General features: G+C 55.9%; 38 protein-coding genes (1 of these 38 running past the window's edge). 11 read left to right on the forward strand and 27 right to left on the reverse strand.

Translation table 11 applies throughout. The features are described 5' to 3' along the window. Positions 1-1,080, forward strand: the final stretch of a protein-coding gene (gene malT, locus ABLV75_RS25270) for an HTH-type transcriptional regulator MalT (RefSeq protein WP_004106471.1). The gene continues 1,626 nt to the left of window position 1, outside the view; only the last 1,080 of its 2,706 coding nucleotides appear in the window; its start codon lies off the left edge, out of view; the stop codon is at positions 1,078-1,080. A gap of 205 nt (positions 1,081-1,285) precedes the next feature. Here malT and rtcA read toward each other — a convergent pair whose 3' ends face one another. Continuing rightward, entirely contained in the window at positions 1,286-2,305 is a 1,020-nt protein-coding gene (rtcA, locus tag ABLV75_RS25275; RefSeq protein WP_004106473.1) for an RNA 3'-terminal phosphate cyclase, read from the reverse strand. Positions 2,306-2,309: 4 nt separating this feature from the next. After that, a complete protein-coding gene (locus ABLV75_RS25280) occupies positions 2,310-3,524 on the reverse strand; it encodes an RtcB family protein (protein ID WP_004106475.1) in 1,215 nt (404 codons plus the stop codon). Between the two features lie 320 nt (positions 3,525-3,844). Here ABLV75_RS25280 and rtcR point away from each other — a divergent pair, with 320 nt between their 5' ends. After that, complete coding sequence (gene rtcR, locus ABLV75_RS25285) at positions 3,845-5,443, forward strand: RNA repair transcriptional activator RtcR (RefSeq protein WP_004106476.1); 1,599 nt, start codon at positions 3,845-3,847, stop codon at positions 5,441-5,443. Here rtcR and ABLV75_RS25290 read toward each other — a convergent pair. The 3 genes from ABLV75_RS25290 to glpE are packed head-to-tail and all read right to left on the reverse strand — an operon-like array spanning position 5,425 to position 7,422. Beyond that, complete coding sequence (locus ABLV75_RS25290) at positions 5,425-6,183, reverse strand: DeoR/GlpR family transcriptional regulator (RefSeq protein WP_004106478.1); 759 nt, start codon at positions 6,181-6,183, stop codon at positions 5,425-5,427. The two genes, rtcR and ABLV75_RS25290, sit on opposite strands and share 19 nt — an antisense overlap. Positions 6,184-6,202: 19 nt before the next feature. After that, positions 6,203-7,033, reverse strand: coding sequence for a rhomboid family intramembrane serine protease GlpG (gene glpG, locus ABLV75_RS25295; protein WP_348855208.1), 831 nt, complete (start codon positions 7,031-7,033; stop codon positions 6,203-6,205). Between the two features lie 59 nt (positions 7,034-7,092). Next, positions 7,093-7,422: a thiosulfate sulfurtransferase GlpE gene (gene glpE / locus ABLV75_RS25300; protein ID WP_004106481.1), complete on the reverse strand. Its 330-nt coding sequence runs from the start codon at positions 7,420-7,422 to the stop codon at positions 7,093-7,095. A gap of 202 nt (positions 7,423-7,624) precedes the next feature. Between glpE and glpD the strand changes: the two genes are divergently transcribed. After that, a complete protein-coding gene (glpD, locus tag ABLV75_RS25305) occupies positions 7,625-9,133 on the forward strand; it encodes a glycerol-3-phosphate dehydrogenase (protein ID WP_004106483.1) in 1,509 nt (502 codons plus the stop codon). A 52-nt stretch (positions 9,134-9,185) separates the two neighbouring features. Here the strand turns inward: glpD and glgP are convergent, their stop codons facing one another. From glgP to ABLV75_RS25360, 11 genes are all read right to left on the reverse strand, one after another. Continuing rightward, the gene (gene glgP / locus ABLV75_RS25310; RefSeq protein ID WP_004106484.1) at positions 9,186-11,633 is read right to left on the reverse strand and encodes a glycogen phosphorylase; all 2,448 of its coding nucleotides are present in this window, start codon (positions 11,631-11,633) and stop codon (positions 9,186-9,188) included. 14 nt (positions 11,634-11,647) lie between these two features. After that, positions 11,648-13,081 (reverse strand): glycogen synthase GlgA, encoded by a 1,434-nt coding sequence (gene glgA / locus ABLV75_RS25315; protein WP_004106486.1) that lies wholly within the window; start codon positions 13,079-13,081, stop codon positions 11,648-11,650. Beyond that, the gene (gene glgC / locus ABLV75_RS25320; RefSeq protein ID WP_004106488.1) at positions 13,081-14,376 is read right to left on the reverse strand and encodes a glucose-1-phosphate adenylyltransferase; all 1,296 of its coding nucleotides are present in this window, start codon (positions 14,374-14,376) and stop codon (positions 13,081-13,083) included. The genes glgA and glgC overlap by 1 nt, the downstream gene beginning before the upstream one ends. Before the next feature lie 80 nt (positions 14,377-14,456). Beyond that, positions 14,457-16,433, reverse strand: a complete 1,977-nt coding sequence (glgX, locus tag ABLV75_RS25325; RefSeq protein ID WP_004106490.1) for a glycogen debranching protein GlgX — start codon at positions 16,431-16,433, stop codon at positions 14,457-14,459. Beyond that, positions 16,430-18,616, reverse strand: a complete 2,187-nt coding sequence (glgB, locus tag ABLV75_RS25330; RefSeq protein WP_004106491.1) for a 1,4-alpha-glucan branching enzyme — start codon at positions 18,614-18,616, stop codon at positions 16,430-16,432. Before glgB ends, glgX begins: the two co-directional genes overlap by 4 nt. A 248-nt stretch (positions 18,617-18,864) precedes the next feature. Beyond that, positions 18,865-19,971: an aspartate-semialdehyde dehydrogenase gene (gene asd / locus ABLV75_RS25335; RefSeq protein ID WP_004106493.1), complete on the reverse strand. Its 1,107-nt coding sequence runs from the start codon at positions 19,969-19,971 to the stop codon at positions 18,865-18,867. Between the two features lie 449 nt (positions 19,972-20,420). After that, positions 20,421-21,761, reverse strand: coding sequence for a gluconate transporter (gene gntU / locus ABLV75_RS25340; protein ID WP_004106495.1), 1,341 nt, complete (start codon positions 21,759-21,761; stop codon positions 20,421-20,423). After that, positions 21,761-22,291 (reverse strand): gluconokinase, encoded by a 531-nt coding sequence (gene gntK / locus ABLV75_RS25345; RefSeq protein WP_004106496.1) that lies wholly within the window; start codon positions 22,289-22,291, stop codon positions 21,761-21,763. Before gntK ends, gntU begins: the two co-directional genes overlap by 1 nt. 181 nt (positions 22,292-22,472) lie before the next feature. Then, positions 22,473-23,468 carry a gluconate operon transcriptional repressor GntR gene (gntR, locus tag ABLV75_RS25350; RefSeq protein WP_004106498.1) on the reverse strand — a complete coding sequence of 332 codons (996 nt, stop codon included), beginning with the start codon at positions 23,466-23,468 and terminating at the stop codon, positions 22,473-22,475. A gap of 224 nt (positions 23,469-23,692) precedes the next feature. Next, a complete protein-coding gene (yhhW, locus tag ABLV75_RS25355; protein WP_004106500.1) occupies positions 23,693-24,388 on the reverse strand; it encodes a quercetin 2,3-dioxygenase in 696 nt (231 codons plus the stop codon). Between the two features lie 121 nt (positions 24,389-24,509). Next, complete coding sequence (locus ABLV75_RS25360) at positions 24,510-25,547, reverse strand: oxidoreductase (RefSeq protein ID WP_004106502.1); 1,038 nt, start codon at positions 25,545-25,547, stop codon at positions 24,510-24,512. A gap of 255 nt (positions 25,548-25,802) precedes the next feature. Between ABLV75_RS25360 and ABLV75_RS25365 the strand changes: the two genes are divergently transcribed. Both ABLV75_RS25365 and yhhY read left to right on the forward strand, forming a co-directional pair. Then, positions 25,803-26,462 carry a polymer-forming cytoskeletal protein gene (locus ABLV75_RS25365; RefSeq protein ID WP_004106503.1) on the forward strand — a complete coding sequence of 220 codons (660 nt, stop codon included), beginning with the start codon at positions 25,803-25,805 and terminating at the stop codon, positions 26,460-26,462. Between the two features lie 250 nt (positions 26,463-26,712). After that, complete coding sequence (gene yhhY, locus ABLV75_RS25370; protein ID WP_004106504.1) at positions 26,713-27,204, forward strand: N-acetyltransferase; 492 nt, start codon at positions 26,713-26,715, stop codon at positions 27,202-27,204. 49 nt (positions 27,205-27,253) lie between these two features. Here yhhY and ggt read toward each other — a convergent pair whose 3' ends face one another. After that, entirely contained in the window at positions 27,254-28,996 is a 1,743-nt protein-coding gene (ggt, locus tag ABLV75_RS25375; protein ID WP_348855210.1) for a gamma-glutamyltransferase, read from the reverse strand. Between the two features lie 232 nt (positions 28,997-29,228). On the opposite strand from ggt, the gene ABLV75_RS25380 reads away from it, so the two are divergent. Beyond that, the gene (locus ABLV75_RS25380) at positions 29,229-29,549 is read left to right on the forward strand and encodes a DUF2756 family protein (RefSeq protein ID WP_004106506.1); all 321 of its coding nucleotides are present in this window, start codon (positions 29,229-29,231) and stop codon (positions 29,547-29,549) included. A gap of 16 nt (positions 29,550-29,565) precedes the next feature. Here ABLV75_RS25380 and ugpQ read toward each other — a convergent pair whose 3' ends face one another. The 5 genes from ugpQ to ugpB form a co-directional block, all read right to left on the reverse strand. Beyond that, entirely contained in the window at positions 29,566-30,306 is a 741-nt protein-coding gene (gene ugpQ / locus ABLV75_RS25385) for a glycerophosphodiester phosphodiesterase (RefSeq protein WP_004106507.1), read from the reverse strand. Continuing rightward, the gene (locus tag ABLV75_RS25390; RefSeq protein ID WP_004106508.1) at positions 30,303-31,373 is read right to left on the reverse strand and encodes a sn-glycerol-3-phosphate import ATP-binding protein UgpC; all 1,071 of its coding nucleotides are present in this window, start codon (positions 31,371-31,373) and stop codon (positions 30,303-30,305) included. The genes ugpQ and ABLV75_RS25390 overlap by 4 nt, the downstream gene beginning before the upstream one ends. A 1-nt stretch (position 31,374) precedes the next feature. Next, positions 31,375-32,220 carry a sn-glycerol-3-phosphate ABC transporter permease UgpE gene (ugpE, locus tag ABLV75_RS25395; protein WP_004106510.1) on the reverse strand — a complete coding sequence of 282 codons (846 nt, stop codon included), beginning with the start codon at positions 32,218-32,220 and terminating at the stop codon, positions 31,375-31,377. Then, on the reverse strand, positions 32,217-33,104 hold the full coding sequence (gene ugpA, locus ABLV75_RS25400; RefSeq protein WP_004106512.1) for a sn-glycerol-3-phosphate ABC transporter permease UgpA: 888 nt from the start codon (positions 33,102-33,104) through the stop codon (positions 32,217-32,219). Before ugpA ends, ugpE begins: the two co-directional genes overlap by 4 nt. A 123-nt stretch (positions 33,105-33,227) precedes the next feature. Next, complete coding sequence (gene ugpB, locus ABLV75_RS25405) at positions 33,228-34,544, reverse strand: sn-glycerol-3-phosphate ABC transporter substrate-binding protein UgpB (protein WP_004106515.1); 1,317 nt, start codon at positions 34,542-34,544, stop codon at positions 33,228-33,230. Between the two features lie 270 nt (positions 34,545-34,814). Here ugpB and ABLV75_RS25410 point away from each other — a divergent pair, with 270 nt between their 5' ends. The 4 genes from ABLV75_RS25410 (at position 34,815) to ABLV75_RS25425 (ending at position 39,569) form a co-directional block, all read left to right on the forward strand. Further along, positions 34,815-35,582 carry an IclR family transcriptional regulator gene (locus ABLV75_RS25410; RefSeq protein WP_004106526.1) on the forward strand — a complete coding sequence of 256 codons (768 nt, stop codon included), beginning with the start codon at positions 34,815-34,817 and terminating at the stop codon, positions 35,580-35,582. A gap of 228 nt (positions 35,583-35,810) precedes the next feature. Then, positions 35,811-36,710 carry a dihydrodipicolinate synthase family protein gene (locus ABLV75_RS25415; protein ID WP_004106528.1) on the forward strand — a complete coding sequence of 300 codons (900 nt, stop codon included), beginning with the start codon at positions 35,811-35,813 and terminating at the stop codon, positions 36,708-36,710. A gap of 18 nt (positions 36,711-36,728) precedes the next feature. Next, positions 36,729-38,039 (forward strand): MFS transporter, encoded by a 1,311-nt coding sequence (locus tag ABLV75_RS25420; protein WP_004106530.1) that lies wholly within the window; start codon positions 36,729-36,731, stop codon positions 38,037-38,039. 33 nt (positions 38,040-38,072) lie between these two features. Beyond that, a complete protein-coding gene (locus tag ABLV75_RS25425; RefSeq protein WP_348855211.1) occupies positions 38,073-39,569 on the forward strand; it encodes an altronate dehydratase family protein in 1,497 nt (498 codons plus the stop codon). Between the two features lie 44 nt (positions 39,570-39,613). Here the strand turns inward: ABLV75_RS25425 and livF are convergent, their stop codons facing one another. The 5 genes from livF to livK are packed head-to-tail and all read right to left on the reverse strand — an operon-like array spanning position 39,614 to position 44,479. Further along, positions 39,614-40,327, reverse strand: a complete 714-nt coding sequence (gene livF, locus ABLV75_RS25430) for a high-affinity branched-chain amino acid ABC transporter ATP-binding protein LivF (RefSeq protein ID WP_004126158.1) — start codon at positions 40,325-40,327, stop codon at positions 39,614-39,616. A gap of 17 nt (positions 40,328-40,344) precedes the next feature. Beyond that, positions 40,345-41,112, reverse strand: a complete 768-nt coding sequence (livG, locus tag ABLV75_RS25435; RefSeq protein ID WP_004106537.1) for a high-affinity branched-chain amino acid ABC transporter ATP-binding protein LivG — start codon at positions 41,110-41,112, stop codon at positions 40,345-40,347. Continuing rightward, positions 41,109-42,386 carry a branched chain amino acid ABC transporter permease LivM gene (livM, locus tag ABLV75_RS25440; protein ID WP_004106539.1) on the reverse strand — a complete coding sequence of 426 codons (1,278 nt, stop codon included), beginning with the start codon at positions 42,384-42,386 and terminating at the stop codon, positions 41,109-41,111. The genes livG and livM overlap by 4 nt, the downstream gene beginning before the upstream one ends. Then, complete coding sequence (gene livH, locus ABLV75_RS25445; RefSeq protein WP_004106541.1) at positions 42,383-43,309, reverse strand: high-affinity branched-chain amino acid ABC transporter permease LivH; 927 nt, start codon at positions 43,307-43,309, stop codon at positions 42,383-42,385. The genes livM and livH overlap by 4 nt, the downstream gene beginning before the upstream one ends. 60 nt (positions 43,310-43,369) lie before the next feature. Then, on the reverse strand, positions 43,370-44,479 hold the full coding sequence (gene livK, locus ABLV75_RS25450) for a high-affinity branched-chain amino acid ABC transporter substrate-binding protein LivK (RefSeq protein ID WP_004106543.1): 1,110 nt from the start codon (positions 44,477-44,479) through the stop codon (positions 43,370-43,372). Positions 44,480-44,900: 421 nt separating this feature from the next. Here livK and panM point away from each other — a divergent pair, with 421 nt between their 5' ends. Then, positions 44,901-45,287, forward strand: a complete 387-nt coding sequence (gene panM, locus ABLV75_RS25455; protein ID WP_004116081.1) for an aspartate 1-decarboxylase autocleavage activator PanM — start codon at positions 44,901-44,903, stop codon at positions 45,285-45,287. Positions 45,288-45,715 lie beyond the last annotated feature (428 nt).

The raw sequence follows: 45,715 nt of genomic DNA on the forward strand, positions 1-45,715 counted from the left end.
TTCCTGCAGGCCGCCTGGGAAATTCAGGAAAAAGCGTTCCAGCTCATTCGCGAACAGCATCTGGAGCAGTTGCCGATGCATGAGTTTTTGCTGCGTATTCGCTCCCAGCTGCTGTGGGCATGGGCGCGGCTGGATGAAGCGGAAACCTCCGCGCGCAACGGCATGAACGTGCTTTCGTCCTACCAACCGCAGCAACAGCTGCAGTGCCTGACGCTGATGGTGCAGTGCTCGCTGGCGCGCGGCGATCTGGATAACGCCCGCAGCCATCTGAATCGCCTGGAGAATCTGCTTGGCAACGGTCATTACCATAGCGACTGGGTATCCAATGCCGATAAAGTCCGGGTGATCTACTGGCAGATGGTCGGCGATAAAGCCGCCGCGGCAAACTGGCTGCGTCAGACGCCCAAACCGGAATTCGCTAACAACCACTTCCTGCAGAGCCAGTGGCGCAATATCGCCCGCGCGCAGATCCTGCTCGGTGATTTTGATTCCGCTGAAATGGTGCTGGAAGAGCTAAACGATAACGCCCGCTCGCTGCGTCTGATGAGCGATCTCAACCGCAACCTGCTGCTGCTCAACCAGCTCTACTGGCAGGCCGGGCGTAAAAGCGAAGCGCAGAAAGCGCTACTGGAAGCGCTCACCCTCGCCAACCGCACCGGGTTTATCAATCATTTTGTGATTGAAGGTGAAGCGATGGCGCAGCAGCTGCGCCAGCTGATTCAGCTCAATACCCTGCCGGAGCTCGAGCAACACCGCGCCCAGCGTATTCTGCGCGATATTAACCAGCATCATCGCCACAAATTCGCCCACTTTGACGAGAGCTTCGTCGAGCGGCTGCTGAACCACCCGGAAGTGCCAGAGCTCATCCGCACCAGCCCGCTAACCCAGCGCGAATGGCAGGTACTGGGACTTATCTATTCCGGCTACAGCAATGAGCAGATTGCCGGCGAGCTGGACGTTGCCGCCACCACGATTAAAACGCATATTCGCAATTTGTATCAAAAGCTGGGCGTCGCGCACCGCCAGGATGCCGTTCAGCATGCCCAGCAGCTGCTTAAAATGATGGGATATGGAGTCTAATTCCTGCGCGATCTGTGGAAAACTATTCTGCTTTACCTAAAACGCTAACGCATTGTTATGTCATTAAAAAAGGCCAGCGAAACGATCCCCTCGCCCCTTCGGGGAGAGGGTCAGGGGAAGAACATGCGCAAAACAGCCCTCATTCCGGCCTTTTCCCGAGACAGAAGAGAATCACCACTTTACGTTTCCGGCGATACCGCAAAGTTTAATCGCGAACCTGAATAAGATAGCCAATATCACTCGGTTCACAGGTAAATCGGATCGGCAGAAACCGCTCAACCACCGCGATATTGGTCAGCAAATGCGCCGATACTTCCGCGACGGTAAATGCACCTTCGCCCGCCAGCGCCAGCGGTAATATCAGCTGGTCGGCCAGATATTCCCCCACAGCCGCTTTGCTTGCCAGATAGCGTTTGACCTGCGAAGCAAGCTGGTGCGCAACCTTTTCAGCACTCACGCCTTTGGAGCCAAAAGCCATAAACAGCTCCGTAAGATGTTCGCACTCCACGGTCAGCGACAGCGTATTTCCCGGCCCGGCGCCGCCCTCCAGCACGCGAATTTTTTTATCTGCCAGCGGCAGCCAGGCTTCCAGCGCTATCACTTCGCGCTCGCCAACGTGGTAAGGAACCGCCGCCAGCAGCGCTTCTGCGGTGAGGCAATTCGTTTCACCACGCGAAAGCAGCTCTAGCCCGCTGAGTGACGCACTCGGCGCCACTTCCGTTAGCGCGGCGCCGCCCCCGGCCGGATAGAAGCCATGCTTGATCAAAGCCGTACGCTGGTTTATACCCATTTTCGCCAGCAGCGGCTCCCAGACGCGGCAAATGAAATCCGCGCTCGGGGCCGCCTGATTATGCGTGCCGCCGCTGACTTCGACGCGGGCCGGGCTATCGGCAAACCAGAGCGCCGGTAACACCGTTTGCAGCACCAGCATGCAACTGCCCGCGCTGCCGATGGCAAATTTATACGCTCCGCCGCGAATCGGCCCAGGGACAAAACGCAGCCGCTGCGAGCCCAGCTCATCGCCGCTCAACTGAGCGCTACAGATCTCGGCCGCCGCCCGTACCGCCGTGAGATGCTGGCGCAGCAGGCCCGGTTTAGCGCGACCGGCGCGGATGCCGATAATCTCAAACGGCTGGCCGGTTATCATCGACAGGCTCAGCGCCGAGCGCAAAATCTGCCCGCCGCCTTCTCCCTGCGCGCCGTCCAGCGTAATCATCCTTTTCATTACATTATCCTTTCACGCATACCACCTGACGCAGGGTATGCACAATTTCCACCAGATCGGACTGCGCGGCCATCACCGCGTCAATGTCCTTATAGGCCATCGGGATCTCGTCGATGACGTTTGCATCTTTACGGCATTCTACATGCGCGGTGGCGCGAATCTGATCCTCTACGCTAAACAGCTTTTTTGCTTTGGTACGGCTCATCACGCGTCCGGCGCCGTGGCTGCATGAACAGAACGACTCCGGGTTACCGAGTCCGCGAACAATAAAGCTTTTCGCGCCCATCGATCCCGGAATAATCCCGTACTGACCGCGCCGGGCGGATACCGCCCCCTTACGGGTAACGTAAATCTCCTCCCCAAAATGCTGCTCTTTTTGCACATAGTTATGGTGGCAGTTAATCGCTTCGCTCACCAGCGTAAAGGGCTTGTCGATGGTTTTACGCAGCGCCAGCAGCACGTTTTCCAGCATCGCTTCACGGTTGGCGCGCGCATAATCCTGGGCCCAGCTCACCGCCCGAACGTAATCCACGAAATGCTCGCTGCCTTCAGAGAAATAAGCCAGATCGCGCGAGGGCAAGTTCGCAATATGCTGCTCCATATCTTTTTGCGCCATTTCAATAAAATAGGTGCCTATGGCGTTACCAATTCCGCGTGAACCGGAGTGCAACATCACCCAAACCTGCTGCGCCTCATCGAGGCAAATTTCAATAAAGTGGTTACCGGTTCCCAGCGTTCCCAGGTGCTTGTAGTTATTGGTGTTAAGGAAGCGCGGATATTTACTGGTTAGCCATTGAAACTCCGCATGCAGCGTTGACCAGTGCGCGTCAACGTTAGCCGGTGGATTTTCCCATGCCCCCGCGTCACGACGGCCCCGCCCGGTCGTCCGTCCGTGCGGCACGGCGGCTTCAATCGCACTACGCAATTCAGCAAGGTTATCCGGAAGATCCGCCGCCGTTAAGCTGGTGCGCAGCGCATTCATTCCGCAGCCGATATCCACGCCAACCGCAGCCGGAATAATCGCACCGAGAGTGGGGATCACGCTTCCGATTGTCGATCCTTTACCAAGGTGCACATCGGGCATAACGGCAACATGGTTGAAAATAAACGGCATCTTTGCCGTGTTAATCAACTGCTGGCGCGCTTCGTCTTCCACGGGTACGCCCTTGGTCCACATTTTCACCGGGGCGTTCTGGGTGGCCATCAATTCATAATTCATTGTCTTTTCTCATTTTATTAATAGGGCGGCGACAAGTTGTGAAGCATCTTAACGCCGGCTTAACCGGAGCCGCATCATGAGAACTTGCCGGCGCGTTATAACGGCGGAACGGAACTGAAGTAGATTAGCCATCTGATTTCCTAGTTCCGTTATTCTCCATGACAGTGTCTTTGCAACCTGCGTGCCAGATTATAAAAATAAAATTATTTGTTTGATTTTTATGATTTATTTATTTTTTCCCGCGCTTCATTCAAAAAGACACTGCGTGCGGGAAGCGAAAATACGATAATTAAATATCGTCTTTTATAAGGAAATCTAAGATGCGCAAAACGGTAGCCTTTGGTTTTGTCGGTACGGTACTGGATTATGTTGGCCGCGGCAGCCAGCGCTGGGAGAAATGGCGGCCAACCTTATGCCTGTGTCAGCAGGAAACACTGGTTGTTCATCGCCTTGAGCTGCTTTACGACGCCCGTTCGCGCGGCTTGTTTGAGACCTTAAAGCAGGATATCGCCAGCGTATCGCCGGAAACGGAGGTCGTCGGCGTTGAGATGACCATCCGCAATCCATGGGATTTCGAGGAGGTTTACGCCTGCCTGCACGATTTTGCCCGCAGCCACCGGTTCCATCCTGAAGATGAAGACTACCTGATACACATCACCACCGGCACTCACGTGGCGCAGATCTGCTGGTTCCTGCTGGCCGAAGCGCGCTATCTCCCGGCGCGACTGGCGCAAACCTCCCCGCCGCGGAAAAAAGACAAGCCCCATACCCCGGGCGGCGTGACGATCATTGACCTCGACCTCAGCCGCTATAACGCTATCGCCAGCCGCTTCGCCCAGGAACGGGAAGAGACGCTTAACTTTTTGAAATCCGGTATCGCGACCCGTAACCCGCGCTTCAACCGCACGATCGAGAATATTGAGCGCGTCGCTATCCGCTCCCGTTCGCCGATTCTGCTGAACGGCCCCACCGGCGCAGGTAAATCATTTCTTGCCCGCCGCATTTATGAGTTAAAGCTGGCGCGCCATCAGTTTAACGGTCCGCTCGTCGAGGTGAACTGCGCCACCCTGCGCGGTGATACCGCAATGTCGACGCTGTTTGGCCATGTCAAAGGCGCTTTTACCGGCGCAAGGGAAGAACGGGCTGGCCTGCTGCGCAGCGCTAACGGCGGGATGCTTTTCCTGGATGAGATTGGCGAACTGGGAGCAGATGAACAAGCGATGCTGTTGAAGGCCATTGAGGAAAAACGCTTCTATCCCTTCGGCAGCGACCAGCAGGTCAGCAGCGATTTTCAGCTCATCGCCGGCACCGTGCGCGATTTGCGCCAGCGGGTTGCGCAGGGCCAGTTCCGCGAAGATCTCTACGCACGTATTAATTTGTGGACCTTTGAACTGCCCGGTCTGCGTCAGCGCCAGGAAGATATCGAACCCAATCTCGAGTATGAAATGGAGCGTCACGCCGCGCTAACCGGCGACAGCGTGCGCTTTAATACCGAAGCGCGCCGCGCGTGGCTGACGTTCGCCACCTCGCCCCAGGCGGCGTGGAGCGGCAACTTCCGCGAACTCTCCGCCAGCGTGACCCGCATGGCGACCCTGGCGGAAAACGGTCGCATCACGGTAAGCACGGTGGAGGATGAGATTGAACGGTTGCGCTACAGCTGGAACGATCGCCGCCCCTCAGCGCTCGACGCGCTACTGGGGGCGGAGGTGGAAAATCTTGACCTCTTTGATCGCCTGCATCTACAAAACGTCATTGCCGTATGCCAGCAGGCAACAACGATTTCCGATGCCGGACGCCAGCTCTTTAACATTTCACGCCTCGGCAAAGCAACGGTCAACGACGCGGATCGGCTGCGCAAGTATCTGGCGCGCTTTGGCCTGAGCTGGGAAATGCTAAAGGATCAGCACAGCTCCAGCTGAAGGTTGTTATCGGTAATCACCTTCAGTACTCCTGCGGGCGGCATCACATCGGTATAGACCGCATCAACCATGCTGATGCTGCCCATATTCACCATCGCATTGCGGCCAAATTTGGAATGATCAACCACCAGCATTACGTGGCGGGAGTTTTCAATAATCGCCCGTTTGGTGCGCACTTCGTGGTAGTCAAACTCCAGCAACGAGCCATCGCTGTCGATGCCGCTGATGCCAAGAATGCCAAAATCGAGTCGGAACTGAGAGATAAAGTCGAGCGTGGCCTCACCGATAATACCGCCATCCCGGCTGCGCAGCTCGCCGCCGGCCAGAATGATGCGGAAATCCTCTTTCACCATAAGCGTATTGGCGACGTTGAGATTATTGGTGACGATGCGCAAATCGTTATGGTTAAGCAGCGCATGAGCCACCGCTTCCGGCGTGGTGCCAATATCGATAAACAGCGTCGCGCCATCGGGAATTTCACTCGCGACCTTACGGGCGATGCGCTCTTTTTCCTGGGTCTGGGTCGACTTCCTGTCGTGCCAGGAAGTATTCACCGAACTGGAAGGTAGCGCAGCGCCGCCGTGGTGGCGCAGAATCATTTTCTGATCGGCTAAATCATTCAGGTCGCGGCGAATGGTCTGCGGGCTGACGGCAAACTGTTCGACCAGTTCTTCGGTACTGACGTATCCCTGTTTTTTTACCAGCTCGATAATCGCGTCATGACGTTGTGTTTGTTTCATGAAATATCCCTGGGAATCTCTACGTTCGTTTTCGCACATTCTGCGTATCAACAAACGCCATCGCCAGCCCGGTCACCAGACCAGCCACGTGCGCACCGTTCGCAATCGACATGCCGAAAACATCAAACCATCCAGCAACTAAGCATACTAAGGAGAAGAGTATCAAGCCGCGCTGTAAATAAACGCCGCTCTGCGGATCGCGCTCGCCCCGCAGCCAGACATAGCCCATTAGCGCATAGACTACGCCGGAGAGTCCGCCAAACCACGGGCCGCTGAACTGATGCTGCACAAAGCCGCTCAGCAAAGCGGCGATCACCGTAATCACCACCAGCTTGCCGCTGCCGATTCGCTTTTCTACCGCCCCGCCGAGGTACCACCACCATAGCAGGTTGAACAGAATATGCATCAGCGAGAAGTGCATAAGGGCATGGCTAAAGTAGCGCCAGACTTCAAATTTCAGCGAAGGATCGTAGGGCCAGGCCAGCAGCATCATGACCGGTTGATCGCCAATGACCGATTGCAGGACAAAGACGGCGATGCAGGCGAAGAGAACGCTCCAGGTAACCGGCCCGGCGTTGTGGCGAAGCGTCGCTAAAAAAGGGAATCGCTGGTAGTGCAGCCCGCTATTGGTGTGCCCCGACTGCCAGCTGGCGGCCAGATAGCGCGGATCGGCTGGATTTTCAAGAAATCGGGCCAGTTCGGCCTGCACGCGCGCGGCCTGGCTCTCGTCAGCCAGCCAGATATCGCTCTGCGTATGCTGCTGAATAGTCAAAATAATTCCCTGCGTCGCCATATAGTCGACAAACGCCTGGGCCACGCGCGGGTTGGCAAAAGAGGTAATCATTAACATGCAGCGGTTCGCTTATTCCACACAAAGGGGGATATTATAGCCACAACCTGCGCTAACGCCTAAACTGCGCCATGCGCGACTTCCGCCGGAAAATGCCGGTGCCAGGCATCAAACCCGCCGTCCACGCTGTACACCTTGTCGTAACCCTGCTGCAGCAGATATTGCGCAGCGCCCTTGCTGCTATTACCGTGATAGCACATCACCATGACCGCCGTATCAAAGTCGTTGTCGCGCATAAACGCGCCCAGCGTATCGTTGGTCAGATGAAACGCGCCCGGCGTATGGCCCATCGCGAAGCTTTGCGGGTCGCGGATATCCACCAGCACCGCCGTCTGCTGATGCATTTTCTGGTGGGCTTCTTCTACGTTAATACATTCAAAGTGATCCATAAGCTCTCTTTTTTTCTACAGGCAGGCGACGAAACGCCCCGGATTTTAGCGCCTAGTGTACAGCCTGGCGCGAAATAAACGCCAATATGTTACACGCATCACTCTGAAATGTTTTTTTGATGTTACCAATGGCGCGATTGTTTGCTATATTGAGCGATATCGAACATTTGTGAGCTTAAACGAAAGTGTAAGAGGTAGCAGCGTGGAAACCAAAGATCTGATTGTGATAGGGGGAGGCATCAACGGTGCCGGTATCGCGGCAGACGCCGCAGGGCGTGGTTTATCCGTGCTGATGCTGGAGGCGCGCGATCTGGCCTGCGCGACATCCAGCGCCAGCTCAAAGCTGATTCACGGCGGGCTGCGCTACCTCGAACACTATGAATTCCGCCTGGTGAGCGAAGCGCTGGCCGAGCGTGAAGTGTTATTAAAAATGGCCCCGCATATCGCCTTCCCGATGCGTTTTCGCTTACCGCATCGCCCGCACCTGCGTCCGGCGTGGATGATCCGCATTGGCCTGTTTATGTACGACCATCTCGGTAAGCGCACCAGCCTGCCTGGATCAACCGGTTTGCGTTTTGGTACAGAATCAGTACTTAAACCTGAAATCGTGCGCGGTTTCGAATATTCCGACTGCTGGGTCGACGATGCGCGCATGGTGCTGGCCAATGCCCAGATGGTTGTGCGTAAAGGTGGAGAAGTACGCACGCGCACCCGCGCCATTTCAGCAAAACGTGAAAACGGTTTGTGGATTGTCGAAGCGGAAGATATTGATAGCGGTGAAAAGTTCACCTGGCAGGCGCGCGGTCTGGTTAACGCGACCGGCCCGTGGGTCAAACAGTTCTTCGACGAGGGGATGCACCTGCGTTCTCCGTACGGTATCCGCTTGATTAAAGGCAGTCATATCGTCGTACCGCGTGTACATACGCAGAAGCAGGCCTATATCCTGCAAAATGAAGATAAACGCATTGTCTTTGTGATCCCGTGGATGGACGAGTTCTCCATCATCGGCACCACCGACGTCGAATATAAAGGCGATCCAAAAGCGGTGGCGATCGATGACAAAGAGGTTAACTATCTGCTGAACGTCTATAACGCTCACTTTAAAAAACAACTCACCCGGGACGATATTGTCTGGACCTACTCGGGCGTGCGCCCGCTGTGCGATGATGAATCTGATTCACCGCAGGCGATCACCCGCGACTACACCCTCGATATTCATGATGAGAACGGCCAGGCGCCGCTGCTATCGGTCTTCGGCGGTAAGCTCACCACCTACCGTAAGCTGGCCGAACACGCGCTGGAGAAACTGACGCCTTACTACAAAGGCATTGGCCCGGCATGGACCAAAACCGCGGTGCTGCCCGGCGGCGATATCGGCGGCGGCCGTGATGACTATGCGGCTAAGCTGCGCCGCCGCTTCCCGTTTATCAGTGAATCGATGGCCCGCCATTACGCCCGCACCTACGGCAGCAACAGCGAGTTGATCCTTGATAAGGCGACCTCGCTGGACGATCTGGGCGAACATTTCGGTCATGAGTTTTTTGAAGCCGAACTGCGCTATCTGGTTGAACATGAATGGGTTCGTTCACTGGATGACGCTATCTGGCGGCGGACCAAGCAGGGCATGTGGCTCACGGATGAACAGCAGGCGCGCATTAGCGAATGGCTGGCGCAGCACGCGGGAAAGTCTGAGCTGTCGCTGGCGTCATAACAGCGTAAATAGTAACGGGGCCCGTAGGCCCCGTTTTTTTATGGCAACCCCGTTACAGCCTTACCGGATCGATATGCCAGATATGGTCGGCATACTCTTTAATCGTGCGGTCGGACGAGAAGTAACCCATATTAGCGATATTCAGCATCGCTTTATTGGCCCACTCCTCCGGATGACGGTACAGCTCATCCACCTTATCCTGACAATCCACGTAGCTACGGTAATCCGCCAGAACCTGATAGTGGTCGCCGAAGTTAATCAGCGAATCCAGCAGGTCGCGGTAACGTCCCGGTTCAGATGGACTAAACAGGCCGGTGCCAATCTGCGTCAGCGCCTGGTGCAGCTCTTCATCCTGCTCGTAGTAATCACGCGGTTTATAGCCATTGGCCCGCAGGGCTTCAACTTGTTCCGCTGTATTACCGAAGATAAAGAAATTATCCGCCCCAACGTGCTCCTGCATCTCAACGTTAGCGCCATCCAGAGTACCAATGGTTAACGCACCGTTAAGCGCGAACTTCATGTTGCTGGTACCGGACGCCTCCGTCCCTGCCAGAGAGATCTGCTCGGAGAGATCCGCCGCCGGAATGATCAGCTGCGCGAGGCTAACGCTGTAGTTAGGAATAAACACCACTTTCAGCTTATCGCCAACTTCCGGATCGTTATTCACTACCGCCGCGACATCATTAATTAAATGAATAATATGCTTCGCCATATAGTAAGCCGAAGCCGCCTTTCCGGCGAAAATATTCACTCGCGGTACCCACTCAGCGTCAGGATCGGCTTTGATGCGATTGTAGCGAGTGATCACATGCAGCACGTTCATCAACTGACGTTTGTACTCGTGAATACGCTTGATCTGCACATCAAACAGAGCCTTCGGGTTGACGACCACGTTAAGCTGCTGGCCGATGTAGTTCGCCAGCCGCTGCTTGTTTTCCAGCTTGGCCTGGCGTACCGCCTGATTGACCTTCGGATAGTCGATATGCTGCTCCAGCTCCTTCAGCTGACTTAAATCCGTGCGCCAGGTATGACCGATATTTTCATCCAGCACTTTTGACAACGGCGGATTCGCCAGCGCCAGCCAGCGGCGCGGAGTCACGCCATTCGTGACATTGGTGAAGCGCATCGGAAAAATTTTGGCAAATTCGGCAAACAGCGACTCAACCATCAGCCGGGAGTGCAGCTCCGACACGCCGTTGACCTTGTGGCTTACCACCACCGCCAGCCACGCCATACGGACGCGACGCCCGTTAGACTCGTCGATAATCGACGTACGACCCAGCATCGCCGTATCGTTGGGATACTGCTCCTGCAGGGTCTTCAGGAAGTAGTCATTAATCTCGAAAATAATCTGCAAATGACGCGGCAGAATTTTACCCAGCATGTCGACGGGCCAGGTCTCCAGCGCTTCGCTCATCAGGGTATGGTTGGTATAAGAGAAGACCTGGCAGGTTACCTCGAACGCCTCATCCCAGCTGAACTTGTGCTCGTCAATCAGCAGGCGCATCAGCTCCGGAATCGACAGCACCGGGTGCGTGTCATTGAGATGAATCGCGATTTTATCCGCCAGATTGGCGTAGGTTTTATGCAGCTGGTAGTGGCGGCTGAGGATATCTTGTACCGTCGCCGACACGAGGAAATACTCCTGGCGCAGGCGCAGTTCGCGCCCGGAATAGGTGGAGTCATCCGGATAAAGTACCCGCGACACGTTCTCGGAGTGGTTTTTATCTTCCACCGCCGCGAAGTAGTCGCCCTGATTAAATTTACCGAGGTTAATCTCGCTGCTGGCCTGCGCGCTCCACAGACGCAGCGTATTGGTGGCGTCGGTATCAAAACCCGGGATAATCTGATCGTAGGCTTCAGCAATAATCTCTTCGGTTTCCACCCAGCGTGAATGTTTACCTTCCTGCTGAATGCGGCCGCCGAAACGCACTTTATAGCGCGTATTGTGGCGCTCAAATTCCCACGGGTTACCATACTCCAGCCAGTAATCCGGGGACTCTTTCTGCCGCCCATCGACGATGTTTTGCTTAAACATGCCGTAGTCGTAGCGAATACCGTAGCCACGGCCCGGTAAACCCAGCGCCGCCAGCGAGTCAAGGAAGCAGGCGGCCAGACGCCCCAGGCCGCCGTTGCCCAGGCCCGGGTCATTCTCTTCATCAATCAGCTCTTCAAGATTCAGCCCCATCTCTTCCAGCGCGCTATTCACATCTTCATAAATACCTAGCGATAACAGCGCGTTGGATAAAGTACGGCCAATCAAAAATTCCATCGACAGATAGTATACCTGGCGCACCTCCTGAGAGAGCTGCGCCCGGTTTGAACGTAGCCAGCGCTCAACCATGCGATCGCGAACGGCGAACAGCGTAGCATTAAGCCATTCATGCTTGTTCGCGATAGCCGGATCTTTACCGATAATAAACATCAGTTTATAAGCAATAGAGTGCTTTAACGCCTCAACGCTCAGGGTGGGTGATGAGTAGCTAAAAGGTACATTCATAGCTTTGCTCCTGGTTACAGCAAGCGTTGATAAAGTTCGCGGTAAGAGTTTGCGGCAACCTGCCAGCTAAAATCCATATTCATCGCCTGGCGCTGGACGTAACGCCAGAGCGATGGGCGCGACCACAGGACGAACGTGCGTCGAATGGCCCGCAGCAGCGACACAGCGTTGCTATCTTCAAAAACAAAGCCGGTAGCCAGACCGTCGGCGAGATTCTCCAGCGAGCAGTCGGAAACGGTGTCTGCCAGACCGCCGGTGCGCCGCACCAGCGGTAGCGTGCCGTACTTCAGGCCGTACAGCTGGGTCAAGCCGCACGGTTCAAAACGGCTGGGCACCAGAATCACATCGGCACCGCCCATAATGCGGTGAGAGAATGCCTCATGGTAGCCAATCTGAACGCCGACTTTGCCCGGATGCTCGGCCGCAGCGGCCAGGAAGCCCTCCTGCAGTACCGGATCGCCAGCCCCCAGCAGCGCCAGCTGACCGCCCTGCTCCAGCAGGCCCGGCAGCGCCTCCAGCACCAGGTCCAACCCTTTCTGGCTGGTCAAACGGCTAACCACGGCAAACAGCGGCGCTTTATCATCCACCTTCAGCCCCATGGCGATTTGCAGCTGACGTTTGTTCTCAGCCTTCTCTTCCAGCCGATCGCGGTCATAGCGCGCGGCCAGCAGCAGGTCGCTTTCCGGATTCCAGATATGATCATCCACTCCGTTGAGGATCCCCGAAAGGCGGCCCTCATGTTGTCGCTGGCGCAGCAGCCCTTCCATCCCGTAAGCGAACTGCGGCTCGGTGATTTCGCGGGCATAGGTTGGACTAACCGCCGTAATATGGTCGGCGTAGTAAAGACCCGCCTTCAGGAAGGAGATCTGACCGTTAAATTCGAGGCCATGAACGTTATAGAACGACCAGGGCAGCTCAATGTCGTTCATATGCCACGAGTAGAACATCCCCTGATAGGCCAGGTTATGCACCGTAAAGACTGACTTCGCCGGGTGGCCGCGCGCCGCCAGGTAGGCAGGGGTCAGCCCCGCATGCCAGTCGTGGGCGTGAACAACATCGGGACGCCAGAAAGGATCCAGGCCGCAGGCCATCTCGCTGCCTACCCAGCCCAGCAGCGCGAAGCGCAGCACGTTGTCGGTATAGGCATGCTGATTGGTATCGTGGTAAGGGCTCCCCGGACGATCGTAGAGATGCGGGGCATCAATCAGATAGATGCCCACGCCGTTAAAGTGGCCGAACAGTAAAGTGATACGCCCGGCAAACGTCTCCCGGCGCGTTACCACCTGCGCATCCGTCACGCCGCGGCGGATATCAGGAAACGCGGGCAACAGTACGCGCGTATCAACGCCCCCGGCAATTTGCGCTGCAGGCAGCGCGCCGATCACATCCGCCAGTCCACCGGTTTTTAACAGCGGGAACATCTCTGAACATACATGTAATACCTGCATTAGCGCTCCTGTGGGTACCCCAATTTCCGCAGCATGTCGCGGGTGACCAGCACGATACCTTCCTCCGAGCGGTAGAAACGGCGTGCATCCTCTTCCGCGTTCTCACCAACAACCATACCTTCCGGTATCACGCAGGCACGGTCAATAATGCAGCGACGCAGGCGGCACGAACGGCCAACCCAAACCTCTGGCAGCAAGACTGCCGAATCAATATTACAGAATGAATTCACCCGCACGCGCGGGAACAGCACCGACTGCACAACCACCGAACCGGAGATGATACAGCCGCCGGAGACCAGCGAGTTGAGGGTCATCCCGTGGCTACCCGAGCGGTCCTGAACGAATTTCGCCGGAGGCAGAGGCTCCATATGGGTGCGAATCGGCCAGTTCTGATCGTACATATCCAGTTCCGGGGTCACCGAAGCCAGATCGAGGTTGGCTTTCCAGTACGCTTCCAGGGTCCCGACATCCCGCCAATAGGGCTCAGACTGCGGATCGGACTGCACGCAGGAGAGCGGGAAAGGATGTGCATAAGCCATGCCAGCTTTGGTGATTTTCGGAATGATGTCTTTACCAAAATCGTGGCTGGAGCTTTCATCGCTGTCGTCTTCTTCCAGAAGCTCATAAAGGTAATCCGCGTCAAAGACATAGATACCCATACTCGCCAGCGATTTGCTCGCATCGCCCGGCATCGCCGGAGGGTTAGCCGGTTTTTCGACGAAATCGATAATCTTATCGCTCTCGTCCACCGCCATTACGCCGAACGCCCGTGCTTCTTCAATAGGCACCGGCATACAGGCAACGGTGCAACGCGCGCCTTTTTCGACATGGTCGATAAGCATCCGCGAGTAGTCTTGTTTGTAGATATGGTCGCCGGCGAGGATGACGACATACTCCGCCTTGTAGCGACGAATGATGTCGAGGTTCTGCGTCACCGCGTCCGCGGTGCCGCGATACCAGTTTTCTCCCTGCATCCTTTGCTGGGCGGGCAGCAGGTCAACAAATTCGTTCATCTCTTCATTGAAAAAAGACCAGCCGCGCTGAATATGCTGCACCAGAGTATGCGATTGATACTGGGTGATGACGCCGATACGACGAATACCTGAGTTAATACAGTTAGATAACGCAAAATCGATAATACGGAACTTGCCGCCGAAATGGACAGCAGGTTTCGCGCGTTTATTGGTCAGATCCTTCAGACGGGTACCACGTCCCCCGGCAAGGATCAGCGCAACGGATTTGATCGGCAACTGACGCGCCAGCATCAATGGATCGTTCTTTTCTACCCCAACCATAATTAACTCCTTTTTTACTCCCCAGCTTGCCTGCCCTTCTCGTCGCGCCGCCGCTTCGAGACCAACCGGAAGCCCCGAGGTTACGACCTTTGAAATACGCACACTCCGTGCGCGGGCCCATGCCAGACAGCCATAGTGACCGGATTATCCTCTCCGGCGAAAGGTGGAATGGCGCGCCATTCCCCCGCGGGTAAAACCATCTCTGCCACCTCGGCGGTGGCGTTCAGCGCCATCAGCCAGCGATCGGACAATATGATCTGCATGCGCGGCGCACCGTGCTGCCATTCATCAGCGGACAGCGGCTGAGCATGTTGGTTTAACCAGCGAACGCTGCCGTCTCCCTCCTGCCACCAGCGATTATCGGTTAAAGCCGAAATACGCTGGCGCAGATGAATCAACGCGGCGGTGAACGCGGTCAGCCCGCGGTTAGTATGGTTCCAGTCCAGCCAGGTCAACGCATTGTCCTGACAGTAAGCATTGTTGTTACCATGCTGGCTGTGACCGTGTTCGTCACCCGCCAGCAGCATCGGCGTTCCCTGCGCCAGCAGTAGCGTCGCCAGAAGAGCGTGAACGCTGGCACGGCGCCGCTCAATGACGGCAAGACTCCCTTCTAATCCTTCTATACCATGATTGTTGCTGTAGTTATTGTTAGTCCCATCGCGATTCTCCTCCCCGTTTGCCTCATTGTGTTTCTGATTGAAACAAACGCAGTCGCGCAGGGTGAAACCATCGTGCGCGGTGACCAGGTTAATCGCCGCCGACGGCGCTCTGCCGTTACGCTGGAAAACGTCGCTCGAGGCGGCAAAACGCAGCGCGAAGTCGCCCAGCGAGACGTTCTGCTGTAGCCAGAATCGACGTGCGGTATCGCGGAAATGGTCGTTCCACTCAGCAAACAACGGCGGAAAGTTACCGACCTGGTAGCCCCCGGGACCGATATCCCAGGGCTCGGCAATCAGCTTCACTTCCGCCAGCCGCGGATCGTTACGAATGGCCTCAAACAGCGGCGCATCCTGACGAAACTCCGGCGTCCGCCCCATTACCGAGGCGAGATCGAAACGAAAACCGTCGACGTGGCACTCATCGACCCAAAAGCGCAGACACTGGCGCGCATACTCCACCACCCCGGGATGGCTGAGGTTGAGGGTGTTCCCGCAGCCGGTCCAGTTGTGGTAATCACCGTCTTCCCTGATCCAATAATAGCTACGGTTGTCGATTCCGCGCAGGGAGAAGGTCGGCCCTTCCAGGTCTATCTCCGCGCTATGGTTCAACACCACGTCAAGGATCACTTCAATACCTGCCGCGTGCAGCGCTTTTACCGCATCGCGAAATTCGTTTAACGCCTGCTCCGGCGCGCTGGCGTAGCGCGTATCGAGGGCAAAAATCGCCAGCGGGTTGTAGCCCCAATAGTTGCTTAACCCCATCCTCTGCAGACGCGGTTCGCTGGCGAACTGCGCCACCGGCATTAACTCTAGTGCAGTAATGCCGAGCGTGCGGAAGTATTCGATCATCACCGGATGACCCAGCGCTTTGTAGGTGCCGCGGATCTCTTCCGGCAGCTCAGGGTGCAGCCAGGTCAGCCCCTTGACGTGGGCTTCATAAATCACCGTCTGGCCCCACGGCGTGCGCGGCGGCTTATCGCCGCGCCAGTCATAATGGAGGTCGATTACCCGCGACTTCGGCGCTATTGCCGCGCTATCGCGGTTATCGGGAACGCCATCGCCGCCGTGAAGTCGCTCGTCGTCAGGCAGTCCGCCATCCACCTGGTGGCAGCAGGGATCGAGCAGCAGCTTTGCCGGATTGAAACGGTGCCCCTGCGCCGGGTCCCAGGGGCCGTGGACGCGGTAGCCGTAGCGCAGACCTGGCCCGACATCGGCGAGCCAGCCGTGCCAGATATCGCCGCTGCGTGCGGGCAGGTCGACTCGCCGCTCATTGCCCTGCTCGTCAAACACGCAGAGTTCCACCCGCTCCGCATGGACGGAAAAGAGCGCGAAATTCACGCCCTTACCGTCGTAGCTGGCCCCTAAAGGCGCGGGCTTTCCTGCCGTGAGTGCGATCATTGCGCCTCCCGCACCAGCCATACCGTCGCCAGCGGCGGCAGCGTAATGGAGAGCGAGTGTTCACGACCGTGGCTGGCGATCGGGTCGCTCTCGACGACGCCGCCGTTGCCGGTATTGCTACCGTGGTAGTGCATAGAGTCGGTGTTCAGCTCTTCACGCCAGCGGCCAGGCTGGTTGATGCCAAAGCGATACTCATGGCGCGGCACTGGCGTGAAGTTGCTGGCGACGATAATTTCGTTACCCGCCCTGTCGCGACGAACAAAGATAAAGACCGAGCGCTCGTGGTCGTCCACCACCAGCCATTCAAATCCGTAGGGGTCAAAATCCAGTTCATGCAGCGCTTTATGGTGGCGATAAGTATGGTTGAGATCGCGCACCAGCCGCTGAACGCCGTGGTGCCAGTTATCGCCGCCTTCCAGCAGATGCCAGTCGAGGCTTGTATCGTGGTTCCACTCTCGCCCTTGAGCAAACTCATTGCCCATAAACAGGAGCTTTTTACCGGGGAAGGCAAACAGCCAGCCGTAGTACGCGCGCAGGTTAGCGAACTTCTGCCAGGCATCGCCCGGCATACGGTCGAGAATCGATTTTTTGCCGTGCACGACCTCATCATGAGAGAGCGGCAGGACAAAGTTTTCGGTGTAGTTGTAGAGCATACCGAAGGTCATCTTGTCGTGATGATGTCGGCGATGCACCGGGTCCAGCTTCATATAGTCGAGGGTGTCGTGCATCCAGCCAAGGTTCCACTTGAACCAGAAGCCGAGCCCGCCGGTGGAGGAAGGACGAGACACGCCGGGGAAATCGGTCGACTCTTCCGCCATCGTCACCGCGCCCGGCGTCTGCTCGCCCAGCACGCGGTTGGTATTGCGCAGAAACTCAATGGCTTCAAGGTTTTCCCGACCGCCGAATTCGTTCGGCACCCACTCGCCCTGTTTGCGGCTATAGTCGCGATAAATCATTGATGCCACCGCATCAACCCGCAGCGCGTCAATGCCGAAGCGTTCGATCCAGTACAGCGCATTGCCGACCAGATAATTACTGACCTCGCGACGACCGTAGTTGTAAATCAGGGTGTTCCAGTCCTGGTGGTAGCCTTCGCGCGGGTCGCTATGTTCATACAACGAGGTGCCGTCAAACGAGGCGAGCGCGAAATCATCCGCCGGAAAATGGCCGGGTACCCAGTCCAGAATCACGTTCAGGCCCGCAGCGTGCGCGGCGTTGATAAAGTAGAGGAAATCCTCCCGGGTGCCGAAGCGACGAGTTGGCGCATATAGCCCGGTTGGCTGATAGCCCCAGCTGCCGTCAAACGGATGCTCATTAACCGGTAGTAGTTCAAGATGGGTGAAGCCCATCCATTTGGCATAAGGCACCAGTTGGTCGGCAAGCTCGCGGTAGCTCAGCCAGAAGTTATTATCGGTATGGCGACGCCAGGAGCCGAGGTGCACCTCATAAATCGAGATTGGCGCATCAAACTGGTTAGCCAGCTTGCGCTCCGGCGGCTGCTGGACCTTTTCCGGCAGCCCGCAGATGAGCGAGGCGCTATCCGGGCGCATCTGCGCTTCAAAAGCGTAAGGGTCGGACTTCACCCGCAGGTTGCCGTGGGCATCAATCAGCTCGAATTTATACAGCTGGCCGTTCAGCGCGCCGGGAACGAACAGCTCCCAGATGCCGGACTCTTTACGCAGGCGCATCGGGTGGCGGCGACCATCCCAGTAGTTAAACTGGCCGACGACCGACACCCGACGGGCGTTAGGCGCCCAGACCGAGAAACGCGTGCCGACCACGCCGTCCATAGTATCGGCATGCGCGCCCAACGTTTCATACGGACGCAGGTGCGTGCCTTCCGACAGCAGCCAGACATCCAGATCCTGCAGCAGCGGGCCAAAACGATACGGGTCATCGATCAGATTCTGCTGCCCGTGCCAGGTGACAGCCAACTGATAACGAAAAGGATTTTTACGACGCGGCAGAACGCCGCTAAAGAAACCGCGCGAGTCGAGGCATTCCAGCTTGCCGACTTTGCGTCCGGTTTTTGGTTCAATGACCCACACTTCGGTGGCATCGGGTAATAATGCACGAACTTCCAGCCCGGCGTCGGTGTAATGCATGCCAAGCACGGAAAAAGGATCCGCAAAATGGCCGGCGATAAGCGCATTAATCACGTCCTTATCGATACGATTAGACATGGTTTCATCCTGTTGTAGGTGTCGCCCTTTCCTGTATCTGGCGACTTTTTTTTGACCTGAACGGCGCAGCACGTTACGCGTCCCCCTGCTCCGTCCCACCTTCAGGTAAGGAGACGTCATGACTCCTTACTTAAAGCATAGCCAAGGCTGAGTTACCTCCGTTGGGAAAAATCTAACATTCGCGTTTACTCCTTGTATTACGCAAAAAAAAGGGGTGTTTCAACACCCCTTTTCTCATCTTGTGACGACTACGCCAGCTGTCTTAGCATACGGCGGAGCGGCTCGGCGGCCCCCCACAGTAGCTGGTCACCAACGGTGAACGCCGACAGATACTCCGGCCCCATATTCAGTTTACGCAGGCGCCCCACCGGGGTGGTCAGGGTGCCGGTGACGGCAGCCGGGGTCAGCTCACGCATAGTAATATCACGATCGTTCGGCACCACTTTGGCCCACGGGTTGTGCGCGGCCAGCAGTTCTTCAACGGTCGGAATAGAAACATCTTTTTTCAGCTTGATGGTAAACGCCTGGCTATGGCAGCGCAGCGCGCCAACGCGAACGCACAGGCCGTCTACCGGAATCGGTGAGGCGGTCGCGAGGATTTTGTTAGTCTCCGCCTGGCCTTTCCACTCTTCACGGCTCTGGCCGTTATCCAGCTGTTTGTCGATCCATGGGATCAGGCTGCCCGCCAGAGGAACGCCAAAGTTATCCACCGCCAGTTCGCCGCTGCGGGTCAAAGAGGTGACTTTGCGTTCAATCTCCAGGATTGCGGAAGCCGGATCCGCCAGCTCAGCCGCAACATGGCTGTGCAGCTGGCCCATCTGGGTCAGCAGTTCGCGCATATGACGCGCACCGCCGCCGGAAGCCGCCTGGTAAGTCGCCACGCTCACCCACTCAACCAGATCCTGAGCAAACAGGCCGCCGAGGGACATCAGCATCAGGCTAACGGTACAGTTGCCGCCGACAAAGGTTTTAACGCCGTTGTTCAGACCTGCGGTAATGACATCCTGGTTCACCGGGTCAAGAATAATGATGGCGTCGTCTTTCATGCGCAGCGAAGAGGCGGCGTCAATCCAGTAGCCCTGCCAGCCGCTTTCACGCAGCTTCGGGTAAATATCGTTGGTGTAATCGCCGCCCTGACACGTGACAATAATGTCCAGCGCCTTCAGTGCTTCCAGATCGAATGCATCCTGAAGCGTGCCACCGGTACTGCCACCAAAGGATGGAGCAGGCTGCCCCAACTGGGAGGTGGAGAAAAAAACAGGGCGAATGGCGTCAAAATCGCGCTCTTCTACCATGCGTTGCATGAGGACAGAGCCGACCATTCCGCGCCAGCCGATAAAACCAACATTTTTCATAACGTATTCCTGCGAGGTGTGTGCTGTTTGTTCCAGGCCAGTTTCCTACTGGTTAGTCCTTCACATTACAAAATGCAGCTAAAGTCGCAAGTGAAATTAATCAATGATTGCCAGGCAATCAGTAACGCAGCTAATTTTGCCTGGCGGCCGCCGTCACTGGCACCCCGGAATACCCGAATAATTATCAGGGAATTTAGATTGAGAAGGGAATATTTTCCGCCGCTATTTTATTGATCAAGATTATGGATTACAGCAGAAATTGGGTTGTTTTATTCTTGCGGAGAAGACCGAAAAAACCAGGCGTGGCGTGGGTTTGTGAGCCGTATGACGTTTATCGTATTTCTGATAGTGGCAGATCGGGAGAGGGTTAAAGCTAAAGGTTTTCGATATAAGTCGAGCATGAAATTAACCCGGCATCGCTTCGCTCCGCCGGGTTATCACTTTGGCGTTTAGCTCAACAGCGTAAACGCAATCATACCAACAATCGCCCCGACGGTGCCGAGGATGGTTTCCATCATCGTCCAGGTTTTCAGCGTTTGCGCTTCGGTCGCGCCGGTAAACTTGCCGAACAACCAGAAGCCCGCGTCGTTAACGTGGCTGACCACGATAGAACCGCCGGCGATACAGATAGAGAGCGCCGCCATCTGCGCGCCGCTGTAGTGCAGCTGTTCAATAACCGGCATCACCAGCCCGACTGCCGTCAGGCAGGCAACGGTCGCGGAACCCTGAATAATACGCACCGCCGCCGCCAGCACGAAGCAGGTGATGGCAATCGGCAGGCCCATACCGGTTAACGCTTCACCGAGGGCAGGGCCTACGCCGGAGTCGACCAGCACCTGTTTAAACACCCCGCCCGCACCGATGACCAGCAGGATGATGCCCGCAGGCTGGAGCGCATGACCGCAAATCTCCATCACCCGATCTTTAGCCATTCCCTGACGTACCGCCAGACCATAGATAGCCACCAGGCACGCCACCAGAATCGCGGTAAACGGATGGCCGATAAACTCAAACCATTCGTAAGCGGTAGAACCTTCCGGCACAAAGCGCGCGGCGATGGTTTTCAGGCCAACCAGCACCAGCGGCAGCAGAATCAGCGACAGGCTGAAGCCGAACGACGGCATTTTGCCTTCGCCAAGGTGTGGCTCGCTAATATCGTCCGGAATGTGCAGTTCAACATAGCGGCTGATGAAGTTACCCCACAGCGGCCCGGCAATAATCATCCCCGGGATAGCGGCGCACAGGCCAATCAGGATCATCCAGCCAAAGTCGGCATGCATCTGCGAGGCGAGCAGCATCGGCGCAGGCCCCGGTAGCAGGAACGCGGCCGCGGCGGCTACGCCAGCAAACAGCGGGATCACCAGCTTCACAAGGTTGGTGCCGGTATGGCGCGCCATTGAGAAAGCCACGCTGATCAGCAGCACGATCGCCACTTCAAAAAACAGCGGCAGCGCGCAGATAAGCCCGGCCAGACCTATCGCATAATGGGCGCGATTGTGGCCGAAAGATCTCAGCATCTTAACGGCAATCTGGTCGACCGCGCCGGTTTCATGCAGGATCTTACCAAACATAGCCCCTAACGCGACGACGATAGCCAGAAAACCCAGCGTGCCGCCCATGCCTTTTTCCATCGTCGCCGCGATCTTATCTAACGGCATTCCGGAAAAAAGCCCTGCTCCAATAGAAACCACCATCAAAGCCACGAAGGCATGCATACGCGCCTTCATGACTAAAAACAGCAGCAGCAAAACGGAGCCGACTGCTGTCAAAACAAGCGTTAATGTACTCACTAGTTACTGCCTTTGTTGATCACCTCAATGGTGCTGGCGACCACGCCTTCCAATGACTGGTCGATATCGACGATTAACACATCGCTTTCATCCGCGCCCGGTTCCTGCAGCGTCTCAAACTGCGTAACCAGCATCTGAGTCTTAAAGAAGTGGCCTTTACGCGCCTTCAGACGTTGTTCGATAACCGCAAAATCACCTTTCAGATAGATAAAGGAGAGGTTCGGGTTACCTTTACGCAGGATGTCGCGATAGCTCTTTTTCAACGCGGAGCAGACAATCAGCGACACTTTATTGGTGCGCTGCATAGCAAAGGCGGCATCGTTCAGCGCCTGCAGCCACGGGGTGCGGTCGTCGTCATTTAACGGTTCGCCGGAAGCCATCTTGTTGATATTGCTGCGCGGATGAAGAAAGTCGCCGTCGAGAAACGCGGCGTGCAGTTGATGCGCCACTTCGCTGGCGACAGCGGATTTCCCGCTGCCGGAAACGCCCATCAGGACATAGATGTGGTGATCATGGTTAGTCGTGCTCAAAGCTTCCTCCCACTGGACACATACGCGCAGCCTGGCAGCGTTTAACGGCGTGGAATACTGGCGTACAGATTAATTGTTACGGGTAACTGTTATCGGTAACATTGTCATGCCGGAGTAGTGGAGAAGCAATAACCATTCGTGCCAGATGTGAATATGTGTGATCTACTTCAAATTTGTCAGTTTAAATAGATCCGCCCGGTGACAATGTGAAACCTAAATCTAACATCTTAGGCGTCACCGCTTCACCGCGTATCCGCGCCAGCAGACGTTCAGCGCCAATCCGCCCCATACGCTCACGCGGCGTCAGCACGCTGGCCAGACGCGGCTCCATCACCTGACCAATATCGTGGCCGTGGAAACCGGCAATCGCCATATCGTCAGGGATTTTAAGCCCCAGCCGCTGGCACTCAAACGCTGCGCCGACCGCAAGGTCATCGTTGGTACAGAAAATGCCGTCAAGCTGCGGATATTCGCGACGCGCCTGGCGCATTAGCTCAATTCCCGATGAATAAGAAGAAGACTGCTCAACCATCACGCTGTAGGGCGTCATTCCGGCATCAAGCATCGCTTGCTCATACCCCTTCTGTTTGATGATAGTACGTTCATCAAGACGTGCGCCAAGATAGGCAACGTGACGGTGACCATGATTGATAATCGCCGCGGTCATCTGTCGGGCCGCTTCAAAGTTATCAAAGCCGACGGCGATATCGAGGCACGGCGACTGACTGTCCATCAGCTCCACAACCGGGATACCCGCGACTTCAATCATCTTCAGGGTTCGCGGCGTATGGGTCCGTTCGGTAAGGATCAGGCCGTCAATATTCCAGGAGAGCATCGATTCCAGGCGTTTTTCTTCCATTTCCGGCTTATAGCCGTAGTGCGCCAGCATAGTCTGATAGCCGAAAGAGTCGGTTACGCTTTCAATACCGCGCAGCACTTCCGAGAAGACCTGGTTAGTTAACGAGGGCAGCAGCACGCCAATGGCGCGGCTGGTCGCATTAGAGAGGATATCAGGGGCGCGATTAGGAATATAACCCAGTTCATCGAGAGCAACGGCAATCTTGCCACGCAGCGCTTCGGAAACCTGTTCCGGGTTACGTAAATAGCGACTGACCGTCATTTTGGTCACGCCGACAAGATCGGCTACATCCTGAAGTACGGGTCTTTTCTTTTTCATCGTCCTGACTGTGATAAACGGGAGACATTTTCTCAGTTTATCACGGACAAAGCCCAACCTTCCCGGAGAAAAGAGGGCTAACAGATTAATTTAGAGTGGATACGCAAAATCATTCAAGTTGCATTGAGGCGGCAACGCAACGAACCCCCGGAAGCGTACAAGGGGTACGCGACCGGGGTGAGTGAGGAGAGCCAACAAAAATGCGGCTTGAAGGATGACGCGTATCAGACTGGCGGCAGATCGAACAGCAGTATCTCGCTATCGCCGTCAGCATGCACGGAAATCGCCTGCTCGTCCCAAATGGCCAGGCCATCGCTGGTGGTGGCCTTCGTTCCGTTGATGGTGACTTCACCTTTCACCACCTGGATCCACACCCGGCGTTCGGCGGCAATCTGATGCACCGACTGCTCATCTTTCAGCAGGGCCCAGCGGTACAGTTCCATATCCTGGTACACTTTCAGCGAGCCTTCGCGAGCATCCGGCGACAGCACCAGCTGTTTGCCCTGAACGGCGTCAAAGCGGCGCTGTTCGTAGCGCGGAGTGATGCCATTTTTTTCCGGCATAATCCAGATCTGGTACAGATGCAGTTTTTCCGTGGCGCTTGGGTTGTACTCAGAGTGACGAATACCGGTACCCGCGCTCATGATCTGAAACTCACCCGCCGGAACCTGCTCTTTGTTACCCATGCTGTCCTGATGCTCCACGGCCCCTTCCAGCACGTAGGTCAGAATTTCCATATCTTTATGCGGATGGGTACCGAAGCCCTGGCCTGCGTCGATCACGTCATCGTTGATAACCCGCAGCGCCGAGAAGCCCATAAAGTTAGGATCGTAATAGTTCGCGAAAGAGAAAGTATGCCAGGAATCCAGCCAGCCGTGGTTAGCGTGGCCGCGTTCGTTAGCTTTGCGTAAGTAGATCATGTTGCACCCCCATATGTTTTCGATGGGATAAGTGTGGACCCAATCCCCTGGCGATCATAGAGGGTGAAAATTGACTCCTCTGTTCAAAAAATATGAACAAGCACAGAGGAGCCGGAGTTGCTTATCCTGCAAGGGTTATAGTGGCGGGAGACGGCTGCTCAAAGCCGCGTTCAAGGATCTCGATATTCGTGAGAACCTCAGATTCCTTGACGAAATTAGGCTGGCCGTTAACGAGGGTTTCATACAGCGAATCATAGACGCGGCCATAGTCGCCGGTTTCAAGCGGAACCTCTTCCCGTACGGTTTCCCCTGCTTCATTGACGTACTCCAGCAGGCCCAACGTATCGTCCGCGCCGAATCCTGGCTCACCGGGCATGATATTCGCCTTCAGGCTGGTCTCCTGCTGGTCGATACCGTATTTAATAAATGACCCTTTATGACCATGGACGATGAATTTTGGGTAGGGCAGCTTCACCAGATGGCTGGATTTAACAATCGCTTTCAGATTGCCGTAGAACAGCTGGGCCTCAAAAGTATCGTCCGGGTTGGCCTGGTTGCGCAGGCTACGAATGTCGTAAGACACATGATCCGGGCGGCCAAACAGAGCAATAATTTGGTCCATGGTATGGACCCCCAGACCATAGAACGTCCCATCCTGCGGCAGGCCAGGCTTTCCACCATCTATCGGGCGATAGTTATCGAAATGGTTTTCAATCTCGACGAGCTCCCCCAGTTTGCCGCTCTCAATGACTTTCTTCGTGGTCAGAAAGCAGGAGTCAAAGCGGCGGTTCTGGTACGGAGTGACCGTCAGCCCTTTGCTTTTCGCCAGCGCGAATAGCGTCTTCGCCTCGTCCAGAGTCGGCGTAAAAGGCTTTTCGACCAGCACATTTTTACCCGCCTCCAGCGCCCGTTTGGCATAGTCAAAATGGCTGTCCGCGTGGGTACACACGATCACCAGCTTGACCTGCGGGTCGTTAAGCACTTCATCGAGATCGCTGGTGAAGTGGATGTGCGAATACTGCGGCGCCTGCTCCTCCGGCCTGGCGCTGCGGCGGAAGATATGCGCCACATGCCAGCGGTCTTTTCGGTGCAAAACATAGGGAAGATGGTAGCGGGTGGTACTTTTGCCGAATCCAATAAATGCGCAGTGTAAAGTCATAACGCTGTCCTTAGTTAATATCGCTGCTATTAACCATAGCGCAAGCCAGCAGCGAACTTAAACCCTACATTCAGAGGGGTATATTCTGAAATGTTAAATTTACCGTTCAAAATGATTGACCCCGCAGACTAATTTCTGGATAAGAGAAACCCTCAGGAAGAGAACATTTTTTATCCAGCGCGCTGGCGGTTAGTAAGCCACATCGTCCTTCTCTTTTCCAACCCACGATGACTAAGGAGTAGCCATCTCATTCGCATGGAAAGCAAGTACTTAGCCATAAATAGCGCTCTTCTCTTCTGGCTGCTTGGCCTGCTGGCATGGTGCTTCGAATCCACGTACATGGCCTTGTTATCTGGTTCTTTCTCCCTGTCATCCTTCGTTTTTCATTTTCAATACCATCGGGTTAACCATATGTTTAAAAAGAATAAAACTATCGACGTTACGCCACAGCCAGCCAGCGTACCCGCGCCGGTCAACGACAAAGTCACCTCTGCGGCCAGGAAGCCGGATACCACGGTCATCGCCAGCGGCATGCGCTTTGAAGGAAACATTATTGCGGCGGGTAATGTCGATATCTACGGCACGGTGAGCGGCGATATCGACGCGAAAGAGAACCAAATTAAGATCATGACCGGCGGCCTGCTGGAGGGAAACATTACCTGCCGCGAACTGGTTATTGACGGCTGCGTCATCGGCCAGTGCAGTAGCGATACCATTGAAATCGATAAAAACGGTAACGTCACCGGAACGCTGGCCTACCGTACGCTGGCCATTAAAAAGGGCGGCGTGTTTTCCGGCCAGGCAGAAGTGCTGCCGCCGGTCGCGGAAAAGAACAACGTGGTGGGATTCATCACAGATACCGCGGTAGAAACGAAAGAGAGAGCGGAAGCGCATACTGCCGAAGCGGCGCAGTAACCCACATCCGGGCGCAGGCTGAAAAAAAGCAAAAAAAAAAGCCAGCACCCGGCTGGCTAAAGTAATACTGGAAGCAATGTGAGCAATGTCGTGCTTTCAGGCTTTCCGCAAGGGTCTCCCTGAACGCAAAGCAATAATAATCATTCTCATTCGCACTTGTCCACCTCTTTTTGCAAAAAATAGTCGTTGATCCCTCTTTTAAAGTCAGTGATGTTTAGAAGGACGATTAACCCATCAAGGAAAATGAAGAATGAGCGACATAGTGATACGCCATGCCGAAGCCAAAGATTACGACGCAATCCGTCAGATCCATGCTCAGCCGGAGGTATATCGCAATACGCTACAGGTTCCTCATCCTTCCAGCCATATGTGGCACGAGCGACTAACCGACCGACCGGGCGTCAAACAGCTGGTCGCCAGCATAGATGACCAGGTCGTGGGACACCTCGCCATTGAGGTTATCCAGCGCCCGCGCCGGAGCCACGTCGCCGATTTCGGCATTTGCGTGGATTCACGATGGCACAATCGCGGCGTTGCCAGTGAGCTGATTCGCACCATGATCGACATGTGCGACAACTGGCTCCGCGTTGACCGTATTGAGTTGACGGTGTTTGTGGATAACGCTCCCGCGGTTGCGGTATATCAGAAATTAGGCTTTGAAATTGAAGGGACGGGGAGAAAGTATGCCCTGCGCAACGGCGAATATGTCGATGCCTACTTTATGGCGCGGCTGAAGGGGTGAAGCTCAACTAACCCTCTCCCGGCAGGGAGAGGGTTAGTTGAGGGTAAACCTAATACCCTGCGGTTAAATCATCCGGCGAACGCGGATCGGATGCGCCATACAGCGTGCCATCCGGGCCAACCATAATACTCTGGGTGCTGCCCATCGCCTCTTTCACCGCCACTTTCTGCCCTTTGCTCTCCAGCAGCTTCAGCGTATCCGGGCTAAACCCCTTCTCTACCCGCAGTTCGTCCGGCAGCCATTGATGGTGGAAGCGCGGGGCGTTGGTGGCTTCCGCGACGTTCATCCCAAAGTCGATGGTGTTCACCACCATCTGCAGTACCGTGGTGATGATGCGGCTGCCGCCCGGGCTACCGGTCACCAGCCAGGTTTTGCCATCTTTCACCACAATCGTTGGCGACATCGATGACAGCGGACGTTTTTTCGCCTCGACGGCGTTAGCGTCGCCGCCCACCAGCCCGTAGACGTTCGGCACGCCGGGTTTAGCTGAGAAATCATCCATCTGATTGTTCAGCAGAATGCCTGAGTTCCCCGCCACGATGCCGGTGCCAAAGGTGGTGTTCAGCGTATAGGTCACCGCAACGGCGTTACCGTCCTTATCCACCACCGAGAAATGGGTAGTCTGGTTGCTTTCATAGGGGGCCAGCTTACCGGGGCGAATCTGGCTCGACGGCTTCGCCTTATTGACATCAATCTGCCCGGCAATCGATTTAGCGTAGGCTTTGCTGGTCAGCGCCTGCCACGGCACCTTGACGAAGTCCGGATCGCCAAGGTATTCCGAACGGTCGGCATAGGCGTGCTTTTCAGCTTCGGCCATCACCTGCATGGCGTCGGCGCTGCCGAAGCCGTACTTATGCATATCGAAGTTTTCGAGGATACTCAGGATCTGCACGATATGAATGCCCCCGGACGATGGGGGCGGCATGGAGAACACCTGATAGCCGCGATACTCGCCGCTCACCGGCGTACGTTCAACCGCGTTGTAATTCGCCAGATCCGCTTTGGTGATTAGTCCGCCGTTATTCTTCATCTCCGCGGCAATCTGGTCGGCGATCGCCCCTTTATAGAAGGCATCTGGCCCCAGCTCGGCAATCAGCTCCAGGCTTTTCCCCAGCTGTTTTTGCACCAGCTTATCGCCCTTTTTCAGCGGCTCGCCGTTTTTCCAGAAGATAGCCCGGCTGTTGGCATGGTCGGGGATCACTTCGCTGCCGTAGGTTTTCAGATCGTCGGCCAGCGCATCGTTGACCGTGAAGCCCTCTTCCGCCAGCTTAATGGCCGGACGGATCACTTTGTTGAGCGGCATCGTGCCGTATTTCTCCAGCGCGAGGGAGAAGCCGGCCACGGTTCCCGGGATGCCGGAAGCCAGATGGGAGGTCAGCGATTTCTTACTGTCCGGATTGCCCTGATCGTCGAGAAACATATCGCGGGTGGCTTGTTCAGGGGCCATCTCGCGGAAGTCGATTGCCGTGGTATTACCGTCTTTGGTTCGCAGCATCATAAACCCGCCGCCGCCGATATTACCGGCCTGCGGATGGGTGACCGCCAGCGCGTAGCCCACCGCCACGGCAGCATCCACCGCATTGCCGCCCTGACGTAAAATATCCACGCCAACCTTCGTTGCCAGCGCATCCACCGAGGCGACCATCCCCTGCTGAGCGCGAACCGGATGAAAAACATCTTCCTCTACACCATACGAGACCGGAGGCGGGGCGGGATCTGCCGCGACGGTAAAACTGCCGCCCGCCAGCAGCGCAGCGATGACCACCTGACGCCAGAGCGTTGTTCTTCTCATTGTCATACTCCTGAATTGTGTTTTATCCCCGTCGATACCCGTTATACTTCAGGCCGCACTTACGCTGTCCGCGCTCGTCACCCGCATCGCTTACCTGAGTAGGCTCATCGGGAGCCACCTTCTTGCGACTCGAATTATTTAGGGTATAAGCCTGGCTGATAAGTCCTAAAAGATCATTGTTACGCCGGAAACGGAGTAGACTTAAGCGATCCCACGAAGTGAGGAGAGAACAATGAAAGCAATGTTATATCTGGCGGCGCTGGTCCCGCTGAGCGTCATGGCGCAGCCGATCAATATCGACAATAACCCCAATCAGCCGGGGTACGTGGTGCCCAGCCAGCAGCGGATGCAAAATCAGATGCAGACCCAGCAAATGCAGCAGCAAAACAATCTGAAGCAGGGTATTCAGAGCCAGTCGCGCACGCAGCAGCAGCATCTTCAGACGCAGTTGAATAACGATCGGCAGCGGGTACAGCAGAATAACAACCTGAACCGGCAGCAGCCTCTACCCAACAACAACGGTGGGATGCTGCAGCGCCAGACGACCCCGTAAGGCCGCCTGCCGCCTGTTATGCCGAAAAGCGTGGGCCGATGAGATCAATCGCATCGGTGCAGATACAGTCAACGCCCCAACGCAGCAGTTCGGCGGCACGCTGCGGTTTATTAACGGTATAGACGAGAATATGCAGGCCCGCAGCCTTCAGGTTTGCCACTCGCGCTTCATCCAGCAGCTTGTGGTTGAGATGAATAGAGACGCAGCCAAGACGCGCGGTGAGTTCGCGCCAGTCGTTGCGCCACTCATCCAGCAGTAGCCCACGCGGTAGTTCGGGCGCCGCTTCCTGCGCCGCTTCCAGCGCATCGATTTCAAACGATGAGAGCAGCGGCGGCGTCATTCCCTGCCACAGCTCACGCGCCGCCAGCGCCACCGCTTTACCGGTCACCAGGCCGGTGCCGGTGGTCGGTTTAATTTCGATATTGGCCATCATGCCGTGCTGACGGCAGCGATCGGCCACTTCGCTCAGCAGCGGCAGCGGCTCGCCTTTGAATTTGCCGCTGTACCAGCTGCCGGCATCCACTTTTAGCAGATCGTTCCACGCCAGCTCGCCCGCCACGCCCCAGCCGTTGCTGGTGCGTTCAAGATTGTCATCGTGCAGTAAAAAAATGTGCCCGTCTTTCGATAACTTAGCGTCAAATTCAATCATCGTATGGCCATAACGAGCGCCGGTATCGATGGCCGCCAGGGTGTTTTCCGGGGCCAGTTTACCGCCGCCGCGGTGGGCGACGATATGGGGATAAGGCCAGTGACTCATGCGCGTTGTCCTGTTTCACTATCAAAAAGGTGCAGACTTTCCTGCGGCAGATGCAGCCACAGAGTGCTGCCCGCCTGCGGACGCTGCTGGTGCGGCAGCCGGACCACCAGCTTTTGCGCGCCCCAGCGCCCGTGAGCAAGGTTATCGGCGCCTAAAATTTCCAGCGTATCCATCACCAGCGGTACGCCCCCTTCCGTCCGGGAGCTTAAAGCAAAATGTTCCGGACGGATACCCAGCGTCATCTTACGCCCGGCATAGCGGCGATGCTCGCCGTTAATGGGTAAAAGCATCCCGCTCTCAAGCTCAAAGCGGCTTCCGTCGTCGCTGACCCGACCGTCCAGCAGGTTCATTGCCGGGCTGCCGATAAAGCTCGCCACAAAGCGGCTGGCCGGTTTTTCATAGACTTCGACCGGCGTACCAATCTGCTCGGTAATACCTTTATTCATCACCATTACCCGCTGCGCGAGGGTCATCGCCTCTACCTGATCGTGAGTCACGTACAGCGAGGTGGTTTTCAGCCGTCGGTGCAGCTGCTGCAGCTCAAGACGCATCTGCACGCGCAGTTTAGCATCGAGGTTGGAGAGCGGCTCATCAAACAGGAATACCGCCGGATCGCGTACGATAGCCCGTCCCATCGCCACGCGTTGGCGCTGGCCGCCGGAGAGTTCGCGCGGGCGGCGCTTCAGCAGGCCGTCCAGCTCCAGAATGCGCGCAGCCTCCCGCACGCGTTCAGCAATTAATCCCTTACCTAAACCGCGAATTTTCAGGCCCCACGCCATATTCTCTTCCACGCTCATATGCGGATAGAGGGCGTAGTTCTGGAACACCATCGCGATGCCGCGATCTTTCGGTTCCATTTCGGTAACACGCTTGCGGTCAATCCAGATATCGCCGCTGGTAACCCGCTCCAGACCCGCCACCATACGCAGCAGGGTTGATTTTCCGCAGCCCGAAGGGCCCACCATCACAATAAATTCGCCGTCCGCAACGTCCAGCGTCAGCGGTTGGATCACCTGGGTTTTGCCATCCCAGCTTTTGGTTACTGCCTGTAGCTTCAGTCCTGCCATTTTATTTCTCACTATCCACTAAACCACGCACAAACGCGCGCTGCATGGCTAAAACGATGACTACCGGAGGAATCAATGTGAGCAGCATCGCCGCCATCACCTGATTCCACTGCGTGGTGCCCTGGCCGATGGCGATCATCCCTTTGATGCCCGCGACCGCGGTGCCGAGATTCACGTCGGTAATAATCAGCAGCGGCCACAAATACTGGTTCCAGCCGTAAATAAAGGTGATGACGAACAGCGCCGCCAGGTTGGTTTTCGACAGCGGCAGGACGATGTCGCGGAAAAAGCGCATCGGCGATGCGCCGTCGATACGTGCGGCCTCGATAAGCTCGTCCGGCAGGGTCATAAAGAACTGGCGAAACAGGAAGGTCGCGGTCGCCGAGGCCATCAGCGGCAGCGTGAGTCCGGCATAGCTGTCGAGCATTTTCAGGTTGGCGATCACTTCCACCGTCGGGAAAATACGCACCTCAACCGGCAGCATCAGCGTGATGAAGATCATCCAGAAGAACAGGTTGCGCAGCGGAAAACGAAACCAGACGATGGCGAAAGCGGAGAGCATCGAGACCGTAATTTTGCCCACCGTGATGCCGAAGGCCATGATGAAGCTGTTGAGCATCATCAGCCAGAACGGCGCGCTGTTGGCCCCGACGCCATTCACCCAGATGAGTTTCATGTTTTCGAGAAGATGCCCGCCGGGTATCAGCGTCATCGGCGTGTCAAAGACCGCTTTACTGTCCAGCGTCGCCGCAACAAAGGCGACATACAGCGGGAACAGAATGACCGCGATCCCTAAAATCAGCATCGTGTGGCTGAAAATCGTCAGCCCGCGACGGTTTTCAATCATTGGTAGCGCACCTTTTTCTCAACGTAACGGAATTGCACCACCGTCAGAATAATGACGAGGAACATCAGCACCACCGACTGGGCGGCGGAAGCGGACAGGTCGAGCCCCGCGAAACCTTCACGGTAGATCTTATAAATCAGCGTCGTCGTCGCCTGCACCGGCCCGCCGCCGGTTGCGGCATCGATAACCGGAAAGGTATCAAAGAAGGCGTACACCAGATTCACTACCAGCAGGAAGAAACTCACCGGGGCGATCAGCGGTAGCGCCAGCCTGAAGAAGCGGCGAACCGGCCCGGCGCCGTCAATCGCGGCGGCTTCAACCAGCGAGCGGGGAATCGATTGCAGCGCAGCAAAGAAGAACAGGAAGTTGTAACTAATCTGCTTCCAGACCGAGGCGAAAACCACGAGGAACATCGCCTGACCGCTATTCTGTGCGTGGTTCCAGTCATAGCCCATTTCGCCGAGAAGATGGGTAATCAGCCCGCGTCCAGGGTTGAATAAGAAGATCCACAGCACCGCCGCCACCGCGGGCGCAACGGCATAGGGCAGGAGCATCAGCGTTTGATAGAAGCGGCTGCCGCGCACCACATAATCGACCAGTGCGGCGAAAAACAGCGAGATCAGCAGACCGCTGACGGTAACCATCGTACTGAACTTAATGGTGGTCCAGAAGGAGTCCAGGTAATACGGATCGTGGAACAGGGCTAAAAAGTTGTCCAGGCCGACAAACTGGCTGGAGAGCCCAAAAGGATCGACGCTCTGCAGCGAATACCACAGCGCTTCGCCAGCGGGCCAGATAAAGAATACGACGGTGATAACCAGCTGCGGCGCGACCAGCACATAGGGCAGCCAGCGGGATTTAAACACCGGACGGGATGATGACATAGTTAAACTCTGCGTTGTTTTCCCCTCACCCCGGCCCTCTCCCAAAAGGCAAGGAAGAGGAGTGCGCCGAACGGTCCCTCTCCGCTTTCGGGAGAGGGTGAGGATGAGGGACGGGCTAAAAGATTACGACTTCGTTGACTGTTCGAAACGGCGCAGCAGCTGATTACCGCGCTCAACCGCGGCGTCAAGCGCCTGCTGGGGCGTTTTCTTACCGGTCCACACGCTTTCCAGCTCTTCATCCACGATGGTGCGGATCTGCGGCATATTGCCCAGACGCAGCCCTTTGGTGAACGGCAGCGGCGGCTTATTCAGCATCTGACGCGTCGCAATATCCGCACCCGGATTCTTATCATAGAAACCCTGCTCGCGGGTCAGGTTATAAGCAGCGGTGGTAATCGGCAGATAGCCAGTTTTCTGGTGCCATTCGGCCGCGTTTTCCGGTTTAGTCAGGAAATCGAGAAATCTGGCGACCCCGGTATAGGTTTCTTTGTCTTTCCCCTGCATCACCCACAGGCTGGCCCCGCCGATAATGGCGTTTTGCGGCGCGCCTTTCACGTCGGCGTCGTACGGCATCATCCCTACGCCATAGTTGAACTTCGCGTACTGACGAATATCCGCCAGCGAGCCGGAGGAGGCGGTGGTAATGGCGCAGTCGCCGTTATAGAACTTCTCGGTGGATTCGTCTTTACGCCCGAAGTAGCTGAAGTCGCCTTTCTTGTTCAGTTCTTCGAGCAGGGCGATATGCTTGACCTGCTCCGGCTTGTTGAACTCCAGCACCGCGTCGGTACCGTCGAAGCCGTTGTTTTTGGTGGCCACCGGCAGGCCGTGCCAGGCGCTGAAGTTTTCAATCTGGATCCAGCCCTGCCAGCCGCTGGCGTAGCCGCATTTCATCCCGGCAGCCTTCAGCTTCGCGGTATACGCCGCCAGATCCTGCCAGGTTTTCGGCGGCTGTTCCGGATCTAACCCGGCTTTTTTAAAGGCGTCTTTGTTGTAGTACAACACCGGCGTGGAGCTGTTAAACGGTTGAGAGAGCAGGTGTCCGGTTTTCGAATCAGTGTAATAACCGGAAACGGTGGGAACGAACTGCGTTTCGTCAAACTGAATGCCCGCATCGCTGAACACCTGATAAACCGGCTTAATCGCCTTTGAGGCCATCATCGTCGCGGTGCCGACTTCATAAACCTGTAATAGCGCCGGCGCGTTGCCGGTACGGAAGGCGGCGATGCCTGCGCTCAGGCTCTGCTCATAGTTGCCTTTATACACCGGGACAATTTTATAGTCCGGGTTGGCTGCATTGAAACGTTGCGCCAGTGAATCAACTTCTTTCCCCAACTCCCCTTCCATCGAGTGCCAGAATGGGATAGTGGTTACCGCCAGGGCTTGTCCGGCAAATGCCAGGCTGAGCGCCAGTCCTAAAGCTGTATGTCGTAACGATATCATCGGTTATCTCTCTTGTTGTTCCGGATGCGCGATTTCACGCGTTTTATGTTCGCGGGGGTAACATGACATGCTCGAATGACAGAAAAATAACTATTGCATTACAAAAATATTACAATAAATTGGCAAAAACATGATGAAACGGTGAAAAAAAAGTGGCAGGGAAATGGCAAAGGAAAAAGAGAGGCGGCGCAGACTACAGATAAACGGGGATCTGTAGTTAAATAGAGTGCGTTAAAGAGCACTCTACGGCGAGCCGTCAAAAGGAAAAATATGAAGACGCTTCATAAACCTACCGAGCGCGTTTTGCTCATTCTGGAAACCTTAGCCAACGCGGATGGAATGACGCTTTCCGAGCTATCGCTCAAAACGGATATTTCCAAGGGAACCATTTTCCCGATCCTCAAATCACTGCAGTATCGCAAATATATCAGTCACGACGATCGCAACGGGATTTACACTCTGGGGATCTCCTGCGCGGTTCTGGCCAGCGCCACCGTCGAAAAAGAGTTCTGGCTGAAAACGATCAATAGCGAAATGCACGCGGTGGTCACTGAATGCAACGAAGTTTGCCAGCTCGGCATTCTGGATGACGCCTGGGTACTGTATGTTGATAAAGTCCAGGGCGATCAAACCGTGCAGCTGGTCTCTAAGGTAGGGACGCGCCTGCCGGCAATCTGCTCCGCCCTGGGCAAGGCGCTGCTGCATAAGCACCGCGACGAAGAGATTCTGGAGCTCTATCCGCAGGGTTTTCCTTCCGTTACCGCCCGCAGCGTAACGAATATGGCCCAGCTTCGTCAGCAGCTGGATATGGTTGCCGCCAACGGTTATGCCATGGACGATCGGGAAATCAACGACGATACCATCTGCTTCGCCGTCCCCCTGCAACAGAAAGGCATTATTCTGGCGGCGATCAGCGTCTCATTGCCCTCTTTCCGCGCCAGCGATGAAAAAACGCAGCAGGTGATTCGTGCGCTAAAAGAGGCCAAGGGTCGTATCGAAAGCGTGCTGAATAAGCTGCCTGATATTAAAAATTACTGATTTATTTGCCAACGGCGCCTTCGGAATTGTGATTACCCACACAATACCGATATTTAATGATCCACCGTGGCGCCCGACTATTCTGCATAATTCCCCATCTATTCATTGATTTAATCAATTATCCGCACGACTTTGGCGCCATTTGACTTCACGTCGATGGCGTGTTTACTTATGCTTAATCGCAAATACAAACACAGTTTGTATATACGAACAACAAAGAGGTTTAATATGCAAAGTCATTACATCACCCCGGCAATAACGGTTTTTGATGAGCAGGGCAGGCTGGATCCTGAAGGCAACTTTCGCCTGTATGATTTCATTAAAAGCAGCGTATCGGGATTTGTCGTCATGGGCAGTACCGGTGAGTTTTTCTCGCTGGATATGAAAACATCCCGTCAGGTAATTCAAATGGCGGCAGAGTTCCCGCGCGAGGGAATAAAGGCCTATGCGGGTACCAGCCGCATGGATATTGACGAGTGCGTAGAGCTGGCTAACTATGCAGATGAGTGCGGACTGGATGGCGTCATGATTATCAGCCCGTGGTACTTCCGCCTGACTGATGAAGGCATTTATACATTTTATAGCCAGATAGCTCGCCGCACCGCCGCCAAAATATTTATTTATAACTTCCCGGAACGTACCGGCTATTGCGTCTCGCCAGAGGTCTGTTTACGACTCGCCAGAGAGTTCCCAAACATTGTCGGTCTTAAAGACACCATTCCGGACACCAATCATACGTCGCAGGTGATTCGCCAGGTAAAATCTGAACTACCGTATTTTGAAGTCTACGCCGGTTATGACAATAACTTCGCGCACAATGTCCTGGCGGGGGGCGATGGATGTATCGGCGGGTTATCCAATATTTGCCCTGAAATATTCCGCGACTGGATGCAGGCATTTAACGATAACGATTTGCAGCAAATTTCGCGGTATCAGCAAAAAGTGGATGGGTTAATGGATATTTACGCGGTTAACGATCCGTTCATTCCAACATTTAAAAAAGCGCTACAGCTGCGCGGAATTATTCAGTCCGACCGCTGCACGCCACCGTTTAGCTCACTCACAACCGGCCAGACCGAAAGTATTTTGCGGATACTTTCCCGTGCTGGTATTGAAATTAATGCCTGACCCCCACGCGGAGGTATTATGAAAACCATCACAGCTTACGACAATCCGGCCCTCAATTCCGCGATTACGAAATCATGGAAGCGCCTGGTGCCACTGATGTTTATTTTGTACTTCATCGCCTTTATCGACAGGGTGAACGTGGGATTCGCTAAAGAGGCGATGCAGGTGGATATTGGGCTCTCCAATTCCGCCTTCGCCCTCGGTGCAGGGATCTTTTTCGCCGCCTATGCGCTATTTGGCATTCCCGCAAACCTGATCCTGAATAAAATTGGCGCGCAGAAATGGTTAAGCATCACCACCGCGCTGTGGGGCGTTCTCTCTGCCCTCACCGGACTGGTGCAGACGGAAACCCAGTTTATTGTTCTGCGTTTTTTACTGGGATTAGGCGAAGCCGGTTTTTATCCCGGTATTCTGCTGCTGGCCTCCATCTACTTTCCCAATAAAGTTCGCGCATCCGTCGTCGGTATCTTCGTACTCGGCGTACCGCTGGCGCTGACCTTAGGCTCGCCCATCTCCGGCGCGCTGCTGGAAATGCACGGTTTCCTCGGTAAACCCGGCTGGTTCTGGATGTTCTTTATTGAAGGCATTCCGGCGGTCATCATGGGGATCTTCGCCTGGTTCTGGCTCGACGATACGCCAGCCAAAGCGCGCTTCCTGAACGAAGAAGAGAAAAAGGCGCTGATTGCCCAGCTACAGCAGGAGCAGCGACAGACGGAAACCAGCAGCGTTGGTACCGCGCTGAAAAGCCTTAAAGTCTGGCACCTGGCGCTGATCTACGGCACCATCCAGATCAGCGTGTACGGACTGATGTTCTTCCTGCCTTCGCAAGTCGCCTCGCTAATGGGTTCCACGCTCGGCTTTAAAGAGTCGCTGGTCGCCGCCATTCCGTGGGCCTGCTCCGCCGTCGGCGTCTATTACATTCCGCGTCTGGCGGACAAAATGCCGGCTCGCCGGGTACTGATTTCGGTCATCTGCATGCTGGCTGCGGCGCTGGGGCTGTTTGTTTCTGCCTGGTCCGGCCCGGTGCTCGCCATTGCCGCGCTCTCGCTGTCGGCCATCGGCTTTCTCTCCGTGCAACCCATTTTCTGGACTTTCCCGGCGCAGATTGTGTCAGGCTCGGCGCTGGCCGCCAGTATCGGCTTTTGCACCACCATGGGCGCGTTTTGTAGCTTCCTGGCGCCGCTCATTCGCGTTGAGGTCGATACCTTCTTCGGCAATGATTCGGCGGGCCTGGTCGCACTGTCGCTGATTACCGTCTGCTGTGCGCTGCTGATTGCCGCTCTTGCCAGCAGAAAAGCGACAAACGGCGTTGCGGTTACCCATCACTAAGTCCTGATGCGCTTATAACAAAGGATAAATAACATGCAGACCATCTTAAAGATTGACCCTACTGATAACTTAATCGTTGCGCTGCAGGACTTACGCAAAGAACAGCGGGTTCACTGGAACGATGAGGCCTACGTTCTGCGTAGCGATGTCAAAGCCAAACATAAATTTGCCACCGAGGATATTGCGCCCGGCGATATCGTTTCGCTGTACGGCGTACCGGTCGGTAAAGCGACGCGCCCCATCACCCGGGGCGAAGCCATCACAACGGAGAATATCAAACACTACGCGGCCCCGGTTACGCTTGACGATGTCGCCCCCTATGACTGGCAGCAGCCGGATATTTCCGCCTGGCAGCAGCGGACGTTTAAGGGAATCGTGCGTGAAGATGGCCGGGTCGCCACCGCAAACTACTGGCTGGTCATTCCGCTGGTATTCTGTGAAAACCGCAACGTTCAGCGCGTCACCGATGCGCTAAACGACGCCCTTGGCTACGCCAATAACGGCCTGAAAAATTTTGCTCGCCAGGTGACATCGGCAGGGGCTTTAAACGATACCCGACATCTGCCCTTTCCGCATCTTGACGGTATTCGCTGTATTACCGTTAATTCCGGCTGCGGCGGCGCCACCTCGGACAGCATGACGATGTGCGACGTGCTGGCCGCCTATTCCGATCATCCTAACGTTCTTGGCGTGACGGTCTTCGCCCTCGGCTGTGAAAAAGCGCGAATTGTTGATTTCAACGCCGCGCTGGCGAAGCGCAACCCGAACTTCAGCAAACCGATTATTTACTTCAGGCAGCAGGACTGGAGTAGCGAAGAGAAAATGATGCAGGATGCGTTAACCGAAACTTATAACGCGATCCGCGAAGCCCCCGTCGCCGAGCGGCAGGACGTCCCGCTCTCCCACCTCAAAATCGGCGTGAAGTGCGGCGCTTCTGACGGGTTCTCGGGGATCAGCGCAAACCCGGCGATGGGCGAAGTGTCAGATCGTCTCGTCGCCCTCGGCGGCGCATCGGGGCTGGCGGAATTCCCCGAGCTGTGCGGCGCGGAAGGGGATATCGTTCAGCGCTGCGCGACCCGGGAGCTGAAAGAGAAGTTTTTGTCGCTGATGAAAAACTATGAGCATGTCGCGAACTTCTTCGGCACCACCATCGCCGATAACCCCAGCCCGGGAAACATTGCCGATGGGCTGATCACTGACGCGATAAAATCCGCCGGCGCGGCGAAAAAAGGCGGCAGAGCGCCGGTTAGCACGGTATGCGACTATGCCGAACCGATGGGAGAAAGCGGCCTTTCGCTGGTCTGCACGCCGGGCAACGATGTGGACGCGGTAACGGGCCTGGTCGCGGCGGAGATGCCGGATATTATCGATTATGACTGCGGGCCGATTATCGAAGGCACGCCGCTGGCGGACATCGCCGACGGCCTGTTTGAGAAAATCATCGCTACCGCCAGCGGAACCTGGCGCACCAAAGCGGATGCGCTCGAACAGTATGATTTTATGCTGTGGAAACGCTCTCTGGAGCTGTAGGAGTCAAGTAAAACGCCCGGCAGATGCCGGGCGTTTTGTCTTCACTACCCGCCCAGATAGGCGCTGCGTACCGCTTCATTCGCCAGCAGCGCGTCGCCGGTATCCTCCAGCACCACGTGACCGTTTTCCAGCACGTAGCCGCGGTCGGCCAGCTTCAGCGCCTGGTTGGCGTTCTGCTCGACGAGGAAGATAGTCATCCCCTGCTCGCGCAGCTGTTCGATGGTATCGAAGATTTGCTGAATGATAATCGGCGCCAGGCCGAGCGAAGGCTCATCCAGCAGCAGCAGGCGCGGCTGGCTCATCAGCGCGCGCCCGATGGCCAGCATCTGCTGCTCGCCGCCGGACATGGTGCCCGCCCGCTGAACCCGGCGCTCATGCAGGCGCGGAAACAGCTCATACACCCATTTAATACGGGTCTGAAACTGGTCGCGATCGGCAAAAAAACCGCCCATCGCCAGGTTCTCTTCCACCGTCATCCGCGAGAAGACCCGGCGCCCTTCCGGCACGATCGCCACCGCTTCGCGCATGATTTTCGCCGTCTGCCAGTCGGTAATATCTTTACCGTCGAAAACCACGCGGCCGCTGGAGGCGCGCGGGTCACCGCACAGGGTACCCAGCAGCGTGGTTTTCCCCGCACCGTTGGCACCAATCAGGGTGACAATTTCTCCCTGATTGATATGCAGACTGACGTTGTGCAGCGCCTGGATTTTGCCGTAATGCGCGCTGACGTTGTCAAAAGATAACATCACTTTTTCCATCTTATGCGTCACCACCATTATGCTTCACCTAAATAGGCGCGGATCACGTCCGGGTTGTTGCGGATCGCTTCCGGCGTACCGTTGGCCAGCGGCGTGCCCTGGTTTACCACGTAAATACGGTCGGAAATGCCCATCACCAGCTTCATATCGTGCTCAATCAGCAGGATGGTGGTGTTGTGATGGCTGCGCAGCTCGACGATCAACTCATCCAGCTCTTTGGTCTCTTTCGGGTTTAGCCCCGCGGCGGGCTCATCCAGCATCAGGATTTCCGGCTGGGTCACCATGCAGCGGGCGATCTCCAGACGGCGCTGGTCGCCGTAGGCCAGGTTACTGGCCTGGCGGTTGGCGTGTTCGAGCAGGCCAATACGCTCAAGCCAGGTCGCGGCGCGATCGAGCGCTTCGCTCTGGGCGCGGCGGAAGGATGGCGTCTTCAGCAGGCCGGAGAAAACCCCGGTTTTCAGCTGCTGATGCTGTGCCACCAGCAGGTTTTCAATCACCGTCATTTCGCGGAACAGACGCACGTGCTGGAACGTTCGCACTACGCCCATGCGGGCAATCTGCTGGCCCGGCAGCCCTTCCAGATGCTGGTCACGCAGCATAATAGTGCCGCCAGTGGGCTTGTAGAAACCGGTCAGACAGTTAAAAACGGTGGTTTTGCCCGCGCCGTTCGGGCCGATAAGCGAGACAATTTCCCGCTCGCGCAGCTCCAGCGACACGTTGTTAACCGCCAGCAGACCGCCGAAACGCATCATCAGACCGTTTACGGATAATAATGGCTGACTCATGCCTGCTCTCCTTTTGCCTGACCGTTTTTCAGCTTCAGCTGCGGACGCGTCATCGGCAGAAGCCCCTGCGGACGCCAGATCATCATCAGTACCATCAGCGCGCCCAGCATCAGCATGCTGTACTCATTGAAATCACGCATCAGCTCGCGCGAGACCACCAGCAGAACCGCCGCCAGGATCACCGCAAACTGAGAGCCCATACCGCCGAGAACCACAATCGCCAGCACAAAGGCCGACTCGGCGAAGGTGAAGGATTCCGGGCTGACGAAGCCCTGACGGGCGGCGAACAGCGTTCCGGCAAAACCGGCAAACGCGGCGCTGATGGTAAAAGCGGTCAGCTTGATGCGCGTCGGGCTGAGGCCCAGCGAGCGACAGGCGATTTCATCTTCGCGCAGCGCTTCCCACGCGCGGCCCAGCGGCATACGCAGCAGACGGTTAATCACGAACAGACTTAACACCACCAGCAGCAGAGCGACCAGGTAGAGAAAAATGACGCGATCGGAGGGGTCGTACTTCACGCCAAAGAAGTTGCTGAACGTATCCCAGCCGCCTTCACGGGCGCTGCGGCTAAATTCAAGGCCGAAGAGCGTCGGTTTTGGGATCTGGCTAATGCCGTTCGGGCCGCCGGTTATTTCGGTGTTGTTAAGCAGCAGGATGCGCACGATTTCGCCGAAGCCGAGCGTGACAATCGCCAGATAGTCGCCGCGCAGACGCAGGACCGGGAAGCCAAGCAGGAAGCCCGCCGCCGCCGAAACCAGCCCCGCCAGCGGCAGGCAGGTCCAGAAGCCCAGGCCGTAATAGTGGTTCAGCAGCGCAAAGGTATAGGCGCCGATGGCATAAAAACCGCCGTAGCCCAGCACCAACAGGCCGGAAAGTCCTACCACCACGTTAAGACCCAGGCCGAGGATGATATAGATCATCGTCAGCGTGGCGATATCCACCGTCCCGCGCGACACCATAAACGGCCACGCCACGGCGATAACCAGCAGGGCGATCAGGAATAGCTTCTGTTTTACCGTCGAACCGTCGATAGCCGGCAGAATAAACTTCGGCCCGGAGACGTTCTTCATGGTTTTCTGAAAAATGGGACGCAGCAGCTGGAAGAAGAAAACTACTGCGGTTCCGATAAAGATCCACTGCCAGCGGATATCGGCGGCGGTATCCACCACCAGCTTCGTGCCGTCAAGCTCCAGCTGCACGCCCATAAAGACGCCCGCCAGGATAAAGAACATAACTGCCGACAGCAGCGCCATCGCAAAATGCATCGGTTTCATACTTTTTCTACCTCCGGACGGCCCAGGATGCCGGTAGGCATCACCAGCAGAACCAGGATCAGCAGCGCGAAGGAGACCACGTCTTTATATTCCGTGCTGAGATAGGCAGAAGAGAGCGCTTCGGCAATACCGAGGATCAGCCCGCCGATCATCGCGCCAGGAATGCTGCCGATGCCGCCCAGAACCGCAGCGGTGAAGGCCTTCATCCCGGCCATAAAGCCGATGTAGGGGTTGATAACGCCGTAAAACTGTCCGAGCAGAACGCCGGCAACCGCCGCCATTGCCGCGCCGATCACAAAGGTCAGCGCAATCACGCGGTCGGTGTTAATCCCGAGCAGGCTGGCCATTTTCAGATCTTCAGCGCAGGCGCGGCAGGCGCGCCCCATGCGGGAATAGCGAATAAACAGCGTCAGCGCCAGCATGGCGATAAACGTCACCACCCAGATCACCAGTTGCATGGTGGTAATGGTCGCGGAGAAGTTGTCGCTACTGCCCACCGTCCACTGGCCGTTAAACAGGCTTGGCAGCGCAACATCGCGCGAGCCTTCCGTCAGGCTGACGTAGTTTTGCAAGAAGATCGACATCCCGATGGCGGAGATCAGCGCAATCAGGCGTTTTGAGCTGCGCACCGGCCGGTAGGCCACGCGCTCGATACTCCAGCCGTAGGCGCTGGCAATCACGATAGCGCCGACGAATCCGGCAGCAACCAGCAGCCAGCTGGTATCAATACCCATCATCATCAGGGCGGCAATGATCATGAAGGAGACGTAGCTGCCAATCATATACACCTCGCCGTGGGCGAAGTTGATCATGCCGATAATGCCGTACACCATGGTATAGCCGATGGCAATCAGCGCATAGGTGCTTCCCAGCGTGACGCCGTTAAACATCTGCTGCAAAAAATAGAGAAACTGCTCGGACATAAGGTAACCTTTTTCAACCCGCCCGCTTTGCACGGGCGGTGGGATAACTTGTCTTATGGCTTATTTCGCGAGGGTGGATGACCCATCCGCGTGCCACTGGAAGACACCAAACTCAAATCCCTTCAAATCGCCTTTTTCGTCCCAATTCAGCGGCCCAATCACGGTTTTCGCGCCGTGAGCTTTCAGATCTTTGATTAAATCCAGCGGCTCCTGGCTTCCGGCCCGGTCCATCGCCTGCGCCAGTGACTGTACGGCGGCGTAGGTGATCCAGACATACGGACCGCTCGGGTCCTTCTTCTCCGCTTTGAGCGCGTCAACGATAGCGCTGTTAGCCGGGTCCTGGTCATAGCGTTTTGGCATCGTGACCAGCATGCCTTCCGCCGCATCGCCCGCGATATTGGACAGCGACGCGTTACCCACGCCTTCCGGGCCCATAAACACGGTTTTCAGCCCTACGGAACGCGCCTGGCGCAGCATCTGACCCATTTCCGGGTAGTAGCCGCCGTAGTAAACGAAGTCGATATTCTCTTTTTTCAGGCGCGCCAGCAGCGCGGAGAAGTCTTTTTCGCCAGCGGTGATGCCGTCGAAGAAGACGATATTCGCGCCGCCTTTTTTCAGGCTCTCCTGAACAGAGCGCGCTAAGCCTTCACCGTACTGCTGCTTATCATGAATGATAGCAATACGCTGCGGTTTGACGGTTTCCATGATGTATTTAGCGGCGGTCGGCCCCTGCGAGGAGTCCAGACCCGCAGTACGCATGATGTACTGATAACCGCGCTGAGTCAGCTCCGGGTTAGTCGCTCCCGGGGAGATCATCAGAATACCTTCATCTTCGTAGATATCGGATGCGGGCTGAGTGGAAGAAGAGCAGAGATGGCCGATAACATACTGAATACCGTCGTTGACGATTTTGTTCGCCACCGCAACGGCCTGTTTCGGGTCGCAGGCGTCGTCGTATTCTACGCCAACCAGCTTATCGCCCTTAATGCCGCCCTGAGCGTTAATGTCTTTAATCGCCTGGCGCGCGCCGTTAAATTCCATATCGCCCCACTGGGCTACCGGGCCAGACATCGCGCCAACAACGGCGACCTTAATATCTTTGGCAAAAGCCGCCTGGGACATCGCCAGTGCGACTAACCCCGCGATAACCGTTTTCGCGTTCCTTTTCATGCTGCAGAACCCCGTTCGTGATGTGGTGTAAATATTTTGTATTTTTATGGTTAAAAAGCATTCTGTGCTTTTATTAAACAACGCTACTTTTACCATTATCTTTAATGGTTTAGCGAGGTTTTTTGCCTGAATCCAGAGTAAATTCTCTATTTTTCAGGCGATTAAGCAAAGATAATATTCTGTATTTACGGGAAGATAAACAAAAAAAGTCCAGCAAACAGCATAAAATAACGATACATAAGGCGGAATAAAACGCTATATATCAGGTTAAAATTCTGCTTATTTTTCGATCCATGATGAATTGCTCTACCCTGTTCCTTCCAGGAAAACGAATCCCCTGATGACGAGGCAAAAAACGGCGCTCCGCCTGGCGGGGAATTTGGATACACTGACGCATCCGTTTTAACTGGACTCACCGAGCATGAAATTGACCATTATTCGTTTACAGCACTTCAGCGATCAGGATCGTATCGACTTAGGGAAAATCTGGCCGTCGCAGGATCTCGCGGCACTGGCGATAGATGAGAGCCATCGTATTTACGCCGCCCGCTTCAACGAGCGTCTGCTGGGAGCGGTACGTATTACGCTGAATGGCGTTGAGGGCGAACTCAGCGCGCTGTGCGTGCGTGAAGTGACCCGCCGTCGCGGCGTCGGGCAATATTTAGTGGAAGAAGCGCTAAAGGATAATCCAGAAATCACCAGTTGGCGGATTGCGGATGCCGGCGTGGAAGACCGCGGCGTGATGGCGGCGTTTATGCAGGCGCTGGGCTTTAGCGCGCAAACGGGCGGTTGGGTAAAAAATCAGTAAATCGGCGAAAGAAGGCTGAACATTCCCGGATTGCGGCCGAACGCCTTACCCGGGCTACCGACTAAAAAAGCAACTTACGTTGCCTTTTTGCTTTTACCTTTCTCCTCGCCTATGCGAAGAGGCAAGGATCAACTGATTTAACCCAGCATTTCGCGTTGCAGAAAGGCGTCAAGACCCGAAATCCCCGGGAGCTTACATCAGTAAGTGACCGGGGTTGAGGGGCGCAGCCAACGCCTCTGCGGCGTGAAGGGCCCCTTTCATTTAACCAAGAATTTCGCGCTGCAGAAAGGCGGCAAGCGCTGAAATCCCCGGGAGCTTACATCAGTAAGTGACCGGGGTTGAGGGGCGCAGCCAACGCCTCTGCGGCGGGAAGGGCCCCTTTCATTTAACCAAGAATTTCGCGCTGCAGAAAGGCGGCAAGCGCTGAA

Origin of the sequence: Klebsiella sp. CN_Kp066, assembly GCF_040065135.1 — a bacterium.
GTDB classification, from domain to species: Bacteria; Pseudomonadota; Gammaproteobacteria; order Enterobacterales; family Enterobacteriaceae; genus Klebsiella; species Klebsiella oxytoca.

Bases quoted from the DNA above. Each gene is read 5' to 3' on its own strand.
- rtcA (WP_004106473.1), bottom strand. From the start codon at position 2,305: ATGAAAAGGATGATTACGCTGGACGGCGCGCAGGGAGAAGGCGGCGGG.
- ABLV75_RS25410 (WP_004106526.1), top strand. From the start codon at position 34,815: ATGAAGACGCTTCATAAACCTACCGAGCGCGTTTTGCTCATTCTGGAA.
- rtcR (WP_004106476.1), top strand. From the start codon at position 3,845: ATGCGCAAAACGGTAGCCTTTGGTTTTGTCGGTACGGTACTGGATTAT.
- ugpQ (WP_004106507.1), bottom strand. From the start codon at position 30,306: ATGAGTCACTGGCCTTATCCCCATATCGTCGCCCACCGCGGCGGCGGT.
- panM (WP_004116081.1), top strand. From the start codon at position 44,901: ATGAAATTGACCATTATTCGTTTACAGCACTTCAGCGATCAGGATCGT.
- livG (WP_004106537.1), bottom strand. From the start codon at position 41,112: ATGAGTCAGCCATTATTATCCGTAAACGGTCTGATGATGCGTTTCGGC.
- glgC (WP_004106488.1), bottom strand. From the start codon at position 14,376: ATGGTTGGGGTAGAAAAGAACGATCCATTGATGCTGGCGCGTCAGTTG.
- asd (WP_004106493.1), bottom strand. From the start codon at position 19,971: ATGAAAAATGTTGGTTTTATCGGCTGGCGCGGAATGGTCGGCTCTGTC.
- ugpE (WP_004106510.1), bottom strand. From the start codon at position 32,220: ATGATTGAAAACCGTCGCGGGCTGACGATTTTCAGCCACACGATGCTG.
- glgP (WP_004106484.1), bottom strand. From the start codon at position 11,633: ATGAATGTACCTTTTAGCTACTCATCACCCACCCTGAGCGTTGAGGCG.
- ABLV75_RS25425 (WP_348855211.1), top strand. From the start codon at position 38,073: ATGCAGACCATCTTAAAGATTGACCCTACTGATAACTTAATCGTTGCG.
- livH (WP_004106541.1), bottom strand. From the start codon at position 43,309: ATGTCCGAGCAGTTTCTCTATTTTTTGCAGCAGATGTTTAACGGCGTC.
- yhhW (WP_004106500.1), bottom strand. From the start codon at position 24,388: ATGATCTACTTACGCAAAGCTAACGAACGCGGCCACGCTAACCACGGC.
- livM (WP_004106539.1), bottom strand. From the start codon at position 42,386: ATGAAACCGATGCATTTTGCGATGGCGCTGCTGTCGGCAGTTATGTTC.
- yhhY (WP_004106504.1), top strand. From the start codon at position 26,713: ATGAGCGACATAGTGATACGCCATGCCGAAGCCAAAGATTACGACGCA.
- ABLV75_RS25280 (WP_004106475.1), bottom strand. From the start codon at position 3,524: ATGAATTATGAATTGATGGCCACCCAGAACGCCCCGGTGAAAATGTGG.
- livF (WP_004126158.1), bottom strand. From the start codon at position 40,327: ATGGAAAAAGTGATGTTATCTTTTGACAACGTCAGCGCGCATTACGGC.
- ugpA (WP_004106512.1), bottom strand. From the start codon at position 33,104: ATGTCATCATCCCGTCCGGTGTTTAAATCCCGCTGGCTGCCCTATGTG.
- glgB (WP_004106491.1), bottom strand. From the start codon at position 18,616: ATGTCTAATCGTATCGATAAGGACGTGATTAATGCGCTTATCGCCGGC.
- ABLV75_RS25360 (WP_004106502.1), bottom strand. From the start codon at position 25,547: ATGACTTTACACTGCGCATTTATTGGATTCGGCAAAAGTACCACCCGC.
- ggt (WP_348855210.1), bottom strand. From the start codon at position 28,996: ATGAGAAGAACAACGCTCTGGCGTCAGGTGGTCATCGCTGCGCTGCTG.
- glpE (WP_004106481.1), bottom strand. From the start codon at position 7,422: ATGGATCACTTTGAATGTATTAACGTAGAAGAAGCCCACCAGAAAATG.
- ABLV75_RS25365 (WP_004106503.1), top strand. From the start codon at position 25,803: ATGGAAAGCAAGTACTTAGCCATAAATAGCGCTCTTCTCTTCTGGCTG.
- ABLV75_RS25420 (WP_004106530.1), top strand. From the start codon at position 36,729: ATGAAAACCATCACAGCTTACGACAATCCGGCCCTCAATTCCGCGATT.
- glgA (WP_004106486.1), bottom strand. From the start codon at position 13,081: ATGCAGGTATTACATGTATGTTCAGAGATGTTCCCGCTGTTAAAAACC.
- ABLV75_RS25415 (WP_004106528.1), top strand. From the start codon at position 35,811: ATGCAAAGTCATTACATCACCCCGGCAATAACGGTTTTTGATGAGCAG.
- glgX (WP_004106490.1), bottom strand. From the start codon at position 16,433: ATGATCGCACTCACGGCAGGAAAGCCCGCGCCTTTAGGGGCCAGCTAC.
- livK (WP_004106543.1), bottom strand. From the start codon at position 44,479: ATGAAAAGGAACGCGAAAACGGTTATCGCGGGGTTAGTCGCACTGGCG.
- ABLV75_RS25380 (WP_004106506.1), top strand. From the start codon at position 29,229: ATGAAAGCAATGTTATATCTGGCGGCGCTGGTCCCGCTGAGCGTCATG.
- ABLV75_RS25390 (WP_004106508.1), bottom strand. From the start codon at position 31,373: ATGGCAGGACTGAAGCTACAGGCAGTAACCAAAAGCTGGGATGGCAAA.
- glpG (WP_348855208.1), bottom strand. From the start codon at position 7,033: ATGTTAATGATTACCTCTTTTGCCAACCCGCGCGTGGCCCAGGCGTTT.
- ugpB (WP_004106515.1), bottom strand. From the start codon at position 34,544: ATGATATCGTTACGACATACAGCTTTAGGACTGGCGCTCAGCCTGGCA.
- ABLV75_RS25290 (WP_004106478.1), bottom strand. From the start codon at position 6,183: ATGAAACAAACACAACGTCATGACGCGATTATCGAGCTGGTAAAAAAA.
- gntR (WP_004106498.1), bottom strand. From the start codon at position 23,468: ATGAAAAAGAAAAGACCCGTACTTCAGGATGTAGCCGATCTTGTCGGC.